Source organism: Metaclostridioides mangenotii (assembly GCF_017873185.1).
Taxonomy (GTDB): Bacteria; Bacillota; Clostridia; order Peptostreptococcales; family Peptostreptococcaceae; genus Metaclostridioides; species Metaclostridioides mangenotii.
In genome coordinates this window covers 344,032-401,702 of the sequence record NZ_JAGGJX010000001.1, presented here as the reverse complement: position 1 = coordinate 401,702, position 57,671 = coordinate 344,032, and the positions used below count along the sequence as shown (strand labels likewise).

Sequence of the window (57,671 nt, the reverse complement as noted above, 5' to 3'; positions counted from 1 at the left end):
TCAATAGCGAACTACAGTCGATAATGGATTATAACAATAGCATGGCTATTGAAGTTATTAAAGATGAAGCTAAAGCAGTTGCATATGCAAACGCATCAAAACCAGTACTTCAAAATCTTTATGAAGAACATTTGATGATCAACTCAGATAGCGCTAAATACAATAAAATGACACAATTAATTACGCAAGTGATTAACCTAAATAATGCTGTCTCAAATAAGGATTACGAAAGTGCAATAACTTTATCACAGCAAGTTGTTAATACTCTTGCTGAAATAGAAAAACTGAAAATGTCAATATAATTAACCTTAAATCGTATTTCTCACAAAATCGATTTAATCAATAAAGAAGGATTAGAGCTTTAAAAGTTCTGATCCTTCTTTTTATAATTAATTAATTATAATCTCTTTCAAGTATTCCTATAATAGTCCCATGATATATATCAATATACTCTTGCGGATCATTAATAAGATTGTTATTATCTTATTCAAAATTTTCATATGATTTATATTTTTCATTATTACGAACTGATAAAATAGCCATAAATGTCTGTTACTATAAATGTATTCATTCAATACTTTCATTTACGATTTTATAGTGCCAAAATTTCGATAATATTAAACGAAAGTAACAAATAGTAATATATACCAATACAATATAATGTCTGTATATTTTATAATTGGAGGTTATCATAATGCTTAAAAAAGTTGTTACAGCGGCAAGTTCACTTGCTATAAGTGCTACACTTTTAACTGGATGTAGTACAGGAAATGACGATTCAAAAAAACTTGATAAGATTACAATTGCAGAAGTCACGCATTCTGTTTTTTATGCACCACAGTATGCAGCTATTACTAAAGGATTCTTTGAAGAAGAAGGAATTGAAATTGATACTATAAATACACAAGGCGCGGATAAAACAATGGCTGCTCTTATTTCCGGTGAAGCTGACATAGGGCTTATGGGTCCAGAAGCTTCTATATATGTGCATAGTAAAGATAAAGATGACTATGCAGTTAACTTTGCGCAACTTACAAAAAGGGATGGAAGTTTCTTAATCGCTAGAGAAAAAATGCTTGATTTTAAGTACGAAGATCTCAAAGGTAAAGAGGTATTAGGTGGTAGAAAAGGTGGAATGCCACTTATGACTTTTGAATATGTATTAAAACAAAAAGGACTTACTCTTGGTGAAAATACTAATGCTGGCAACGTAAATGTAAGAACTGATATACAATAATCAGTTCGTTTATAACACGTTTTTTAATTCTAAATTTTGATGAGTTAGTCAAATGAAATTTTAACTATTAACTTTAAAACAATAGCATAAAAATGGAGGGGATTTCTCCCCTCCATTTAATCTTTAACCTTATTAATTGATTTGACATCGATTAGATCTAATAGAAAAACAAATGTCGGAATTCCTAATATCAAACCCCAAACTCCAAAGAAATGTTCTGAAAAAATTAATATTATAAAAGTAAAGAATATTGGAAGTTCAGTTTTCTTACTCATTAACTTTGGATTTAAAATATATGATTCCAGCATATGTATTATACAAATTATAATAAAAACATAAACTACAGTTTTTATCCCTCCTGTTGAATATCCAATAAGAGTTAATGGTATAAAAGATATAATTACCCCTGCTACCGGAATTAACCCTAAAATGAAAATTACAAAAGTTAGACTCACTAAATTTGGAAATCCGATTATATAAAGGCATACAATAGTTAATGCTGTATTTATTAAAGATATTAAAAATTGTGCTTCTAATACTACTCCAAATGTTTGTACGAACTTATTCCCTATAAATTGGAGATCTTTAAAAAAAACTCCGAATTTGCTATTTAAAAACATTCTACTAAAATTTTTAACCCAATTTTCTTCTATATTAAAAAAGAAACTTAATAAAAATGACATTCCGAGTGTCATCCCAAATGAAGTTATATTTGTCACTGATGCAACTAGTATTTTTATTCCATCTAACATCTGATCTTTTATTTCTTTAAAACTTATTTTAGATAGAATATCGCCAATTAAAGAAGATTCTAATATATCGGGATAAAATTTAAACAGCGAGTCAATCATTAGCATTGACTGATTAACTAGTGTTGGTACATAGTACTTGATTATCATGTATAAAAACAAAATAATCATTAGATAAATAAATATTGTAATACTTGTCTTAGATATTTTTATTATATTATTAATAGTTACAACCAATCTATTTGTAATATAAGTAAGAACAAATGTCAATAAAACAACACTAATCATATCGCTAATCAAAAATAAACTCAAACATATAAATAAAAAAACCAATATTGGTCTATTTTTATCTAACATTAATTCTTTAAAAAAATTCAAGTTGTACCTCCTGCCTATTTATATATACGTAAATTATAATTTTAGTTCTATTTACATTTTAACTGAAATCTTTACAATATTCTACTAAAAGTTAGATCTACATCTGATCTTCATCTTCTTTAGTCATCTTTCTTTCTAGAACTCGCTCTGTTGGGACTACATGGCCCGATGTCTTTCCACCGTTAAGTTTATATGTTACATCATATACCTCTATACTCATCCCCTCCTTTATTTACTATTTCATTAATGTTATCACCAAGCTTAATTTCATATATTGCTATAATATTATCTGCATTACCATTATAACTATTGGAATTTTTCGAGTTATTTACATAATGATGAATTCAAACTACTTTATTATTACATACAATAAATTCAATATAATGTATATCATTGTATAAGAATAGTTTTTCATAATATTTTCACCCCATAAAGAATTATTGATTCTCGTGTCATTACACATTAAGGGAAACGATTATGTCATATTTGTAAAATACTAAGATGTTAAAGATAAAAATGAGCTGAGAATGAAAAAATGAACCCCAAAAGTTAGACATAAAAATCTAATTTTGTGGGTTCACTACAGTGTCTCAACAAATATTATGTTATTTCATTTTTCGATATATATAATTTCCAAATGTCTGTATTCCTTCAACAAAAACGACAAGTATAAAAGCTATAAAATACATGACTTGATAATTAAAACTTTGATATCCGTAAGTAATGGCTGCAGATCCAATTCCTCCAGCTCCCATTGTTCCTGCAATTGCAGTAAATCCTAAAATTGATATTGTCGCTAATATAATTCCTGATATAATTGAGGGTGTAGCCTCAGACAATATAACCTTTGTAATAAGATGATAGTCTTTTATTCCAAAAGACTTCATTGCTTCTATTAATGATTTATCGACTTCTTGCATAGAATTTTCAATTAGTTTTGCTATAAATGCAGATGCGGATATAGTCATTGGAACAATGGCTGCTTGAACGCCTATAGAAGTTCCGACTAAAGTTTTTGTTAATGGTAATAAAAAAACCATTAGTATTACAAAGGGAAAAGATCTTACTATATTTACAACAAACGAGACTATACGATATATGTATTTATTAGGATGTATACCTTCTTTATTTGTTATTAATAAAACTATAGCGATAATTGAACCTAGAATTGTACCTAAAATAGTAGTTGCTATTACCATTTGAAAGGTAGATTTAAAAGCAGGTATCATTATCATTTTCCAAAAGTTTAATGAGTTATCATTATATAAAGAATTCACTGTTATCACCTTCAAATTTATTTATTTATAATGTGCCAAATAATATTTTTACAGTCTAAAAAATTTTCCACTTCTATTAAATCATTTTTATTAACTTTTATTATTATAGAACCTATTTTTTTGTCTCTAAAGTTCCCTAATTGACCACCATAGACTTTAATTTTTATATTTAGTTTATTAATTAGATCATCTAAGATTAATACCGAGTTATCTGATTCTCTAATCATTATTTGGATATAAGTTTCCTTATCATCAAATAAATTATTATCTTCGCTTAAAAATTGGTTAAATTCTGGATCTTGATTTATAAAGATATCTTCTACAGAACCCGTGGCAGCTATTACACCATTTTCAATTAGTGAAACGTTTTCGCAAACTTGTTTTATAACTTCCATCTGATGAGTTACAATTAGTATAGTAAGCCCTAATTCTTTATTGATTTTACGCAATAGTTTTAATATAGATTTTGTAGTTATTGGATCTAACGCAGAAGTTGCTTCATCACATAATAAAAGACTCGGATTCATGGTTAAAGCTCTCGCTATTATAACCCTTTGTTTTTGTCCTCCTGAAAGAGTGTGAGGCCTAACTTTCAATTTGTCTGTGATACCAACTAATTCTGACAGTTCTTTCACTCTTTTATTGATCTCCTCGTCACTGTAATTCCAACACTTCATAGGAAGGGCTATATTTTCATAAATATTTTTTCTAGATAATAGTGGAAAATCTTGAAAAATCATAGATACATTTTTTCTATAATCTCGTAAATCTTTTTTATTTAATGAATTAATTTCAAGTCCATTAACCTTTAAGCTACCTACTGTATAATTTTCAAGTCCATTAATACATCTTAAAAGAGTCGATTTACCAGAACCACTTATTCCAATCAAACCATAAACTTCCCCTTTTTTAACTTGTAAATCTATACCGTTTAAAACTTTATTGTTATCATAGTATTTTTCTAAATTTTTTATTTCTATCATATTTTATACTCCAAATATTTTTTAAATTACTCTGCAGCTTCAAAGCCACTTTCTTTTGGAACTTTTGATTTTGCCACTTCTGAAGAATATGCTTTCATGATATCTTTTGCCCACTGTTTGTCTTTATTTTCTTTAATAACAGATATTCCTAAAGCTAATTCTGGATCAACAAATTTTTTAAGTAAATTTTTAGTTGGATCTATACCAGCTTCTGCCATAGTATTAGATGTTCCTATTAAACACGTATAGTCTTCCATATTTTTGTATTTATTGCCATCACCTTGCCCGAACTTATAATTTTTTTTGTTTTCAATAACGTCAGCTGGAGTGAAAAACTCGCCAATAGAAGGTTTATCATTTAATTTTATTAATCCCGCCTCTTCAAATTGTTTTAATTGTTCACTCATATTTGAAGCATCTTCAGCTATCCCAATATACCCTCCTTCAGGTAAGTCTTCAATTTTACTTGCCTTTACAGAATACAATCCAGAATAATAATTATATAATTTTGGTTCTAACATGACTATATCTGATTTTTTTGATTTATTATAATTAATCATGTATGATTCATGCTGATAGAAATTAGCATCTATTGAACCTTCCACTAATGCATCATTTGGTAACACATAATCATCAAAAACTTTAATATCAACTTTGTAACCCATTTTTTCTAATTCTTCTTTTCCTGAATAACCTAAATCCTTAGAAACTGAACTTACTCCTATTACAATTTCCTTTTTTTCATCATTCTTAGAATTTGATTCATTGGTTGGTTTTGAACATCCTACAGCAAAAAATGTCATAATACAAGATAATAATAATAAATAAGATATTTTTTTCATTTTTCTCCTTTTTTCTCCATTTTAAAATATTTTTATGTAATTTTTTCGCAAATTTTACGAAAACTAAATCTATTATATCAGAAAAAAGTATGTTTTTATTAAGTTTAATCAATTTTATTATAGGAAAGATAAATACTTATAAGCGTTGGAATAGCTTATCTCTATCAATTTCTAGAACTCTCAGATGTTGATATACAAAAAAACTTACATGACCTGCTTGAAAGAGGCGTATACGATATAGATACATATTTAGATAGATCAAAGAAAAAAAGTGAGGAATTGAATCTAGCTCTATCATAAGTATAAAATTCTAATTCAATCAATTCGAGTCTCCTTGACTACCAACTGCTTATGATTCTTCTCTTAGGGATGGATTTTATAGACGATGAACTTCTTTTTTGAAGTACAACACAAAAACACCACAGAAATAATGCGGTGTCTTTATAAATTGTTCATTTTTCGATTGTTATCGCAAATGAGAATATTCCGAAGCTTTTATTATATTCATCTGTTTGAGTATCAAGTTTTGAGGTGAATACGACTATTATTTTTGTGGAAATAATTTATTTTTATAGTACGATTCAGCTTGATAAATTACAGCTAATGGATTATGACCTAAAACTCTTATAAATAAAGTATCATGCCCTACACATAAACCTAGTTCCCCTTTTTTACAATAATTTTCACTACACATAGCGCAAGTATACATATTTAACCCTCCCATTAATATTAAAAATATATCATCACAAATTACTATTTTAAGTTAACTATTGATAACTATATCATATTTAATAATTTCAAATAGTTATCTTTACATATTAACACCGCATATTAAATTTTCAAAAGTTATATCGCTTTATTTTCATATTTTAAACAATTCAAACAAAAAATAACTATTAATCTCTTTTTCATTTCATTCCTCCATCCATAATATAACAATAAGAAAAATCAATATCTATGAAAATTTTGTCGATTCTAAATTCTTTTTAGTGAATTTTTTGTAGAATAATACGTCTTCTAATGAAATAATATAAACTGAACTAAAAAAACTATAATGCTATGTAAATTATACATAAAAATATAAGAGTAACAAGCGAAATACTCTTTTAATATAAAAAAACATAAATTTCTGCTAAATTATACCCTAAATTATGTAGAATTTACAAAAATCGTGTAACAAAAATATATAATTTTAATACAATACTATAAGAATATTTAATATTCTAATAATCTCTAAGGGATGTGTATAAATGGATAGATTATTTTTTATTTTAAGTAAAAGATGTGTGCGTTGTAGTAGATGTAGAAGAAGATTTTCAAGATCTCATATATGTAGCAGATGTAATTGCTGTTCATCATGTTGCCGTTGTAATAATAAATGTAGAGATTAAACTATAAAATGAACGAACATATAAATTACTAAAGTAAAAGAGTAGCGTTTATGTGCTGAGACCCAAATGTTAAATTTTTAGGTTTCACTTCATTTAAGTTACTCTTTTACTATCTTCTTTAATATACTGTTATTATTAAACTATCAATTTATAAAATACCAATACGTCTATAAATTCGAATTTCGCTACCAACTATTACTTTATTTTAATCTAGTTCACAAGATTGTAAAGATATACGTTTTAAGCGCTCAATTTTCAATTTCTTCACATCATCAAGTATATTTTGTATCTCCATCTGAGTCATTTTTCTTTTTAATATGCGCTCTGGTGAAACAATATGAACTATTGTCTTTCCAGAGTTGTACTTATATGTTACATCATATTCCATTCTCACCCACCCCCTACTTGATTTTATGACTATATAAAATTGTCCTATTACTTTGTTTCAAATAATACTGTTTTATCAATTGAAAGTTTCATCTTTTTAGCATAAAAGATAGTACTCTTCTTTTATACATACGGACTTTTGTTCCATGTTTTCTCTATAGTGATAATAATTATCTCTTAAACATATAATTACTATAGACAGGTTTTAAGGGGGTATACAAATGAATGTGGCAATATACTTGCGAAAGTCACGTGCAGACTTAGAGGCTGAAAAGAATGGTGAATTTGAAACTCTAGACAGACATAAATCTACTCTTTTAAATATTGCTAGAGAGAAAAATTTAAATATAGTTGAAATTAAAGAAGAACTTGTGAGTGGCGAAAGTCTCGTTAACAGACCTAAAATGATGGAATTGTTAAATGATGTTAAGAATGGCTTATTTGATGCTGTTCTAGTTATGGATATAGATCGCTTAGGGCGTGGAAATATGCAGGACCAAGGACTTATATTAGATACATTTAAAGAAAGTAATACTAAAATAATAACTCCTAGAAAAATCTATGACCTTAATAATGAGTTTGATGAAGAATATTCTGAGTTTGAGGCATTTATGGCTCGTAAAGAATTAAAATTGATTACTAGAAGGATGCAAAGAGGTAGAATAAAGTCTATTGAAGAAGGTAAGTATGTAGCTACTAACCCACCCTATGGATATAAAATTGAATATCAAAACAAAGATAGGTATCTTGTTGTAGATGATGAAAAATCTGAAATTGTAAAAATTATATACAAATTGTATAGCGATGGTAATGGTGCTAATAAAATCGCTAGTTATCTTAATTCACTAGGCTATAAAACTACAACTGGAAGAACTTTTTATGATAAATTAATAAGAGATATTATTAAAAATAAAGTCTACTGTGGCTATATTACTTGGAATACTACTAAAAGGAAAGGTTCCAAGAGTTCTAAAACTGAAAAGGATAGCTGGATTATAGCAAAAGGAATTCATGAACCTATTGTATCTGAAAATCTTTGGGATAAATGCAATAGTATAAGGTCTAAAAGGAGTATTTCATCTACTCCGAATAATGTTCTTACTAACCCTTTAGCTGGCATTGTTAAGTGCAGTTTATGTGGTTATACATTGGTCGCAAAGAGTTCCACATCTAAGCATAAAGATGGAACCAATATATATACAAAATATATGGTCTGCTCAAATTGTTTAAATAGAAGTACTAAATTAGATATTCTGGAAAAAACTATTATTGAGTCTTTAGAACGATGGCTTGTTGGATATAAAATTGATATTTCTGAGAATGATATAAAAAAGAGCAATTCTACAATCATAAAAGATTATAAAAAGATGTTATCCAATCTAGAAAAAGAACTCGATGAACTCGCTAAACAAAAAGATGGTTTACATGATTTTCTAGAAAGACGTATCTACGATATTGATACTTATTTAAATAGGTTAAAAAATATAAGTGATAGAATTGATACTATAAATGATTCTATTAAGCATATAAAGAATGAAATTAACAAAGAAACAGAAAAAAATCAAGCAAAAGTTGAATTTTTACCTTCACTTGAATACCTCCTAGAAAATTACGCCACGTCTACTATTGAAGAAAAAAATAAATTATTAAAATCTGTCTTAGATAAAGTTACTTATACCAAAAACCATAAAAAACGTGATGAGTATGACTTTGACATAGTACTTTATCCAAAACTATCCTATCAGTAAAATTAAAATATCCAAACATTAGTACAAATAAAAGTACACATAAAAAAGCAGTGGTATTGAATGCTTCAAAACCACTGCCAGATCAATTTCTTCAGGTCGTAAAATAATTAATGCGATAATACGTCTTATCTACAAAGCTTTTAACTAATTCTCTTCTACTGCATCTTTTAATGTATGCCATGCCAGTACTGCACATTTAACTCTTGCAGGCATATTTGAAATGTTTTTAAGTGCCATAGCGTCTTCTAGTTCTTCTAATTGATCTTCATCTGTTATTTCTCTTTTTATCATTTTTAGAAAAGTATCTACTAAATTTAATGCTTCTTGTTTTGATTTTCCTTTTATTAAATCTATCATCATGGATGTAGAAGCTTGTGAAATTGCGCATCCGCTTCCTGTGTATGAAACATCCTTAATTGTATCCCCATCGAAAGCAATCTCTAAGGTAATATCGTCACCACAACTTGGATTGTGCCCTCTTTTGCACACATCAGCATGCTGTAAACTTCTTTTATTTTCTTTATTGGCATTGTGCTCCATAATAAGTTCTGTGTATATTTCATTAAGATTCATATCCTAAACACCTTCTTACTCCTTGTAGTTTTTCAACAAAATAATCAATTTCTTCTATCGTATTGTATATATAAAAGGATGCTCTGCATACAGCTCTATACCCCATATGATTTAAAAGTGGCTGCGCACAGTGACTTCCAGCTCTGATACAAATACCGTCCTGATCAAGAATCGATGCCACATCATGAGGATGTACATCTAAAACTTCAAAAGGTATTACTCCAATTCGCTTCTCATTTTCACTGCCGACAATTTTAATATAAGGTAGCTTCTTCAACTGTTCAATAGCATAAGTTGTTAGTTTTTGCTCGTGTGTTTGTACCTCATCCATTCCAATTTTTTCTAAATAGTCAATTGCAGCTCCAAGTCCAATGATTGCTTCTACATTTTGGGTCCCTGCTTCGAATTTAGATGGTATAGCTGCAAACTCAGTGCTCTGCTCTTCTACATATTCAATCATATCTCCGCCATAAAGAAATGGTGGCATTTTGTTTAAATATTCTCTTCTTCCATATAAGACTCCTACACCCATTGGAGCTAATAGTTTATGTCCAGAAAATACGTAGAAATCTGGGTCTAGTTTGCTTAAGTCAACACTCATATGCGGAACTGCCTGTGTTCCATCTACAACAGTAATTGCACCGTATTCTTTGCTTATTTTTAGGACTTCTTCTATAGGATTTATAAATCCTAAAACATTAGATACTTGTGTAATAGCAACTACCTTTGTTTTTTCTGATATCTTGTTGAGAAAATCCTTCATATCTATAGTGCCGTCTTCATTTAGATAAATATATTTTAATGTTGCACCTTTTTCTTTTGCAACTTGTTGCCATGTAACTAAATTAGAGTGATGCTCTTGTATAGTAATAAGAACTTCATCGCCTTTTTCTACAAAACTTCTTCCATAGCTTTGAGAAACTAAATTTAAAGCCTCTGTTGCATTTTTAGTAAAAATAACTTCTCCCGTTTTATCTTCTATTTTCAGAAAAGATTTAACCTTACTTCTCACATTTTCCATGGCTTCTGTAGCCTTAACAGATATACTGTACGAACCTCTATGTGGATTTGCATTATAGCCATTGTAATAGTCTAAGATAGCATCAGTTACATATGTTGGCTTTTGTGTAGTTGCGGCATTGTCTAAATATACGAGTTTCTTCTGATTTTCTGATTCCATTAGGATAGGAAAATCTTTTTTATAATTTCTCATTTACAACACTCTCCTTTGTATAACAGATTTTATTTCATCTACTATTGATTGATGTGCTATTTTATCTAAAATAGGGTTGAAATTACCCTCTATCATCATTTTCTTACTTTCTTCTAAAGAAAGTCCTCTACTCATTAAGTAAAACAGTTTATCTTCGTCGATTCTTCCACATGAGGCCGAATGCTCTCCATATACATCATCTTCTGTACATAAAATCAAAGGAATAGCCCTATTTCTAACTTTATCAGATAAAAGCATTACTTCTTCATGCTCTCGACCATTGGCTTTTTTAGCACCTTTTTTAAAGTCGATTGTTCCTCTAAATATTTTTTGAGCTTCTCCGTCTAAAACTCCTTTGACATCTATATCGCCGCTGCTATTTTTACCTACATGCTCTAGATAATAATTCATGTCTAATTGGTCCTTATTTCCAGCTAAATACATGCCTGTTATGCTACCTTCAGCTTCTTCCTCTAAATGTATATTCAGATTATCAACTGTAACGTCTGATCCCAAATTAATATGAATAATCTCTATTTTAGAGCCTTTCTCTGCTTTTACAATTGTTTCAAATACATCTAAAGAATCTTTTTCCAAGAAATTGACCTTAATTATCTTACCTATAGATCCTGGTTTTGCATGAATCTCTCTAATTCCTAAGTGAGTTCCTACACCTTTTTGAACAAATAAGAAGGTTCCATTAACCCCTTCTTCTAAAATAAATTTCTCTCGTTCAATATAAGTTTCCTTATCTAAGTTGTATTCAAATACCATTGGCTCTTTAGTATCTTCTTTTATATTAATAACTTGTACTTTATTAGTATTATCATTGATATAACTTCTAAAAGATTCGCCCATTGGAATCTGAGAAGGTAGAATTTGAGTTTCAACTCCTAGAAGTTCCTCTGAAAATACAACATTGCCTTTATCTTTTATACTTCTATGTATTTGACTCTTCTTTTCATAGAAGTCTCTATTTTCAATATTACATTCGTTTACTCCCAGCCATCTGTAAGTGGATACTGGGGATTCATTTATTTTTTTTAATGTATTCGCCATTTCTTATCCTCCTATCCGATAGCACCTTTTAGCTCTAGCTGGATTAATTGATTCATTTCTACTGCATATTCCAAAGGTAGTTCTTTTGCAACAGGTTCTGCAAATCCTCTTACTATCAATGCTCTAGCTTCGTCTTCACTAAGTCCTCTAGTCATCAAGTAGAAAATAGATTCGTCACTTATTTTTCCTATCTTAGCCTCATGACCAATATCTACTTTATCATTCATTATGTCTATTACTGGGATAGTATCTGATCTAGATTCATCATCTAACATTAAGGATTCACAAGATACATTTGCTTTAGCATTTTCAGCCTTTGGTCCAATTTTAACCACGCCTCTGTAATTGGCAACCCCTCCATCTTTACAGATAGATTTTGAGTTGACATTAGAAGAAGTGTTTTTTCCTATATGTACTACTTTTGCCCCTGTATCAAGTACCTGTCCATTTCCCGCAAAAGTAATACCTGTAAATTCTGATGTAGAATTATCTCCTTTTAAAACACTCATCGGATAGAGCATAGATACCTTAGATCCAAAAGATCCAGACACCCACTCTATTTTTCCGTCTTTCTCAACAATCGCTCTTTTAGTATTTAAATTGAGCATATTTCTTGACCAGTTTTCTATAGTTGAATATCTAAGGCTGGCCCCTTCTTTTACAAAAAGCTCTACACATCCTGCATGAAGGTTGGTTACATTGTATTTTGGTGCAGAACATCCTTCTATAAAATGTAGAGATGCACCTTTTTCTACGATGATAAGAGTATGCTCAAACTGTCCAGCTCCTGGTGAATTCAATCTGAAATACGATTGTAATGGAATATCAACATGAACACCTTCTGGAACATAGACGAATGATCCTCCTGACCACACTGCTCCATGTAATGCAGCAAACTTGTGATCATTTGGCGGTACTGCTTTCATAAAGTATTTCTTTACTATATCCTCATGTTCTCTTACAGCTGTTTCCATATCTGTATAGATAACGCCTTGTTCAACTAATTCCCTCTTAATAGAGTGATATACGACTTCTGAATCGTACTGTGCACCGACTCCAGAAAGAGAAGCTTTCTCTGCTTCCGGAATTCCTAGCAAATCAAATGTCTGTTTAATATCTTCAGGAACTTCATTCCAATCTTCTTTCATATCTACCTTTGGTCTTACGTATGTAACAATTTGACTCATATCTAATTCACTTAGATCTGGACCCCATGGAGGTAAGTCTAATTCTTCATAAGTTTTTAATGATTTAAGTCTAAACTCCCTCATCCAGTCCGCTTCGTTCTTACCTTCTGAAATTTCCACAATGATTTTTACATCTAGACCTTTATCAGCTTTAAAAGAGTATGTATCTTCGTTTTTAATATCGTAGATACCGCGATCAATATCTTCGACATATGTTTTATCTTCGGCCATGATCTTCTCCTCCTTCTTTACTTTCATCAGATGATTCTAAAAACTTTTCATATCCATTAGTTTCAATCTCATCTGCTAAAGATTTAGGTCCTGTAGCAATTATTTTACCTGCTTTCAATACATGAACATAGTCGACATTAATATTTTCTAGTATTCTCTTGTTATGTGTTATAATAATGACGCCATTATCTGAGTTAGCATATAAGTTCACTCCGTTTGATACAACTTTCATAGCATCTACATCAAGCCCAGAATCCGTCTCATCTAGAATTGCCAGTTTAGGTTGTATAGTTAAAAGCTGAAGAATTTCATTTTTCTTTTTCTCTCCGCCTGAAAACCCAACATTTAAGTATCGTTTAGATAATTCTTGATTCATCTTTAATTCTTCCATTTGCTTTTTGAGATCTTTATTAAATGCTAAAATTTTTGGTGCCTTACCATTTTGAGATGTTACCGCTGTACGGAGAAAATTCTCTACTGTTACACCATTTACTTCTTCTGGATTCTGAAATGATAGGAATATACCTTTTTTAGCTCTTTCATCTACCTTTAATTCATCAATTAATTCTCCATCAAACAGTATACTTCCACTCTCTAGCTTGTATTTAGGATGTCCCATTAATACATTAGCTAGAGTTGATTTTCCAGCACCATTAGGACCCATTATTACGTGTATTTCACCTTTGTTAACTTGAATATTTAAACCATTTAAGATACTCTTTCCCTCTATACTGGCATAAACATTATCTATATTTAATAATCTACGATTCATATATATACTCCTCCTTTTTTAATTCCTACTAAAACACTCGGATTTAACTTTAGAATACTCTTTTTGATAATAATTGTCAATATCATTTTTTATAAAATTTTTTAATCTGAATATATTAAACTAAACTAAGCAAAGTAAAATAAAAAACTCAAATAAAGTTTGAAATTTAAAAATGACCTCCTATAGTTATTTATATTTAACTATAGGAGGTTATTTTTTATATTTGAAAACCTGAGTACCACTAAGCTAATAAAAAAGAGTTCTATTTGCCCTATTCTTTTAAAAATCATCTATAATATTTTATGTTAAAATTATATATTTCAAACTAAAAATTAGGTTCAAGCCTTTCTTCAATAGTGTAAGTTGTTCCGTAACATTTAATATAAATGCATAAAAGTCGAGTTTATTTATAGTGCCAATATTTGAATACCTGCACCTTCATTATCTACAACTTGGAAAAAATGATAGTCATCTAGAGATTAGGGATATTTTTTATGAAATTAAAAAGTTTATTTTAATATATAAATCTTATCTTTAATGTTACAAACAAACTGATAATCAATTTGGCGTAATGGCTGGTGCATTTGCAGGTGGTGAAGCTGACTATACTACAGCATTTGAACCAATTGCAACAACTATGGAAAAAGAAGGTAATGGATATATAGTTGCATCTATAGGTAAAGATTCCGGAGAAATACCTTTTAGTACTTCGCTTAGTATGAAACACCGAAATGATACTTTATATTGAATATAGAAATATAACTATTATTTAATACCCAGATTTAAGTTGTATTGAAATACGGAGTTTTAACTTCAAATGGCCTAAATTTCCAACAAAATCAAATTAATATTATTCCATTGCGTTGGATAGGAAGTGGATTTTTGACATATATTGAAAATATTATACTTTTTATGCCTCTTGGATTTTTATTGCCTTTTACCTGGGAAAAAAATGAGTCCATATGGAAAACTAGTTTATTTGGCCTATTTTTATCATTTTCAATAGAGTTTAGCCAATTGTTTAATTGGAGGGTATCAGATATAGATGATCTAATGATGAACACAATAGGAACAGTTTTTGGCTACTTAATATTTAAGTTATTTTGTACTAGATATTCTGCTTTTAATTATAGAATTCCTGGCATAGTTTTTAATAAAAAATTCTCTATAATCTTAAATCAAGAAGCCTATTTATATGTAATTATAGCATTTTGCACAAAAATATTCTTTAGCTGAGAATATATGAAGTTCTTTAATTGATAAGCATTTATACTTGAGATAAGCCACATTACATTCTAGACTTATCTTCTGTTTCTGCATAGAATTTATTACTTTATGATATTTTTACTTTATATTAATTTACTTTTAATACTTCTTCATCAGCTCTTGAGATCCTGTCTGAAATACTAAACTTTTTTCCTTCTTCTTCACCCATCAAAGCTACTTCTGCATGACCAGAGAATTTAAGTTCAGCCTGCCTTTACTTTTCCATCAAATTTTATATTTTCAAAAGCATTAACTACTTCTTTATCTTTAACCAAAACTAATCCCCATTCTTGGTTGTTCTCTTTTTGTTCATCAAATTGTTTAGTTAAGCCTCTAATAAAACCTAGTGATCATTTTCTAATCCTTTTACACTTAAACTATCTTTTTTATATTTATTTTGTATTCTTTTTACACTCGAAGATATACAATCTAAAGCATAGTCAAATACTAAATTACACAATTTCACTATATGAATTATATTATCATAATTTTTATTAAACTTAATTCTTTAATAAAATTTTTCCCATACTTTTAATTGTTAAACAAAAATAATAGGTAGAGAAACAAATCTCTACCTATTGAAATTTACATTTTAAATTAATGTATCTCTTGATAAATTATCCAGATACCGTTTTTGTATCTCTTGGCAATAGCTGGATAGAAAATATTTATAATGGAAAAGATCAATCCTAAAAATGAAGATTAGACTAGTTTATAACAAGTCTAATCTTCATTTTCTCTAGCTGCAATTCCCCTTAATATATCTATATGCACCTGTTTAATTTCCTCAAGTACTTTATCATTTTCTTCTTTAGAGTTTCTTGCATAGTTTATATAAATTTTACTATTTCCAACTTTGTACAGTCTATCCCAACTTGTACCATCCTGTGCTTCTACATTGCGTCCGATTAGTTCTGCTGCCATGTAAATCACCCCCTACTATGGTTTATGTTTATTGAAATTTGTCCTATTACTTTAAAATAATTTAACTACGTTAATTTCATAAATTTTGATACTATCTACATATCCTTAATATAAAACATTAAGTTATTAAGTATTTTTTTAATTTAAATGTCAAGAATAAAAGGATCGGAGATTTTAAATAAACCGGTAAATAGGTAATAAAATAATTTTAATAAATATAAAGGAGGATTTAATATGAAAGCTAAAGTCGATAAAGATTTATGTATTGGATGTGGTTTATGTCCGTCTATTTGTCCTGAAATTTTTTCTATGGATGATTCCTCAGATAAAGCAGTGGCAAGTGATAAGGAAATCGGTAAGGATTTAGTTGATACAGCTAAAGAAGCTGAGAATAGTTGTCCTGTAAATGCAATAGTAGTTGAATAAATTGTTAAATGAGTTAGTGTTTATAGATAATTTTATGCTATGAATGCAATCTCACTTGCTATTCCTAAAACAAAACTAAACGGTAGCTTTGATTTTAAAGCTGCCGTTTAGTTATTATATTCTAAATTACCTCTAGTAATAATAACAAATACATATCAGTATAATTAATATAGAGAACATTTAGGAGTGATACTGATGAATGTAGCAATATATTTGCGTAAGTCTCGGGCCGACTTAGAAGCCGAAAAAACAGGTGAATTTGAAACACTGAATAAACACAAATCTACTCTACTAGACTTATCAAGAGAAATGAAATTAAATGTAGTAGAAATAAAAGAAGAACTAGTATCTGGTGAATCGATAATACATAGGCCAAAAATGATTGAACTTTTAAAAGAAGTTGAATCCAATAAATACGATGCTGTACTTGTAATGGATGTCGATCGCTTGGGACGTGGAGATATGAAAGACCAAGCGATCATACTTGAAACCTTCAAAGAAAGCGATACAAAGATTATAACTCCAAGAAAGACGTATGATTTAATGGATGAGTTTGACGAAGAATATTCTGAGTTTGAAGCTTTTATGGCGCGTAAGGAATTAAAGTTGATAACAAGACGTATGCAACGAGGATTAATTAAAAGCATTGAAGATGGAAACTACCTTTACAGGCTTCCACCATATGGTTACGATATTTTTTATACGGATAAAAGAGAACGTATATTAGTTCCAAATGATCAAGCCGATATAGTTAAACTGGTATTTGATTTGTATATAAATGAAAATATAGGAAGTACGAAAATATCTGATTACCTTAATAACAGAGGTATAAAAACATATACAGGTTGTGAATGGTATGGATCTGCTGTAAGAAACATTATAAATAACAAGATTTACTGTGGCTATATTGAGAGAAAAAAGAAAACTTATAGTAAAAAAAAGGACTCAACAGGCAAGCGAATAGTTAAAAACAACGAAAATAGAGATAGGATACTTGTAAAAGGTAAACATGAGCCTATAATATCAGAAGAAACCTGGAACCAGGCTCAAAAAATAATAAAAACTAAAGGTCATGTAGGTCATAAGAACGAACTTAAAAACCCATTCTCAGGTATTATCAAGTGTAAATTATGCAGTAAATATCTTTCTTACCGTCCTAATAAGGATAGAGCAACGCAACTGATATGTTCAAACAAATGTGGAAATAAGGGTTCAAAGTTTGAATATATTGAAGAATCCTTCTTCGATTCTCTACGATCATCATTAAATCTGTACAAAATAAAAACTGAAAAAGAAGATATTAGCAGTTACAACGTTAACTTTGAAAGGGAGTTAAATAAAAAGGCACTGCTCGACCTCGAAAATGAAATTAAAGAATTATCTAAACAGAAAAATAAATTATTTAAGTTTTTTGAAAGAGGTATCTACGATGAAGATACTTTTTTAGAAAGGTCACAATACATAAAAAATGAAATTATCCAAACTGATAAAAATATAGAAATCGTAAAATCAAGATTAAAAAATATAGATAAAGACAACAATGAAATTGCAATAGGAATTAGGGAAATTTTAGAATTATACCCTGTCACTGAATCAATAGTAGAAAAAAACAAATTATTAAAATCAGTTGTAAAATATGCTACATACTATAAGAGTAAAGATCAAAGGCTTGATGATTTTGAATTACATATAGAATTAAAAATATCTGAAGAGTAGTATTTTCAATAGGCTCTATCTAGGCGAAATACCTTTTACTGCGTATTCAGCTACTAAATCTTATTTAAAAGATAATTCTGACCTAGTTCAGAGATTTACTAATGCTGTTTATAAAGGACAATTATGGGTCCAAGAAGCTTCTGATAAAGAAATTGCTGAAACAATGAAACCTTTTTTTAAAGATATATCTATTGAAGATTTAACTACTGTGGTAAATAGATACAAATCAATCGATGCGTGGTCACAAGATCCTCTTCTTAAAAAGGAGAGTCTAGATAGACTTATCGCTGTAATGAAAGAAGCAAAAGAACTTGATAAAGATGTTTCTTATGAAGATATAGTAAATACTGATTTTGCTAATACGGCTATAAAAAGTATTAAATAAGTAAATCATAAATAAAGGTTGTTTGTAGTCTTTTAGATTACAAGCAACCTTTTTCTTTATCTTATGATTTCATACAATATTATCTTGATGTATTTCAGCTATTTTAAATTACGGAAAAAATTATCATTTTTAGTTTTATACTTTAGTATTGTTTATCTAAAACATAAAGAAATACGCCAATACCAAAATTCCTAACACTATTCTGTAATAACCAAATACTTTAAAGTCATGTTTTTTAATATAGTCCATAAATAATTTTATTACAACAATCGAAACTAAAAATGCTACTACGGATCCAACTATTAATATAAGCCATTCAAAACTAGTAAATGCAAAACCAGCCTTAAGTAACTTTATCGCACTAGCTCCAAACATTGTAGGTATCGCCATAAAAAATGAAAACTCAGCTGCCACATATCTAGAAGTCCCTAAAAGTACAGCTCCTATTATAGTCGAACCAGATCGTGATGTACCTGGAATTAGGGCTAGACACTGAAATACTCCTATTGCTAATGCAGTTTTATACGTTACATCCTTAAAATTGTTATACTTCGGTGTTTTATTTCTATTTTCTAAAAGTATCAAAATTACACCATAAGCTATTAATGCAATAGCTACTACAGTTGAATTATAGAATAGTTCATTTATTTTGTCTTCAAATAATACCCCAACTATTCCTATTGGTATTATTGATATTATAACCTTTATCCATAAATCAATCGTATCGCGTTTTTGTTCTGAATTTTTATCGCCGTCAAATGGATTTAATTTTTTAAAGAACAACAATACTACTGCTAGTATCGAACCCAGTTGTATAACAACTAAAAACGTATTTATAAATGTATCAGAGAAGTTTAATTTTAAAAACTCATTCACTAAAATCATGTGTCCCGTGCTACTTACTGGTAGCCACTCTGTAATTCCCTGTATAACTCCCAATAGCACAGATTTTAAAATTTCTATAAAATTGAATGCTTCCAATTTCTTACCTCCAATTTCTTACTTAATATTAGTTTAAGTAAAATTTTTAATATCTAAATTACTTTATATCATCTTTTTCGAAATATATTAAACTGGCAATAGTACCAAAAATAAAAGTTACAGCGATTATTAAATATGAAGTTAAATGTGATGTATTATATTTATCTATAACACCTGAAACTAGTAAATACGATGTAGTCCATGGAAAATAGACACCTAGATCAGAATTTGACAACATAATATTGGCCATTACAACTGAAATCATAAATATAATTGGTGCTATAATATTTTTTGAATACATAGTAATGAAAAATATTGGTGTAGAGGTTAAAAATAAAAAGACACCTCCTAATAAGTAAGCTTTTATAGATGTAAAAATATCTTGTGACCTTAATGATTCTGCACCACAAATAAATCCGAAAACTATTGTTGCAATCCAAGAGATAATAGTCAAAAGAATAATCCATATAAATAATGTTATAAACTTTGAAAATATAAAGGATATCTTTGGGATAGGTACTGTAATAATTGATTTTAAAGTATTTTCAGAGTATTCTCTACTAATTAAATAAGCCGCGATTACACCGTAAAGCACTAGACCAAATAACATCATTATATATAGGTTTGTACTTTCAAATAATTGGGCGAATGTAACTATTTTCTCGGGATTGTCGAGCTTTGATTTAATAATTTCGCCAGAAATCATCAGTGGGGCAACTAAAGCACTTAATAAACTCAATGTAAATATTTTGCATCTCTTTAGTTTTAATATCTCACAGTATACCAAATTAACCAATTTTACCACCACCAATCAGATTTGAAAAATAATCTTCTAAACTTTCTTCACTAATATTGATTCTAAAAACATCAATATCATTTTTCACAAATAATTTATTAAGTTCAGATCTTAAATTAAAATCTGTATAAATACGTATACTGCCATCACCGTGGACACTATAATCTTTAATATTGTATTTTTCTTCAAGTAATAAACATGATTTATTTTCATTTGATGTTTTAAATTCCAAATATCTTCTATTTCTTTTATGAAGTGTAGCCATCGACACTTCTTCCATCATTTTTCCATCATGTATTACTCCGATTGTATCTGCTAATTGCTCAATTTCATTGAGTATATGGCTTGATAAGAATATTGTAGTTCCATTCTCTTCACACAACCTTTTTAAATAGCTTCTTATCTCTTGAATACCTACTGGATCTAGACCATTTATAGGCTCATCTAAAATCAAAAGCTCTGGATCGTGCATAATAGCCGATGCTATACCTAATCTTTGCTTCATTCCCATTGAATAATCTACAAAAGGTTTCTTCAATTCCTTATCTAAATCAACTATTTCTAAAGCTCTCTTCACAGAATCTTTTCTTTGTATGCCTCGAAGCTTAGCGAATATCTGTAGATTTTCTTCTCCCGTTAAATTTTCATAAAATCCTGGGTACTCTATTATCGAACCAATTCGATTGTACACCTTTTTTGAATTTTTATATTCTTTGTTTCCAAGTAGCTCTATTTCTCCAGAAGTAGGTTTTGTTAAATTCATAAGCATTCTCATGATAGTTGTCTTCCCTGCCCCATTTCTCCCAAGAAGCCCATAAATCTCACCTCTTTTTACATTTATATTTGCAGAGTCTACACTTTTTTTCTCGCCAAATTTTTTAGTAAGAGATGTTGTCTTAATTATATAATCCATGTTAATTCCTCCTGTCCTTTTATTATTATAACAAGAAGCCACTTACGCCAGCCTTAATCAAATCTTACAATTCCCTTAATTTTAGTTTTAAATACAAAAAACGCACATAAGTACGTTTTAATAGTTCTATAAAATTGGAAATTGCAATATAAACTCAGTCCCATATCCAATTTTACTTTTAACATCTATTTTTCCACTATGCATATCCATAAACTCTTTTACAATACTAAGTCCTAGTCCACTTCCTCTTTTGCTCCTAGACTTATCACATTTATAAAGTCTATCAAATACAAATCTAATACTATCTTCATCAATACCATTTCCATTATCCTTTATATATATTTCTACATATGAATCAGATTTTAGAGTCTTAAATTCTATGCAGTCTCCAGCGTATTGTACTGCATTTTGTAATAAATTAGAGATTATTCTATTAAAAGCATTTTCATCTATATTTACATTGTATTCATCTTCTGGTATATCAACTTTTAAAGAGATTTTATTTTGTTCAAAAACTGGTCCCCATTCAATTATGTTCTCCCTTAACAATTCATTTATATCTTTAACTTCAGGAGAGAATAGTATCTCTCTCGATCCAATTTTAAACAATTCAAATAAGTTATCTACTAACTCTTTCAGATCATATGCTTTTTTTCTAGAAGTTCTAATGTACTTTATTTTTTCATCATTATCCAATATATCGCTCTCTAAAGCGTCTAAGTATCCTAGCAATGATGTAAGTGGAGTCCTTACATCATGTGATAGGCTAGTCATCAGCTCCTTGTTTGCTTGTTCTGTCTTTTTCTGTTGTATTAGTTTCGCTTGATAGGATCTAATTAACTCATTTGTAGCTAATCCCACTTCAGAAAATACTCCCGATCCTGATTCTGATACAAATATATTTATCTTATCGTAATTTTTAGCTGTTTTTATAATATACAGTAGTTCTTTGAGTTTTGCTCGAAACATTATAATATACAAAAACATTAAAATGCAAATAATAGAAAGAATTATAATTAATACATCCTTAATAATATCATTCACCTCCAAATTTATAGCCAACGCCCCATACTGTTTTAATAAATTTAGGGGCATCGGGTTTATGCTCAATCTTTTTTCTTAGTCTTCGAATATGGACCATTATATTATTATCATCAAATGCGTAGTCTTCTTCCCAAACATTTCTATAGATCTGTTTTTTAGTAAATACTTTTCCTCTGCTTTGTGCTAAGAAATACAATAAATCAAATTCTTTAGCTGTTAGATCAATTTTTTTATTATCTACTGTTACTTCTCTGGTATCTGGATTTATTACTAAACCATCAAAACATAGCTCTTTTTTGCTTATAGATTCATTAAAATATGTAGACCTTCGTATAAGAGATTGAACTCTAGCAATGAATTCATTCATGCTAAATGGTTTCGTTAAATAGTCATCTGCTCCTAATCTAAGACCTGACACCTTATCTATCTCACTGTCTTTGGCTGTCAACATAAGTATTGGCACAGAACTTGATTTCCTAACCTCAGTTAAAATTTCAAAACCACTCTTCTGAGGTAGCATTATATCTAATATTACAAGTTGATAAGAATTTTCTAGTACTTCCTGTAAACCGCTAACACCATCATGTCTAAACTCAACTAAATAATTTTCTATTTCAAGGTATTTTTTTAAAACTTCACATAAATCTTTATCATCATCTACAACTAAAATTTTATGGATCATATATAAACTCCTTTCAATCGATACTATATACGACTTTATATCTTTTTAATCTATCATTTTCATTACAAATATGTCTTTAATTATAGATTAAAAATAAAAAAATAACTATAAAAAATAAAAAAGGACTGTGATTACAGTCCTTAGGCATTTGCAAAAGTATATATTGCATCTAACTTTGTAACGAAAAAACTCTCACCTTTACATCCAATATATTTAGCGTATTTTTCAATTTTTTCTTTCATTTTATCATAACTATCGTAGAAACTATCTCTGTTTTCTATTAAAGAATCAATATAACTATTCATTAGACCTTCTTTGTATTCATCCATAGAATATCCTAAAAATTTTGTCAAATTGTCAATTTCATTAAACAAATCTCCATCTTCTTTAATAAGAAACTTGTATAGGTCTTCCCTGTACGGATTTAACTCTATTATCTGTTTTACAACCTTACATTCGTCTGGTTTGCTGATAAATCCATCTTTATAGTTATTAAAAAGCGCATTTGATTGATTTATAGACTCTTCATCGATATAAGGACGAACTTTAGTTATTTTATTTTCCAATAGCACATCCACAACAGCAAAATGTATGTTAAAGAAGTCTTCTTGTATAAAAGAATGTAACTTATCTACTGCAGCTTCAATTTCTTGGATATTTACAATATTATTTTTCTTATTTTTATTTGGAATTAAGTATGACTTATTGTAGTTGTTGAATAGTCTATAAAAATCTAGGTATTTATCGCAGTAAATATCTTTAAACGTATCTACATCTATGGTTATAATCTCATAACCTACAATAGTCTCTACACCTAACTTAAAAGCTTCTGTAAGATATTTATCTCCTAACTTTAGACCTCTCTCTGAAATCTGTTTTAAAGAGTGAAAATTCTTCATACAATCATCTTTAAACTTTTTACTTTCTTCGATTGCTCTAAATTTAAATAACTTCCTAATAGCATTGTAATTTTCCATCTGTACATCAAATTTAATATTTGCATCATTTATATCAAATGTAATCATATAAATTATACCTCCAAAAATTTCTTATGTATAATTAATTTGATTACAAATGTGATTATCCTTCTAAATAAAATATTTGTCTAAACTTTTCTCGATACTGTATACGATTATAGTAGATTTATTAGACCAAATAAAATTGGTAAAAATACTGCTGGAAGTAAGTTTGCAACTTTTATCTTTGTAATCTCTAAAAGATTTAGAGCAATTCCTATTATAAGCAAACTTCCAACAGCAGTTAAAGCCGTAACAACTGCATCGCTTAAAAGTGTTGATAAAAATGCAGCTCCAATAGTTATTAAACCTTGATATATAAATACTGCCACTGATGAAAATATAACTCCTATACCTAGAGTAGTTGTAAATATAATTGCAGAAATTCCATCTAATAATGCTTTTGTAAAAAGAGTCTGATGATTTCCAGTAAGTCCACTTTCCAGAGCACCAACTATTGCCATCGCCCCAACACAGTAAATTAAACTAGTTGTAACAAAACCCTTAGCTATAGAAGTTTCTTGGTCGTCTCCTTTTGAAAACTTCTCTTGTAAAAAATCTCCGAGTTTGTTTATTTTCTTATCTATATCTATTAGTTCGCCTATTAATCCGCCAACTGCAATACAGATCACTGTTATTAAAGTATTTTCACCTTTTAAACTGCCTTCTATTCCTATGTAAAGTACACAGAGTCCTAAACCACTCATTATTGTTTTGCTTACTCTATCTGGGATTCCTTTTTTAATAAATAATCCCACTATGCATCCTACTGCTATTGCCAAACTGTTTACGATTGTCCCCAACATGTCATATATTCCTTTACTAGTAATTGATCTAATCTGTCTATACTTCTATATTTTCTCTATAATTTTCTAAGCTTTCTAAAAACTTTTCAAATCCATCTAAAGGTAAGTTAACCATTTTAGTATTTATATTTGGATGGAAATTTAGATTCTCTCCATTTAGTATATCCTTATCTACAAACAATTTAACCTTATGTTCTTCATCATTAATAAGAGAAAAAGGATTGACACTTCCAGGTGTTAGCTTTAAAACATTTAAAAGCCTCCCTGGTGATGCAAAAGAAAGCCTTGTAGATCCTATTTTATCTTTCAATAATTTTAGATCGACTTGTTTATCTTCCCTAACTACAATTAGATAGTATTCACTACCTTTTGAATTTCTTAAAAATAAATTTTTACAGTGTGTTCCTTTTGCTATGTCTTTTATTGCTACAAGTTCTTCAGCTGTATAGAGCGGTTCGTGTTCAATCACATCGTAATCTACGCCTAAGCCATCTAAAGTCCTGTATACTTTATTTTCGTTTTCTATAAGTTCTTCAGATGATAATTGATTATTTTCCATAATTTTTCCTCCTTCCAGTACGTGTTGATTTTTAAATCGCTATATATTGTATAATTAAACGATATTTCATAATAGACTAAATTGATATTCTATTATGAAAATTGAAGTTACTAAAATCAATTATATCTCTTTATTACATATTATTCTAGTTATTTCTACATAAATTTTACTTATTGTATAATACTTATATATAAATAAAACATATTATCCTATTTATAAAAATTCAGTTGGATTTTCTGCAAAATCTTGAAATGATTTTCTAGTAAAAACTGTGTTTTCTCCTAGAAATCTTCTATATCTTTTTTCTTCTTTTTTTAGAGTTACTTCTTGCTTATCCTCATGGTTATTGTACACAACAAATTTCAAAGGTGGTTTTCTTCTACTTCCTTGTACTCTTTTCAATAGATACTTTATGTGAATGTCAGCCTCGGGGAACGAATAGCCACAAAATACAACGACATCTGCATCTCTTAGTGAATTTTGAGCTGCATTCCATACTTTTGATATATGGATATTTGATATATTTTTAAAATAAGTAGGTGGTATTACAATAGGCACAGTATAGTCACCACAATCGAGACATCTTGTTTCTCTAGCTCTTTGAAGTTGTTTCATAACGCCTCCTTCATAAGGTGTTATAGTAACTCCATTACAAACTGGACAGTAAAGCCAGTTTAGTGAACCATGGATCTTGTAGAGCTTTATAGAAGGCTCAGTCGGCCTTCTCCAACTGTTTTCTAGATTAAAATTAGTAAAATCTATTCCGTAATCTAACATTACATAGTTGTTTATCTTATCACTCATAGTAACAATAGTATTATCTATACATATATCGTAATTTGTACTTATAAATGTAGTATCGAGTAAAAGCTCTTTATCAATTAAATTCCTTATTAAAGTATTGTGATTAGTGCTTTCTATATCTAATTTTGCATTTAATACTTCCGCCATTAAAAATATCAAATACTGTCTCATATATCTAATGCTATCGCTCTTTTTATTTATATCTTCAAGTCCAAAATTTCTAAACGACTCTCCTCTCTGCTCTGCTAAATCTAAAAGACCTAGTACTTCTTCAAATGTTGGAAAGTTAATATCATTCATATCGTCATTCATAACGTCAATATCAAATATCTGCTTAAAAAACCTGAACAACTCGATATTCATCTCACTTTCAAAATCTTTTTCCTTAAGATTTCTAAAATAAGCGCTAAATAGTTCATTTTGTATAGGAAAATTATCTGAAGCAGATGCTCCAGCACCCAAAAATACTGCTAATTTCATGTCACTACTCCTTTTAAAATATCGTTATAATAAATGAAGTGCCTTAAATAGATATATCAAAATAGATATTTCTGATTTGAGACACCTCATCAAAACTTAAAAGTTAAAATTTAATCTTTTGTCGATTTGTTTTTTAAAATTTTTAGTTGCACTTTATTCCAATTTAAATTTTAAGAAGCTCGTAAATCGCCAATGCGTATATTTTAGAAGCTTTAACTATATCGCTAATTATAGCAAATTCATTTGCTTGATGCTCTGTTTTAGGACTTCCAGGAAAAACAGATCCAAATGCTACACAATTATCTAAAGCTCTTGCATATGTAGCTCCTCCAGACGAAACTGGAGAACCATCAAGGCCTGTTTCTTCTTCATAGACTTTTCTCAGAGTCTCGACAAGTAGGCTGTCTTTAGGAATATATATAGAATCTAAAAAGTCGTATTCTTCATATTTCAATTGGAATTTTTCTGCTAATTTTTTCAAATTAGAAACTACCTCTTCTACTTTGTATGTCACAGGAACTCTTATATCTAGACCTGCTATTTCTTCATCATCTTTAATTAGCAATTTACCAGCATTTACAGTCAGTTTGCCAGATATATCATCTTCACAGTTTTTAACTATATTTTGTCCATTTGCATCTTCTCCAATAACTTCGGCCAAAAACTTTACAGTATTTGATTCAACTCCTATGTTATTTAGTGCGATACAAAGTCTTGTAAGCGCATTTATTCCAGTCTCACTCACAGCAGAGTGAACGCTCTTACCATTTATAGAAATCTTGTTTCCATCGACTATGTATTCATATTTTAGTCTATCTAACTCTTTTTTTAATATATTTATGTGTTTGCCGATGTATATTGCTTTACCTGGCACAGCATTTAATGATTCGCCTACACTTAAATTTATATCATTGTTGCTCTTGCAGCTTAAATTTACTTGTAAAAGTCCTTTTTCAGCATTGATTATCGGAAATTTAGCATCTGGCGTAAATCCATAAGTTGGTATTTCTTCATTGTTTTCTTTGTATTTGTTTATACATCTCCAAAGATTTTCTTCATCCGTTCCAAATATAAATCTAATACGCTTATTTAACTTTAATCCCAAATCCACTAGAGATTTAGCTGCGTATATTGCTGAAATAGTAGGTCCTTTATCATCTTGCGTTCCTCTTCCATAGATTTTACCATCGTCTATAACACCTTCAAACGGAGGAAACTTCCAACTTTTATGGCTTCCTTCAGAAACCACATCTACATGCCCTAGAATTCCGATAATTTCCTCGCCTTCACCGATTTCTGCATATCCATAGTATCCATCTTTGTAAACTGTTTTAAATCCAAGCGACTCGCATAAATCCAACATATATCTAAGAGCTTTATCTATGTTTTCACCAAATGGATAATTACCTTCTTTTTCAGAAATTACACTTGGAATTTTAATAGCTCCTTGTATTGAACTGATCATCTCACCTTGTAGGCTTTCTACTTTATTTAGTATATCTTGCTTCACAGCATCACCTCCAGTATCGTAATTATAAAATCTTCTAATTAAAGAGATCTTAAATATTTATTTATTACAAGTTATCACTGATTTATGATCTCGCTAACTTATTATTTTTACTTATTTCTTATCACTTATTTTAAATTACTTATTTCGTATTTTGCATTATCTATATTAAACATTTTGGTCCTTTAATACATAAAATATTCTTATTTTTTTAGTTTATTTATATATTCAACTGCCTTAAGAGCTCCCATCTTAGAGTGGTCAAAAGTAAGTCCACCTTGGAAGTAAACATTATACGGAGGTCTTATTGGAGCATCTGCACTTAATTCTATAGAAGATCCTTGAATAAATGCTCCTGCTGCCATTATAACTTCACTCTCATACCCTGGCATTTCCCAAGGAACTGGTGTAACATAAGAATCAACTGGAGCTGCTGCTTGAATTCCTTCGCAGAACTTTATTACTTCATCAGCATTGTTCAGTCTAATACACTGGATAATATCACTTCTGTTTTCGTCGTGTTTAGGAAGTACATCGTATCCTAATTTTTCAAAAAGCCTTGCGCAGAAAATTGCACCCATAACAGCTTGTGATACAATATATGGCGCGATAAAGAAACCTTGGAGTACACTTCTTGTAGTTCCAAAAGTAAGCCCACATTCTTTTCCAACACCAGGAGAAGTCATTCTGTAGGAAATTTGTTCAATAAGGTCGCTCTTTCCTACTATATACCCACCAGTAAGTGCCAAACCTCCACCTGGATTCTTGATAAGTGATCCTGCCATAACGTCTGCTCCAACATCAGTGGGCTCTTGTATATCTAGAAATTCTCCGTAACAGTTGTCAACCATAACTGTCAGATCAGGATTTACTGATTTTACAACTTCAATAGCCTCTTTAATATCAGCTATTGATAGCGATTTTCTCCAAGAGTATCCCTTAGATCTCTGAATCATAACTAGTTTAGTTTTCTCATTTATTTTTTGTTTTATTCCTTCTAAATCTACATTTCCATTTTCTAAGAAATCAACTTGTTCGTATGTTACTCCGTATTCTTTTAAAGATCCCTTTTCTTCTCTAATTCCAATCACTCCTTCAAGAGTGTCATATGGTTTACCAGTTATTGAAAGAATCTCGTCTCCAGGTCTTACTAATCCCTGTACACATAATGAAAGTGCGTGTGTACCATTTACAATTATTGGTCTAACTAGTGCATCTTCTGTATGGAAGACTTTCGAATATATTTCTTCTACTTTTTCACGACCTATATCGTTGTACCCGTAACCCGTTGTCCAGTTGAAATGTTGATCACTAAGTTTAGCATCCTGCATAGCATTTAACACCTTATACTGATTGTACTCCCTAATTTCTTTCAATTCTTCAAATTTATCTTTTACATCTGATAAAACTTCTTCAGATAACTTAAATGTTTCATCATCTATATTGTACATCTGTTTTAAAAATTCTCTTGTCTCGTTTAACATTTTCTCACCTTTTGTCTATTAGTTTAATAATAACTAAAGCAGATAAAAGCTTCTAGTTTAAATAGCTTTTATCTGCTTTTATTATTACTCATTATTTATTTTGATTATTGTTTCCTAGTCCAATATATTTACTTGGCTTGATACTAGCTATTGCATGTTTGTATATCATCTGCTGAGATTTATCACTTTTTTCTAATAAAACAATATAACTATCAAATCCTTTAACAACCCCATCTAGACTTGATCCATCAAGCATGTAAACTGTAACCGCTATTTTTTCTTTTCTAGATGTGTTTAAAAATAGGTCTTGCAAATTAAGAACTGTATTTCTCATCATATTTACCCCCTATAAAATAATTAAAAACTATAAATATCTCATCTCTATCATTCTACATAATATAAAGCATTTTTTCAATATATTGCAATATTTCTTTTTTTAACTCTTCGCTATTGAGTTTTTCAACATCAAACCACGGAGCATCTTTATATCTCTTAAACCAAGTAATTTGACGTTTTGCATACTTTCTGGAGTCTCTTTTTATTATCTCAACAGCTTCTTCATATGTGTATTCGCCATCAAGGTATTTAAGTATCTCTTTGTAGCCTATACCCTGCATAGATATAAGATCTTTATTGTAGCCCATATCTAAAATGCCTTTCACTTCATCTATCAATCCATTTTGAAGCATAATATCTACTCTTAGGTTAATTCTATTATATAAATTTCCCCTATCCCTATTTAATATAACAATTATTGGGTAGTAATTTTCATTGAACTTAAGATCTTTGGAAAAATCGTTCATTTTTTCACCATTTAGCTCTACTTCTAATGCTCTCATCACTCTTTTTGTGTTATTCTTATGGATTCTATTTGCAGCATCTTCATTTAGATCTCTAAGCTTATCGTGCATATAATCAGAGCCTTTTTCATCTAACTCAAGTTGAAGTTTATCCCTAAGTTCTGTATTTGCCTTCGATTTTCCAAAATCCATTTCATAGATTAAAGAATTTAAATAAAGGCCTGTACCACCAGTTACTATGACTTTTTTTCCTCTTTTGTGTATATCTTCAATATACTTTTTCGACCTCTGTTGAAACTCTGATACTGAAAATGGATAGTCAGGCTTGACTTCATCTATCATGTAGTGCTTTACACCGTCCATTTCCTCTTTGCTAACCTTCGCGCTTCCAATATCCATATATTCATATAACTGCATTGAATCAGCTGAGATAATCTCTGCATCTAAAGCTTTTGCAAGTTCAATTGAAAGATCTGTTTTTCCAACAGCAGTAGGACCTGTAAGTATTATTATAGGTATCTTATTCATAATTTTCCTCTCTAATAAAATACTAATTTATTTCGATTATATCTTTTTTTCTTTTTTTATAGATTTTCATTTTTTACTGAGTCTCTTAATGTTCTCGAATTTATTGACTTTTCTTACATTACCCTCTTAAACATTTTTTCTATCTCATAATTTGAAATCTCAACAATTACCGGACGTCCATGAGGGCAAGTAAATGGATTGTTGCATTTTTCAAGTTGATCGAACAAGCTTTTTATTTCTATATCATATATCTTGTCATGCGCTTTTATTGCCGATCTACATGCCATTGTAGCAAATCTCTCGACTTTTAAGTCGTAATTGTTTTTTATATCCTCAAGATTATCTATAATTTGAAGTATAAATTTCTCTGTCTCTGGAGATCCAAATATTGTAGGCACACTTCTTACCATAACATGATTGTTTCCAAATATCTCAACTTCAAATCCAAATTTCATAAATAGATCTAGGTTTTCTTCTATGTGAAGCATATCCACACTAGAAACCTCCATAACTATTGGATCTAATAGAATTTGCATATTTATATCTTGTCTGTAGAACTTCTCCATGTATCTTTCAAATAGAATTCTTTCATGAGCAGCATGTTGGTCTAATAAAAACATAGATTCACCTTTTTCTAAGATTATATATGTTCTAAAAAGTACACCAATAACAGTATAATCATTTAGATTTAAACTGAATTCTCCATCTTGATGTTTAACTTCATTATCATCTTCATCTATAAATTTTATACTGCTCTGATTAGTAAATTCTCCTTGAATATTTTCAGGTTTTTCTTCCTGATTTTTTTCAAGTAAATCTTCTACATTAGCAGAATTAAGAATCTCACTTACAGACTGAAATTCGCTTATATGTGATTCATTTATAGTAATAGGTTCGATATTTTCGTTCTTTTTATCGACATTTACTCTAAAAGCTTCCTCAGATTCTCTAATTTCACTAAATATATTGTTATCTTGATTTTTATCAATATTTACATCTTTACTATAGCCAAAGCTCCTGTGAGACATTGTATTTTGATTTATATTATTCTCACTATTGTTAAAGCTATTTTGTCTAGTTTCATTTACAACACTTGCTTTCTCACTATAAGGTTTTAAGTTAGAAGGATTGGCATCAGCTACACGCAGTGATTTTTTGCTGCTGTAAGTTGTGTATTTTCCTATTAAGTTAGAACTTAACAATCTCTGTTGAATATAGTCTCTAAGTTCGATATATATTTCGTGTTCTCTTTCAAATTTAACTTCTAATTTGTTTGGATGTATATTAACATCTACTTTTGCAGGATCTACATATACATTTAAAAAACATACAGCATGTTTACCTATTGGTATTATAGACTTATATCCTTCTGCAAGAGCATTTATCACGACTTTGCTCTTTACAAATCTATTGTTAATGTATATATGTTGTAAGTTTTTATTGGATCTGTATAAATTATTGTTGCTTATATATCCATTTACTTTAAAGTATCTCGATTCAAAATCCATTTCTATTAAATTGTCTGATACTTCTTTACCATAAATACTTCTTATAGCACTTATTAAATTTCCATCTCCTGGAGTATTTAACATGCTTCTGCCGTTATTTACATACTTAAACTGTATATTTGGATTTCCAATAGCAAGCTTATTTATCCAATCGCTTATATTTATCGTTTCAGTATGAGTAGACTTTAAGAACTTCTTTCTAGCTGGAGTATTAAAAAATAAATCCTTAATAATAATTGTAGTTCCATTTGGAGTGCCTATTGGCTCTTTAGATACGATCTTCCCACCTTCGACTACTATTTTTGTTCCTACAGGCTCATCCTTGGATTTAGTTATCATTTCAAGTTTAGAAACTGATGATATAGATGACATCGCTTCACCTCTAAATCCAAGTGAATATATTTCATAAAGATCTTCTATATTCTTTATTTTACTAGTAGCATGTCTTAAAAAACATTTTTCTACCTCACTTGAAGCAATTCCATCTCCATTGTCAACTATCTTTATAGATTCTTTGCCTCCATCTATTATCTCTATTGCGATCTTTGTTGAATTTGCATCTATAGAGTTTTCAACGAGCTCTTTTAAAACAGATGAAGGTCTTTCGACAACTTCACCTGCTGCTATTTTATTTATAGTTATATCATCTAGGATATTGATTCTATTCATTATATAATCCCTCCTATGAACTGATTTCCTTTGCTTTCTTTTGAAGATTATAAAGAGCTGACATTGCATCTAGCGGAGTCATATTTAGTATATCAAGAGCTGAAATTTCTTTAGCTAACTCATCATCTTTATCAATATTATCAAATGATATCTGCGCCTGACTCTGTTCTTTTGATGAGTTTTTCTTAAGTTGTTTAGTTTCTTTAAGAAGCATGTCGTACTCTTTCTTTAATGAATCGTACTGAATCTTAACATTATTGTTATTTATCTTCTCAAGCTCTCTTTCCATTTGATCAAATGTATCTGCATCAGGTTTATTGTCAGTTTTTAATGGTTCGTTCTTATTCTCTACTTCAGAACTATTATCAGACGTAATTGCTATACTATTAAGAGCACTTGCATTGTATATATGATTTTGCTCTAAGTCCTTTAGTATATCTTTTGCTCTATTTATTACTTTAGACGGAAGTTTTGCAAGCTCAGCTACGTATATTCCATAACTCTTGTCAGCACCTTGAGGTATTATTTTTCTTAGAAATATTATAGTATCGCCATCTTCTTTTACAGCTATAGAGTAGTTTTTAACATCTTCAAATTCATTTTCTAAATCAGTTAGTTCGTGATAATGCGTTGCAAATAAAGTTTTGCACTTTATATTATTTTGTATATATTCAACTATTGACCAAGCTAAACTTATTCCATCATAAGTACTTGTACCCCTACCGATTTCGTCTAGTATAACCAAACTTTTTTCAGTAGCATTTTGTAGTATCAATGAAACCTCTGTCATCTCAACCATAAATGTAGACTGTCCTTGAGATAAGTCGTCACTAGCCCCTACACGAGTAAAAATTCTATCCATAATAGGTATATCAGCGTAATCTGCGGGTACAAACGAACCTATATGTGCCATCAACGATATAATTGCACTTTGTCTCATATAAGTAGATTTACCCGACATATTAGGACCGGTTATTATATTTATTATATTTTCACCAGAGTTTAGGTAAGTATCATTTGGAACGAAATTTTCCTCTCCAACTATATTTTCAATAACTGGATGTCTTCCGTTTTTTATGTCTAATCTGTCCTCAGTATTAATATTAGGCTTTACATAATTGTTATGGTGCGCTACAGTTGCCATAGATACAAAAACATCTATATTTGCTATTGTATTTGCAACCTTTTGAATTCTATCTATATTTTTATAAATAGCGTTTCTAATATTAATAAAGATTTCGTACTCTAGATTTTTTATCTTATCTTCTGCATTTAATATCTTTTCTTCAATTTCCTTTAGTTCTGGTGTAATATATCTCTCAGCATTGCTTAAAGTCTGTTTTCTTATATAAGTGTCATCTATCTTAGCATTTTCAAAGTTAGCCTTAGTTATCTCTATATAGTAACCAAACACCTTATTAAATCCGATTTTTAAAGACCTAACTCCTGTTTTTTCTCTCTCTCTATTTTCAACTTCTTTAATCATAAATGCGCCGTTTTTAGAGATATTTCTAAGCTCATCCAACTCATCATTAAACTCCGACTTTATAATATTTCCGTCCTTTATTGTTAATGATGGTTCCTCTAATATGGATTCTTCGATTAAGTTGTATAAGTCATCCAGCTTGTCCATATTTCCAGAGTATTTTTTTAATTTCAACGCCTCTGAAGAATTAACTGTACTTATTAACTCCGGTAGTTTTTCCACAGAGTTTTTGAGGTTTATCATCTCTTTAGGAGTTACTTTTTCAAAGGCAATTTTACCGCAAATTCTCTCTATATCGTATATATTTTTAAGAATATAGTTTAGGTCTTCTCTTAAAGAGAAATCATTTTTTATTTCTTCAATAACATCTAGTCTATTTTCTATTTTATCTTTTCTGATCAGTGGTTCTTCTACGTATTTCCTAAGTAGTCTCCCTCCCATAGCAGTAGATGTCTTATCAAGTACATGAAGCAATGAACCTTTCTTTTTGCTACCTCTAATAGTCTGAGTAAGCTCTAGATTAGTTCTTGTGAAAACATCCAGTACCATGTATTCCTGAGAATTATATACATTAACGCTGTTTATATTTGAAGTTATCTGTTTCTGAGTGTTGTATATATAATTAAGTATTATAGAAAGGCTAAATTTAATAAGCCCTTTTTTATCAAATACAATTTTTTTGATATAGTCTTTGCTAAAATACTTACCTATAATGCTTTCATCCAGATAATCTTTGTTGAAATTTTCATTTATGTATATATTGTTTATCGTAGCTATATTTCTCAGTTCATCTATAAAATCTAAATCATTTACAATGATCTCTGTAGGTCCAATTTTGGCTATTTCTTCAACAACCTTGCTACTTGGTAGATACGTTGCATTCGTTTCCCCTGTACTTATATCGACATAAGTTAAACCTACATCTTCTCCGTCTTTATATATAGATAAGAGGTAGTTGTTTTTTTTATTATCTAGTAAACTCCCTTCAAGCACTGTTCCTGGAGTAATTACCCTTATAACATCTCTCTTAACAATTCCCTTAGTAGTTGCTGGGTCTTCTAACTGTTCTCCTATAGCCACCTTGTATCCATTCTCTATAAGTTTTGTTATATAAGCATCAACTGCATGATATGGAATTCCACACATCGGAGCTCTTTCATCTAGTCCGCATGATTTTCCCGTCAAAGCAATCTCTAAGACTTTGGAAGCTATAATCGCATCTTCGAAGAACATTTCATAAAAGTCTCCCAATCTAAAAAACAATATGCAGTCTGCATATCTCTCTTTTACGTCAAAATACTGTCTCATCATAGGTGTAAGACGATTTCTATCAATTTTCATGATCTACCCCCTTTCATAAATTCAACAATTTAACTAAATTTAATTTTGAAACCTAAAATAATTATAACATAAATATTTTATTATGTTTAAAGGGGCCAAAAATGTTATAATAACATTTTATTAAATTTGTATATTTATACAGATATTAATAACATAAGTTCCCTTCATAAACAGAATATGCGGATGCGGATTCATAAACTTTATCCCCTTTATAATCTTCTAAATAAAAATAATGGATATTAAAGTTTTACCTCCTTAATATCCATTATTTAATATATATTTACAACAAGTTTAAAATTTCTTCTCTTAAATCTGCTATATTTTCTAGATTTTTTTCATTATAAATTTCTTTATCTATAAAAAACTCTTTCTTTACAGTAGATGGTTTATCTGATATTACGTAAATTCTGTTTGAAAGCATTATAGCTTCATCGATATCGTGCGTTATAAGGACAATTGTTGAGTTAACCTTGTCCTTTAAATTTAAAAGCCACTTCTGCATAGAATTTCTCGTTATAGAATCTAGTGATCCAAAGGGTTCGTCTAACAACATAATATCTTCAGAATTTATATAAGTTCTTAAGAAATTAGCTCTTTGCTTCATACCACCGGAAAGTTCACTAGGATATTTGTATTCATAACCAGCTATTCCAAAAGTATCAAAGTAAGATTTTACTTTATCCCTCGCAATGCTCTTCTTTTCTTTTTTTAGAATTAAAGGAAGTGACACATTGTCGATAATATTTTTGTAAGGTAAAAGTAAATCCTTCTGATACATATAACTGTATTCACCATCTACATCAATATTCCCAGCATCGCAGCTTGTTAGATTGGTTATCATATTAAATATAGTACTTTTACCACAACCACTTGGACCTAGTATAGATATAAATTCACCTTCATATACCTTTAAATTTATATCGTGTAAAATTTCACTTCCATCGTAATCTTTAGACACATTTTCTACTGATATTTTAAGTTTTTTATTTTGTTGGTAAGAATTCATTTGTGTAAGCATCACTTGCCTTCATATCCTTATCAATTAGTTTGTATTCTTTTAAGAAAGATGTGTAGTTATTCCATACACTGTCCTTCATTTCTCCCCATCTAGGTGCATCATCGATATATTTGTCAGTTAAATACTCTTGGCTCTTAACGGCTAGTTCCTTATCAGTTTCTGGAGCATGTTTTACTAATATATTGGCTGCGCCTTTTGGATCTTCTACACAATACTCATATCCTTGAGTTGTAGCTTTTAAGAACTTCTTAACTAATTCAGGATCTTTCTCTATCAAGTTTTCGTTAGTTATTAATATTGGCGTATAGTAATCAAGTCTCTCATCAAGATCTCTAACAGGTATAAAGTTTAGGTCGTAGTTCATAATCTGAGCTTTAGCTACATCCCATCCCTCAAATATCCATGCAAAGTCTACTGTCTTCATTGCAGCAAAGAAATCATCTTGACCAGTATTAACTATTTTTAATTTATTAAAATCTGCGTTATCTTTCTTCATAACAGCTTTGAATACTGCTTCTTCAGATGGTGATCCCCATCCTCCGTAGCTTTTTCCTTCAAAGTCTTTTGCAGTAGTTATATTCTTCTCTTTTGGAGAACTAAATCCTGATGTATTGTGCTGTATAATAGTAGCTACTGCTTTTATTGGAAGTGGATCTTCACTAGTCTTAGCATAAGTAACTTGCTCTTGATAGCTTACAGCAAAATCGGCTTTTCCAGTTGCAACCAAAGTATCTGCACCACTTTCTGGAGGCTGCTCAATTGTTACATCTAATCCCTGCTCTTTATAATAACCTTTGTCTAAAGCTGCATAAAGTCCTGTGTGATTAGTATTAGGAGTCCAGTCTAAAACTACAGTAACTTTCTGTAATTTATCTCCTTTTGAAGCCTCTTTATCTTTGTTTCCATTTGAAGAACATCCTGTAACTGTACCTAATGTAAATAAACCTACTAAACCCAGTATCCCTAATTTTTTTAGTTTCATAGTACCCTCCATAATAATTTACTAAAATAGATATAACTTTTTAAATATTTTATAGTACTAATTTTCTCTTCAAAATATCAGTATTTCAACTTAATTTGATAATCTATGCTTAAATACAATTTTTCTTATCATCTGAATAATTCCTACGAATATTAAACTAAAAATAACTACTAATATCGTCGATGCAAACACCTTATCTAAAGCATATGCACTTTTCGATCTAACCATATACACTCCAAGGCCCTTAGTTCCTCCAAGCCATTCAGCTACTGTTGCAGCCATAACGGCGTAAGTAGAAGAAATCTTAAGTCCTGAAAAAAGTTTGTCCAAAGACATTGGAAATTTAAGATGTATAAAAGTGCTCAACTTTCCAGCTTTCATCGTCTTGAAAAGATTCAAATAATCTCTATCTATATTTTCTATTCCATCTACAAAACTGATTAGAATTGGAAAGAAACAAGTAAGTGTTACCATTAATACTTTAGGCATTGTTCCAAATCCAAACCAAATCATAAGAAGAGGTGCGATTGTTATTGTAGGTATCATCTGAGTTACAAGTGTAAGAGGATACAGGCATTTTTTTACTATGCCCACAAAATCCATCAATACACCTATAATCAGAGATAGAGTTATCGATACAATAAATCCGATTACCGCCTCAAAAATAGTCACTGTAGCGTGCATATATAAATTTTGATAATCTATAAAAAATACTTTTACTATATCTATTGGTGTTGGTAAAATATATTGGGGAATTTCTAAAAATTCAACTGTTAATTGCCAGAAGATAATTATAAATAAAAACGTCAATATAGGATAAAGACTATTCTTCACCTTTTCTATGGTTTCTAAGTTTGTCATCTATTGTTAGGCCTCCAGCTTTCTCATCTACTCTTGCTATTGTTATAACTCTTTCACATCCTAATTCAAATGGTATTTTATGAGCTTTTTTTATAATCTCAAATACCTCATCGAAGTCACCTTCTATTGTAGTGCTCATTGCTCCTACCTCACATTTTAGTCCACTGTTCTCAATAAGTTCGATACAAGCGTCAACTACTTTGTACATTTCCTCTTCACCTTCGAAAGGTCTTAATGGCATTACTGCTATGTCTGCTATTACCATATAACTCACTCCTTATAGTATAATTAATAATTTTACCTAGCTTTGATTTTATTTTTAATTATGTAACTCTACTAGGTAATAATTTTGTTTAATAAAGCTTCTAAAGATAAACAAAAAAGGCCTTACCAATACGATAAGACCTCTAAACTCTTTAGCACTCCCTACGTTGGCATTATCCATACAGGTTCATAGGGTCGAGATGTAATCTCCTCTCAGCAAACAAGCTCCCCAACAATATTTTATTTTACAATTTTATTATACTACAATTATATTTATATTACAATTTTAATCATTTTTTTCTATCTTTACTATTTTAACTACAGTTCCATTAACTATAATTCCTATGATCCTTTTCCAAATCATTAAGTTTATTAAGCATTTTATTTAAATTCTTATCAATATTTTCTCTTGTTTCTTTTCCCTTATTACCATAATTATATTTATAAAGGTAGTTAGCAATAATACTTGAGATTTAAAGAATTATCTAATATTCTATTAATTAACTTATAATTAACTCTCTCATAATGTATACTATTTATAGTAGACTTAGTTAATAACAAATGGAGGATGACATGATAGACGATTTAAAAAGCATGTTTAAAGATTACAAACCGTATATAAACGGTGCTGATGAAATGAAACGTGCTTCAGTTTTAATACCTATTGTAAGAAAAGATGGTGAACACCATATATTATTTGAACTCAGATCAGGAAACTTGAATCACCAACCTGGTGAGATTTCTTTTCCAGGAGGTAAAATCGATCCTGGCGAAACACCTTATGAGGCCGTAATTAGAGAAACATATGAAGAACTTGGAACAGCTAAAGATAACATTGAGATAATTTCTGAAATGGATTTACTTATCACGTCTTTCAACTATATTATCCATCCTTTTTTAGGATATCTAAACGATATAGATAATTTCAATATAAATAAAGATGAAGTTGATCACACTTTTTTAGTTCCGATTAAATACCTTTTAGAAAATCCGCCAAAAGAATACACAAGCGATGTGGAAATCATACCTTCTGGCAATATGCCTTACAGCGATTTACCATATAAAAAAGATTACAAATTCCAAAAAGGTAAATCATCGATACTCTTTTATAAGTACGATAATTATATAATTTGGGGAATGACTGCAAAAATACTTCAAAATTTCCTAAACTTTTTAAAAAATTAATATATGGATTTTTAAGTTTAAAGGGAATAGCCAATGTTTTATCATAGTTAATCCCTTTAAATTTAAATTATATCTATTTTTTAATTCTATCATTAAATTCACATAACAGAATTAATAGCAATTGCTTCAGCATAAACTTGATCTATTACAGGAATATCTGTAATTTCATTTAAGTTTTTATCAATACCAATAATAGATATTCCTGTACATGCTAATGCTATAATCTTTCATATAAAACTGCTAATGCTGACTCGAAATTCTGATTTCCTTCTTTCATCTGTGATAATTTTGATATCATAGAGTAATCAAAAGTTTCTTTATTTATGTTTTTTATTTAAAAAAGTTTGTAAGCCTGACTTATCGCATCTCCATATCGAAGTTATAATCATTTTTTGGCATACATATAAGCGGGAATTCCAGCCTATTTGAGATATCTAGATATTGTCTTTAATGACAAAATCGAAATAAAAAAAGCCCTTTATAAGATAATAACAAATAATACATTTGATTATCCTATAAAAAGCTTTATATTTAAAGTTATTATTAATTTTAATTATTTGTTAACTTTTATAGCTAATATGTCTTTAACAAACTCTTCAACCTTTTCTTTAGAAGTAGCCCAAGAAGTTATAAAACGAACTAGCATTGTATTTTCATCAACTACATCCCAAGGTGTATATATGTATTTCTTCTCTAGCTCCTTAAGTACATCATTAGGTATCTCAGCGAATGTTTGATTTGTAGGAGAATCTACTCCAAATGAATATCCTGCTTTTATAATACCTTCTCTTAATATGTTAGACATTTCATTTGCATGACTTGCAAGATCTTCATAAAGATTATTACTCATAAGTTCTGTAAACTGTGTTGACATAGCTCTAGTCTTTGCTAAAAGCCCACCTCTTTGTTTTAGATGCCATCTAAAATGACCTTTAAGATTATCATTATTGATAACTAAGGCCTCTCCAAACATTGCACCATTTTTTGTACCACCTATGTAAAATGCATCACAAACCTTTGGCATATCTTCAAAACTTAAATCAACACTATCTAAAGCTATCGCACAACCTAATCTCGCACCATCGACATACAGATATATTCCAAGCTCTTTACAACAATCATGAAGAGTTTTTAGTTCATTTTTATCATAAACTGTTCCTACTTCAGTTGGATTAGATATGAAAACTAGACGAGGATATGGTGAAAAATTAGTGTGACTATGTGTATTAAACACACTTTTAACCATATCAGAAGTCAATTTACCATCTGTAGTTGGAACTGTATATATTTTATGTCCAGTAGCTTCTATTGCACCAGTTTCACTACCTACAATATGTCCACTTTCCGCTGAAATAACAGCTTCATGGGCTCTTAAAAAAGCAGCTGTAGCAAGAAGATTTGTTTGTGTTCCCCCACTTATAAAGTGAACGTCAACACTATTGTCTTTAAGTTTAGCTTTGATAGTATCAATTGCCTCAAAACTAAATTCATCAAGACCATATCCTTCAGCTTGAACCATATTTGTATCTATTATTCTCTGTAATACTTTTGGATGTGCTGTTTCACTATAATCATTTTTGAAACTGTACATTTTAACATCTCCTTTTAGTCTAAATAGTCTAAATTTTTAATAATTGAGTCAAAATAATTCTAAATCAATTCTATCTAATTGTCAATCGATAAAAGGAAAAGACTCTCTACGATATAAACATAAACTTCCATAATAAAACAATCTTAACTGTATATTTTACCTATGACTGCCAAAAGGAGGTTTTGAACCTCTATACAGATTTTTTCCCAAACCTTTTCCTCGAACTGTTTCACTATTAGATTTTATAACAGGGCTATGTGGTAGCTAACTTAAATCTAGGTGATATTTAAAATAACAAAACTAAAGAATCCCTACATTAATTTATAAGTATAAATTAATGTAGGGGTTCTTTAATATGTTTTTAATCTACCATTACTCCATTTAATGAAAATGTTCTAGCCTCAGTAACTCTTACATTTACCAGTTTACCAACTAAATCTTCATTTCCACCTTCAAAATTCACTAATTTATTTTGTCTAGTTCTTCCTGATAATTTATCTTCCTGATTCTTACTTCTTCCTTCAACCAATACCTCTACAACTTTGTCTTTGTATGAATGGTTAATTTCACCAGAGATCTTATTAACTAAATCGAGCACCTTTTGGAATCTCTTATGAGTTACTTCTTCTGGTATTTGATCATCCATCTCAGCAGCTGGAGTTCCTTTACGCTTCGAGTATATAAAAGTAAATGCAGAATCGTATCTTACTTTTTCAAGTACATCTAAAGTATCTTCAATATCTTCATCGGTTTCACCAGGGAATCCTATCATCAAGTCAGTTGAAAATGCAATATCAGGCACTTCTTTTCTTGCTTTCTCAATTATATCAAGGTAGTAATCTTTAGTGTAATGTCTATTCATTTTTTTAAGTAATCTAGTGCTTCCAATTTGGATCGGTAGGTGCAAAAACTCACAAACCTTATCACAGTCTCTAATCGCATAAATTACTTCATCTGATATATCTTTTGGGTGAGATGTCATAAATCTAACTCTTTCAATACCTTCTATATCATTTACCATTCTAAGAAGTTCTGCAAATGTAATCTTTGTATCTAAAGTCTTTCCATAAGAATCAACGTTTTGTCCAAGTAGTGTTATTTCTTTTGTTCCATTTGCTACTAGAGTTTTGATTTCATCCATTATATCTTCTGGAGTTCTACTTCTCTCTCTACCTCTTGTATATGGTACTATACAGTAAGTACAGAAGTTGTTACATCCGTACATTATATTAACATATGCTTTTAACTCAAACTTTCTGCTACTCTTTAATCCTTCTACTACTTCTCCATCTACATCCCATACATCCACTAGAGTTTTATCTCTGCCCATAGTTTCTATTAGAAGTTCTGGGAATTTGTAAAGGTTATGTGTTCCAAATATCAAGTCCACGTGTCTGTATTTCTTTTTTATTTCCTCTACTATGTGAGGTTGTTGCATCATACATCCACATACTACTATTTTCATATCTGGATTTTTTTCTTTTTGCGATTTTAAGTGACCTAGGTTACCGTATACCTTTAGTTCTGCATTCTCTCTTACTGCACATGTATTGTATATTACTAGGTCTGCTTCTGTAGAGTCTTCTGTTGTGTCATATCCCATTGCATCTAGCATTGCTAGTAGCTTTTCTGAGTCATGTTCATTCATCTGACATCCGTAGGTACAAGTGTACACGATTTTACGTTTACCAGTTTTATTGAAGTAATCTTCATTTTTTCTGTGCATTAATTCTATATAATTATCTTGTTCATCTATTTTTTCTATAGGAAGATTTGCTTGTTTTCTTTTGCTCATTTTATATTTACTCCTTATCAATTTTGCTATTTTTACATTAGATTATTATATCAAATTAAAGTAGATTACTCAAATTAAAATATATTAAGAAAAGGAAAATATTTACATATAAAATATTACCTTTATCACTTATGCGTGATGTAATGTAATTAAGGAAGGGGGGAGATAAAGTGTCAAAACAAAAAAAGAAGAAGAAGAACCAGAGTAACACTAAAGATTTAATACAGCTAATAACGGCTACCACACTGTTACTAACAGCTATAAGTGTGCATTTTCATTGCATTTCCCTTTTAACTTTTTTATATCATTCTTTCTGAAAGCTTTTTAAAGTATATCGTATAAGAAATACTCCGCTTATCCAAATGAGTATTATACAAATGAGCTTAGTATAAAAGAATGTGCTTTGAAGCGTATCTATACCAATTGAAAAAGAATAAGCTTTTAAAGCGATACTGCTGTCTTGATTTTTTATCCATGATACTATAATCAAAACGGATAATAAAATCACTTGCTGAATTACAGCTCCAAGCCCATAGAATTTTGAGCGTACAATTCTTCTTTCTAAAACAGGTAAAGAAGTATCCTCAGTAAACTTTTGCAAAGCCAGACTGTTTCCGGTAGCTACAAAAGCACAACAAAGCATGATACCGCCTAAGTAAGTATGTGATGATAAGAGCAATATAAGGCTTATCATGCTTCCTATAAAACTTACGGTTTCAACGCTACTATTAGGCAAAAGTGATTTCAGTTTTTTTTTCATAATCATAGACAGTATAATCCCTAAAACAATCATAAAGTAGGAAAGTCCGACCATATAACTTTTATCAACTGCTATAAAATATATTAGACTGAATATAATCAGAAAATTTCTGATAGCTCCAAACCAAAGGGTGTGTATGGAATGTAAGCGAAAAGACAACTTTTTCAGGGAAGCACCCATAATAACAAAAATACAAAGTGCAAGTCCCATGAATAGGATATAATCAATATCAGAAGTTTGTTTTAACAATCTTGTAAAAAATGTAATTATCAGCATACCGACAGCAGGTAGAAAGTTAATCCATGCGCGCTTAGTTTTTTTAAAGAGTGGCATTGAACCGATTTCTGAATCGCATTTCAGTTTATGTACTTGCACATAGACAATAAGTAGCATTATGAAAAATACAATGAATACCATACTTATCAGCGTATGACGGAATAGCATGGAACAAGCCATGATAATTCCTAAAATCAAATATCCATTTGTCAGCGATTTCCCATAATTCCATTCTCCCTTTTCTTTTAAAATATCTCTGATTGTACGGAATAGAGCTGTATAATTAGATAATCCAACTCCTATTAAAATTGCTCCTATTTCCCAAAGTAAATAGTAAAAATTTCCTAATATGCACAGGAAAGTTCCTAATATAGCTGTCAGCAGACCCCATTCCAAAATTCTGTATGGATTTTTTATATTTCCAAAGCCCTGTATTGCAAAGGCACCAGCTTTTTCAAATGAATAAAACAATACAAACGGGAGTAAAAAATTATAGTTTCCATAATGACCATAAATCAAACCAGCAAAAATCACATTTGGAATGATAACTGCTCCTTCCGCTAATGCTTCTCCTAATGCAATAGATATGTTTTTCATACTTACACCTCTTTCGTTTATATCTGAATAATTAAATAATAATTATATCTCTATAGATACTGTCTGTCAAAATATTCCTTTTAGTTGGGGTAACGGTATTGTAATGTAAATCATATCACCATGCTTTTATTAAACGGTGGTACGATTTTGTATATCTACATATATTTTCTACTTTCTAACCACTCAGACACTTTTCTTTAAGTATCCTTAAAGTCATTAGCTTCAAACTTAGTAACACTGTCTGGGTACTTCTCTATTTTTCATTCAGTTGACGATCAAACATGATAATCCTAAAATAGTTGACTCGTAACTCTTACTATTAATATCGGTATGATTCCTTTTTGTTCAAATATATCCATATTATCACCTCTTGAGAAAGTCTGGTTTATAAGAGGTTATTTTAAGCATAAAAAGAACTAGACTAAAATTTACTAATCTAGTTCCTTCAACTCTATGTGGCTTTACTAGCTTTACTATTATTACACGAATATATAAATAAGCTAAATTACTTTCATTCTTATTATCACAGAAAAAGGTGTATACATTTTCAATTTAACTATATTGGATATTAAGTGCAATATTTTCAATTAAGATAATTATCTTTTTACTATTAATGTAGTACCCATACCTCCTCCGATACAAAGTGTAGCTAAACCAGTTTTGGCATCTCTTCTTTTCATTTCATATAAAAGCGTAGTAAGTATTCTAGCTCCTGAACATCCTATTGGATGCCCTATAGCTATTGCACCACCATTAACATTAACTTTTGTAGTATCAATTTTTAAATCTTTTATTACAGCTAATGATTGAGCAGCAAATGCTTCATTTGCTTCAACTAAATCTATATCATCAATAGTCATACTTGCTTTTGTTAAGGCTTCTATCGTAGCTGGTACTGGTCCATATCCCATTATCTCTGGATCAACACCAGAAGTTCCATAGGAAACTATAGTGGCAAGTGGTTCTAGCCCTAACTCTTCAGCCTTTTCTTTTGACATTACTATAAGCATAGCAGCTCCATCGTTTATTCCGGACGCATTACCTGCCGTAACTGTACCATCTTTTTTAAACGCAGGTTTTAATTTGGATAATGTGTCTATTGTTGTACCAGGCTTTATATATTCATCTTTATCAACTACTGTGTCACCTTTTCGTCCTTTTATAACAACTGGAACTATTTCCTCATCAAATTTTCCTTCAGCTTGTGCTTTTTCAGCTTTATTTTGACTTGATAATGCTAACTGATCTTGCTCTTCTCTAGTTATATTCCATTTTTCTGCTATATTTTCTGCAGTTATACCCATATGGTAATTATTGAATATATCTGATAGTCCGTCTTTAATCATAGAATCAACAAAAGTTGTATCTCCCATTCTCGCACCATATCTTGTATTCGGTGATAAGTATGGTGACATGCTCATATTTTCTGCACCACCAACTAATATTATTTCTGCATCACCTAATGAGATGAGTTGGGACGCCATTGAAACCGATCTTAATCCAGATCCACATACTATATTTATTGTCATAGCTGGTTTTTCAACTGGTATTCCTGATCCCAGCGCAATCTGTCTTGCTATATTTTGACCGAGCCCTGCTGTAAGTACACCACCTAAAAGTGATTCATCTATCATATCCGGAGTTATTTTAGCTCTCTTAATAGCTTCTTTAGCAGCTATTATTCCTAATTCTACTGCTGAAACTGACTTAAATGCTCCTCCAAAACTTCCAACTGCTGTTCTTGCAGCACTGACAATGACTACTTCTCTCATATTCATTACCCCCATTAAATTTATTTATATTTGAGATTTTTATAAATCCTTTTTTAAGTAACGCAGAATATTAACTAGCTAAATAATAAAGTTTGATTAATTTTCATTAATATTCCTTTTATAATAAATTTTTCTATAAACTTATAAAGTTTATCAATTCAGTTAAAAAGTATGATAAATATCTAAATATATCTATATATTTTGCTAAGTATAGTATGGATTAAGAATATATTTTTAATTTACATGAGCTATGATTCAAGAGGAATAATCCTATATAATAAATTTTTAAATCAAAGCTTTATTAATTATATTTTATTTATTATAATCATAAAAACCTATTTTAGTTTTTCTGCCCAATTGATTTGCCCTAACCATTTTTGCTAAAAGAGGATGAGGTCTATACTTAGTGTCCCCAAATTCATTGTATAAAACATTCATTATAGCTAAAACAACATCTAATCCTATTAAATCACCTAATGCTAAAGGTCCCATAGGATGATTTGCACCTAATTTCATAGCTTCATCAATTTCTTCTTTACTAGCAACACCGTCTGCATAGATACCAACCGCTTCATTTATCATAGGTATAAGTATTCTATTTACAACAAATCCAGGTGATTCAGATACATCGACTGGCACTTTATTAATACTCTTTGATAGTTGAATCCCTGTATCAAAAGTTACCTTTGAAGTCAATTGACCACTTATAACTTCAACCAATTTCATCATAGGGACTGGATTAAAGAAATGTAATCCAATTACTTTATCGGGTCTTTTTGTAGCAGAAGCTATTTCTGTTATAGATAATGATGAAGTGTTAGTAGCTAAAATAGTGTCAGGTTTGCATAACTCATCTAATAATTTAAAAACTTCTTTTTTTGTATCCATATCTTCAACAGATGCTTCAATAATTATGTCCATGTCTCTTAAGTCCTCATAGTTAGTAGTTAAAGTAATATGATCTAATATTTCAGTTTTTTGAGATTCGTTAATTTTGCCTTTTGAAACCAGTCTATCTAAATTTTTATCTAGTAATGTTGTACAATTAGAAATTGATTCTTGGCTTCTACTTTTTAAACATATATCATGACCGCTACTCGCAAAAGTTTGCAAAATACCAGTACCCATAGTTCCACTACCTATTACAGCTAATTTCATAAGTTTTACCCCCTATTTTTAAGTATTTATATTTTATTTATCATATTAAATAATTTATTTAATATGGTTAACAGCTAGTTTCATACTTTTTTTATTTTCCAAACTTTGCTACTCTCTTTTCTAAAAAAGCTGACATACCCTCTTCTTGATCTTTAGTGGAGAAGCATAATCCAAACAAACTAGATTCGATATCCAGTCCAGTATTAATGTCAGTTTGTGAACCTAACTTTATAGCTTCTTTAGAATATCTAATTGCTAACTGAGAATTTTTAGCTATTTTCTCAGCTAATATTTCAACTTCTCTAGTTAAATCCTCTGGGCTTACAACTTTATTAACTAATCCTATTTTTTTGGCTTCATCAGCTTTTATAATTTGTCCAGTAAAAATCAATTCTTTTGCTTTCGCCATTCCAGCTAATCTTGTAAGCCTTTGGGTACCACCATAACCAGGGGTTATGCCTAGAGTTACTTCTGGTTGACCAATCTTAGCATTTGATGATGCAATTCTAATATCACAAGCCATTGCAATTTCACAACCACCGCCTAATGCAAATCCATTTACTGCAGCAATCACAACTTTTTTACTATTTTCTATAGCATTAAGGGCCTTAGTGCCTAGTTGACTAAAATTCTTTGCAGAAATTGAATCTAGGTCTCTCATATATTCGATATCTGCACCTGCAACAAATGCTTTACCTTCTCCTGTTAAAATTACTACATAAATATCTTCATCTTCATCTATATCTGTAAAAACTTCATAAATCTCTTCTAAAGTTTTTAAATTAATTGCATTTAGAACTTGAGGTCTGTTTATTTTTATAGTGCAAATATTACTGTTAATTTCTACAGTAAGATTCTCATAAATTTTAACATCACTTTCTTCCATAATATCCTCCTCAATAAAAAATTTATTTAAACTTATTTTAATCTTTTAATATACTTAATTGACTAATAAGCTCTTGTATTACTTCTCTAACATTCCCAACAATTATGGCAGCTTCAGTTTAGTATGTAGTCATGCAGTTACTCTAGAGCTAAATCTCTTCCAATAGTAGTGGCTCCAAATAATATATATGCAGATATTACATTTGTTATGTAAATTTTTGTCCTGTTTTTATAGGCATGATCCAAGAGATGTGTGAACTGATAATATAACTCCTGTAGTAGTACATTTCTATCCTATGATTTTTCGAATTTAAATCCATAGGATCCTCTTTACCTCCTTAATTTAATATTTATTATTAAAATCTCGCAACGCTTTAAAAAACAAATTATTTGAATGAATATAAGTTGAGAAATTTGAAGCTTTCTTAAAATTCGTTTATATATTAACAATTTATATAAGTATATGATGATACATTGTTAATATATAATCATATAAAAAAATTTAATTTATTAATTTTAGGGAATTTAAAATGAAATTATGCTTGAATTAATTTATGCAGGACAAATATGAATAATTTTGAATGTGATTTGATTATTAAAAATACCTTATACTTACAATCGTAGCACTTATATGACAATTTTTCAACAAATATTAAATATTTTTTTAACAAACATTGTTATACTCTAAATTTTATTTAAATCAGTAAGTTTATACTTATAAAAAATATATTTACCTATCTGCAAAAATAAAGTCACTGTAACCATTATATAAATAATTTATATCTTTTTAATTTATTTATCTTAACTTTTCCGTATGTATGTTTTGATTTATTATTTTAAAAAAAGAGAGTAAGTTGTTTACTCACTCTCTTTTATATTTATACTATTTACTTTTATACACCTTATTTGAAGTATCTCATCTGTCCTTACCATTAAGAACTAAAATATTATTTAACACATATATCTATAGTAAAACATTTAGGAGGTATATAATGTATCAAAATATTTACCCAAACCCTATTCAATTGCAAAATTCAATAAATTTGATACAGGATACAATAAACTCTATGGAGCAAGATTTACTTTTATATAATTGGTTAAGTGATAAAATGCCTATTTCAGTATTTCAAACATTACCCTCACCTAATGCTGAAGAGTTATACGATATTATAGAAATAGTTGAAACACTAGAAAACGATAACATTAATAATAGCAATTTGTTGAAAGAAATATATTATCAACTGACAGGTACTCATGCCAATATCGAAAAAGGTTTTTATTTCGTTCCACCGAGAGATTTATTTACAGGTATATACGATACCATTGTAAAAACTACTAAGTATGTAAAACAATTAAGACTGATAATGTTTGGATTACCAAATTATTACTATAGAGATGCACTTTTCAGTATAATATCTGATGAATTAAATCATGGAACTTTGCTTAATTACGTGTATTCAAAATTAATACGCATTCAAAATGAGCAAAATCTTAATATCCCTATCCCTATCCCTATACAATAAAAATAATTTAAATTATCTGTTGCATAAGTTCTGTGGATTAATATTAAAGGACTATCTTTCTTGAGTATAAGGTATAGTGTGGTTAACATGCCATCTTATTAAACATATAAGGTGGCATGCTCTTTTTTATATTTCTACTGCATAAATTTTCTACTTTCCAACCACTCCACTACTTTTCTATACGTCTCCTTAAAATCATTACCCACAAACCTAGTCACACCGTCTGGATACTTCTCTAATCCTTTGCTTGCTCCGTCACCTATAGCGTAAGCATTTCTGCACATATAACTTTTGTAGTCTGCAATATCTACGATTGTGGAGTTTGGGAGAAATTCCTTCATTATAATAGCGACTGCTTTGTCTCTATCTCCACTATAGATTATTGCATTCTCGTATGCCTGTGGTTTTGTTTCATTATTACTTACATTCTCTATTGATCTATTTAAAATACCCTCTGCTATTAGTTTAGCAACTTCTCCATAACCCAATTTTGTGGCTATATCATAGTCATTTTTACTATCACAGAAAAATGTTTCTATCATTATAGCTGGGCAATCTGTAGAGTTAAGCATATATAAATCTGGTCTATCTTTTACACCTCTACTAGCGAATACAATACCTAATCTATTAACAACCCTTTGCGCATACATCTTACCTGTATTTGAGTAATACAATACTTCTGTACCTTTTGCGCTACCATTATGATTGTTAAGATGTAACTCTATTACTAGATCGTACTTCTTGCCATTTATGCGAGGTAGTTTATATATTCTCTCATGATTCTTACTAGTAAATTGTCTTTCTGGGCAGATTATTACACCTACTTCATGCCCCTCTTTTCTTAAAATATCTGCTAAGATAGGCGCTAATGTTTTACAGTATTGGTATTCGTTGATTAACCCATCAGCACTTGTACACAAACCATTTTTTAATATACTATGACCTACCGTAATTGCTATTTTCATTAATTATCTTCCTCCTTAATACCAATAAAAGTATCTAACTTTAATTCGTTACGGTTATTTTCTTCCTCTACATTTTCAATTCTTAAACTAAGAGCATGTTTACTTTCAGCAAATTGTTTTGATGTTTCTGTAAATATCCCAACACGCTGTTTTTATATTGCCCTATATTGCATCTTTTCATCTAACGTATTTTTAAATAGCACATACGCTATAGCTCCTATCGAACCTACATTAACGAATTGTGCATCGAAATCTTCCATAAATACCTCCAAAGTTTTTTTAAATTATATAAGTGATAGAATTATCTACCTAAATTTTACAATAAAAAAAAGACTATTTTATATAGCCTTTTTCATGTAAGATAAGATGATATTAAATTACCCTACTCTTTCATTTAAATTGTTAGTAAACATACATTCTTGTATATTAAGTTCTAGAGCTGATGCTCTGTCTAATATATTCTGTTTATCTAAATATTTATTTTTTGCATTATTATACAGGAATCGACGAATACGAAGTATATGAAGATGCTGAATACAGTGGTAAAGATACTGCTAGACCAGCATATCAGGATATGATGAATCGTATTTGTATTGGTGAAATCACTCACTTGCTTGTCTGGAAAATAGATCGTATAAGTAGAAATCTACTCGACTTCACTATAATGTATGAAGAAATAAAGAAATGTAATATCACATTTGTTAGTAAAAACGAGCAATTCAATACCTCTCCAGCGATGGGAGTTTATGTTGAATAGGGAACAATAAAAGTAATCTAAAGATAAGTTACCCTATATATAAAACATAAAAAAATACATCTATATATAGGGTCTTTTAATTAATATATATTAATATTGTTATTAAACTATTAAGTCCATTCACTAAAAGTTTTATTTAAACAGTAACCGTATAACTCTTCTTTCAAATCTGCCTCAGCTTTGTTTAAAGCCTCCAATTTATCGTAACCATGATTTGTACAAAGATCATATACTCTTTCCATTAAGATTTTTAAATCACTTAATTCCATGATTTCAACTCCTTAAAATATAATTCAATAAATTCAATAAAAATATTTTGTTATCTATTTCCTATTTATAACTTTAGAATATTTAATTTCTTTTAAATGATATATCTCCTCTTTTAATCTATGATTTTCACAAATAATATGCCATTGTTCAATTCTGAGTCGTCTTATTTCTAAACGGATAGATTTTTCACTTCTTTCTCCAAATCTATAAACTAATCCGTCTGCACCTCTTCTTTCGTATCTCATCATCCATTCACACAAATTAGTGTAAGATATTTTATATTTCTCTATTGTCTTAAGATAATCAAAATCGTTCAGTATGCAAAACTTAACAATTTCAATTCGTTCTTCAAGTGTTGTTATACCAAACTTAAACATATATATCTCCTTTCGATATTATTTAGTCTATAAACGCTATCTAAAATAGTAGCTTTTATATTTTTTTATCAAGTTAACTAATTAAATTTTAAATTGTCTATATCTATTGTTACAATACACTATATAATATATTAATATATTATATAGTGTATTGTGTTTTCTAATAGTATCTAGTTTCCTTAACTATACAACATATCCCAAATTGTTAGCAAAAACTCCCCATACTATTAGCCTCTAACCCTCTCTTTTGTAAATCAAGTTTTAAAAAAATCCCCCTCAAAATAATATTAGACCTTAACTAGCACTACTTAAAGGGGGTGTCCATGATAATCTTTAAACCATATTTAATTGTATTTTTTGTACAAATTTTACCTCAATTCTTTTTTCAATATTAATAAATCACTTATTCCATTATTTATTCATCTGATTTTATATAAGTTTTTAGTAATTCAAGTTCTTTTTTTAAACTGGTATTTTCTAAAGTAATCTCTTTTTTTATCTCTTTAAGATTATTTATTTCCTTTAGCAGTGTATCTTCATTTCTCTTACTTAAAGATTTTGCAAGTGCATCTTCTCCACCTTTTTCGTATTTACTGATTAATTTATATAGAGTTTGGTAGCTTATTTTATATTTTTTTATAGTTCTTGCATAATCAAAGTTGTTTATTATACAAAATCGAACTATTTCAACCTTCTCTTGTAAGCTCTTCCTCCTCAGTATAATCACATATATCCCCCCATCATATTAAAAGTTCTTTAATTAATATTATTTCAATGAAGTAAAATTACATCATGAATAATACAAAACAGTGATCGGCATTCTGATAGATAATTGTATTTAATTTTTCCATGAATATTTTAATTAAATTTAATGATATATATTTATATATTAGCACAAAAACTCCTTTATTTTATCGTTTTGAAATAATTTTTTATTAAATATTATCGATAATTTAATCAAAAAATTAATTTAAAAAGTTATTTTATAAATAAAACTAAATTTATAGTCGTTTTTAACAATTGTATTTTATATTTTAATAGGCAATATATTTATAGAAAAATTTTTCTTGAAATACTTTATTTTTTATGTAATTATGAACTACTTTATAATAAATTGTAGTTATTCAATTGATTATAAAAAGTGATTATAATTCATAATACAACACTCTATCTATTTTGCCTGTACTATGTAAAACCTAAATTTTTAACTCTAACTACAATTTGACTATAGAAAGGGATAAGATGTTATAACAAACGGAGATAATTAGTAGTTAAATCAACAAGAAAGATTGCAGTTAGGCTTGCAGCAGTGCTAACAAACGCACCATTAGAAACTAAGTGTGTAGAATATAAATATCTGTTTGGTAACGTACAGTAATCTACAAATTTACATAAAAATAACCCTAGTACATTACTAGGGTTATTATATATATCTCTTAATTTTAATTATAATTCACTTTCATACTCTTCCTTATGTCCACATTCAGTGCATTTAGCTGATATAACAACGCTTCTAGCATCTATATTTATAGATCCATTATCACCTTCTATAAAAATAAATTTATTTTCACATACAGGACAATTTATATTTGTGGTTAACATTCCATCTTCATCTTTAGTTAATTTATACATAATACACCTCCTATTATATAAGATACCACAAATATCTATATTTAAAAATGTGAATTTTTTATAACCATTAAATTGCCTATTTATTTACGCAATTTAATCTATTTTTTTAAGTACTCTGCCACATCATTTTTTGTCAGCTCTCCATCTCTTAAGACAACTTTGCCATTAACTATTAAACAATCAACACCGCTTGCCATGCTTGATGATTTTTATAGTTGATTTCTTCAGATTTTGGGAATGTTACTCTACAGTTATTACAGCACATCTCAATTATTAATATAAAATCCGTCATTTATTCAACTAATACAGCTTTAATAATCAATCTATGAGTCGCAGCTCTAACAGGGGTGCAAGTGATTAAAGTAAGCTCTACGTATTCAGTATCGTTCAACACAGAAACATCTTCTGGTAAAACCACAAATTTTTTATATACTTCATATGTAAACTCCCCATTTTTTGTTTGCATTATTATTCTGTCTCCTTCATCTACCTCATCTAATCTATTGAAGAATTGATTATATGTATAACTCCTATGACCTGCTATAGAACAGTTTCCTTCCTCACCTGGATATGGTGTATCTGGAAAATGTCCTGCCGCATATTTTAACGTCTTCATATCAATACCTTCACCCACTGCTACTTTTAAATCTATTTTTGGTATTTTTAATATCCCTATTGTGTTTTTGAAATCATTAGAATTAGAAGATGTGCCCGATTTAGAAGTTGTATTTGAATTAGATTTAGAGTCTCCTTTTATATTATCAGATATATCAGATAATTTATTTTCATCTTTATCACTATTACTTATAGTTTTTTCAAAATCTGCTATCATTTTTTTCTGTTTAATACCACCTTCGTACTTCATATAAATAGCAGAACTGATTATTACACATCCAAATACAATCAACAGTATGCCTATATATTTCTTCTTCACAAAATCACCTCATTATCTGTATAAAAAAAACTATGAAGTAAGTTTAGACTAAAACACCTTTCTTCATAGCTTTTTTACGATATTCTTTTACTTTTAGTTAATTTAAGTTACCTATTTCTTTTTAGTAAGAAACCTAATCCAGCTAGAATTGTTAGGATACCAATACTAATTATAACTAGAGTATCAAATAAGCCACCTGTTTTAGGAAGAGAACTGACCAACTTATCTAATATGTTATCCTTCGATATTAAAGAACCATTCTTATCTGGCGAATTATCTTTAGTTACTGCAACAACTTCCTTTTCTTTGTTAGTAACTGTAAATTCTTTAGTTTCTATCGTTTTGACTTTAAATTCAATTATATCTTTACTTATCATATATCCATCAGGAGCCTTGGTTTCTTTAATTTTATAATTTCCGTACTCTACAGAATTAAAGTATACTATACCAGTTTCTCCAGATATAGAAGTCTTAACCTCTTTCCCATCTGCATCATATAATGTAAATTCAGCTCCTTCTAATGTTTTCTCGGTCTTTTCGTCTATTTTTGTAATTTTAATATTAGCTCTAATTTTATTGTTAGATATACTCTCAGGGTTAGCTTTTACAACTTTATCAGACTTCGTTACAGTTGCTTCTAATATATCATCTGAAAGGATGTATCCTACTGGTGCTTTTGTTTCTTTTATCATGTATTTTCCATATTCTACATTCTTGAATTTAACTAATCCATTTCTATTACTCACTGCTGTAGATATTGGATTTTTGAATCTAGTATCTGACTCTTTGTAAAGCTTGAATTCTGCACCATTTAATGGTTCCTCGTGTTCCCCTAGTTTTGTAAATTCTATGCTTCCTTTTGTCTTTGTATTTGATATACTATTTGGGTTTGTTTCTACTGTTCTTCCATTAGTTGTAATGCTTGCTTTTAGTATTTTATTTGTCAGCTCATATCCATCTGGTGCCTTTGTTTCTTTTATTATATAGTCTCCATATTCTATATTTCCAAAAAATACTTTTCCTGAGTCATTACTCTCTGCTGTATCTATCTCTTTTTCATAGTTTTTGTCTGAAGCTTTGTATAGTTTAAATTCCGCTCCTTTTAATTGCTCTTTGTTATCTCCATATTTTGTAAACTCTATACTTCCTCTTATCTTTTTATTTGAGATACTATTTGGCTCTGCTTTTACTATCTTTTTATCTTCTGTCACAGTTGCCTTTAATACCTTATCTTCTGGCAATGATACATACCCCTCTGGTGCTTTACTTTCTTTTATTACATATTCTCCGTACTCTACATTCTTAAATTTTACTAATCCATCTATATTACTTACTGCTGTCGCTAGTGGATTTTTAAAATCAGTATCTAAAGACATATAAAGCTTGAATTCTGCCCCTTTTAGTTTATCTTCGTGTTCGCCTAGTTTTGTAAATTCTATGCTTCCTTTTGTCTTCGTATTTGATATACTTTCTGGGTTTGCTTTTATAGTTTTTCCATTAGATGTAATACTTGCTTTTAGTATTTTATTTGTCAGCTCATATCCATCTGGTGCCTTTGTTTCTTTTATTATATAGTCTCCATATTCTATATTTCCAAAAAATACTTTTCCTGAGTCATTACTCTCTGCTGTATCTATCTCTTTTTCATAGTTTTTGTCTGAAGCTTTGTATAGTTTAAATTCCGCTCCTTTTAATAGATCTTTGTTCTCACCATATTTTATAAACTCTATATTACCTCTTATCTTTATATTAGAAACACACTCTGGATCAGCTTTTACTGATTTTCTATTTTCACTTACTGTCGCTTTTAATACCATATCATCAGATAATAGTACATACCCCTCTGGTGCTTTGCTCTCTTTTATTACATATTCTCCGTATTCTACATTCTTAAATTTTACTAATCCTTCTCTATCACTCA

Annotated in this window: 56 protein-coding genes and 1 riboswitch (2 of these 57 only partly in view); of the genes, 11 read left to right on the top strand and 45 right to left on the bottom strand. The window is 29.6% G+C overall.

What is annotated here, in order from left to right; translation table 11 throughout:
• Positions 1–302, top strand: the 3' portion of a protein-coding gene (locus J2Z43_RS01950) for a cell wall-binding repeat-containing protein (protein WP_209455605.1). It extends 934 nt beyond the left edge of the window; the window shows 302 of its 1,236 coding nt (coding positions 935–1,236); the start codon falls outside the window, past its left edge; it ends in the stop codon at positions 300–302.
• A 392-nt stretch (positions 303–694) separates the two neighbouring features.
• Complete coding sequence (locus tag J2Z43_RS01945; protein ID WP_027702085.1) at positions 695–1,237, top strand: ABC transporter substrate-binding protein; 543 nt, start codon at positions 695–697, stop codon at positions 1,235–1,237.
• 116 nt (positions 1,238–1,353) lie between these two features.
• On the opposite strand, the gene J2Z43_RS01940 is transcribed toward J2Z43_RS01945, so the two are convergent.
• The 7 genes from J2Z43_RS01940 to J2Z43_RS01915 form a co-directional block, all read right to left on the bottom strand.
• Complete coding sequence (locus J2Z43_RS01940) at positions 1,354–2,364, bottom strand: AI-2E family transporter (protein WP_209455604.1); 1,011 nt, start codon at positions 2,362–2,364, stop codon at positions 1,354–1,356.
• A gap of 97 nt (positions 2,365–2,461) precedes the next feature.
• Positions 2,462–2,584 (bottom strand): hypothetical protein, encoded by a 123-nt coding sequence (locus J2Z43_RS14970; protein WP_268828379.1) that lies wholly within the window; start codon positions 2,582–2,584, stop codon positions 2,462–2,464.
• Positions 2,585–2,969: 385 nt separating this feature from the next.
• The gene (locus J2Z43_RS01935) at positions 2,970–3,641 is read right to left on the bottom strand and encodes a methionine ABC transporter permease (protein WP_327786912.1); all 672 of its coding nucleotides are present in this window, start codon (positions 3,639–3,641) and stop codon (positions 2,970–2,972) included.
• Positions 3,642–3,658: 17 nt separating this feature from the next.
• Positions 3,659–4,624 (bottom strand): methionine ABC transporter ATP-binding protein, encoded by a 966-nt coding sequence (locus J2Z43_RS01930; protein ID WP_209455603.1) that lies wholly within the window; start codon positions 4,622–4,624, stop codon positions 3,659–3,661.
• A gap of 26 nt (positions 4,625–4,650) precedes the next feature.
• On the bottom strand, positions 4,651–5,466 hold the full coding sequence (locus tag J2Z43_RS01925) for a MetQ/NlpA family ABC transporter substrate-binding protein (RefSeq protein ID WP_209455602.1): 816 nt from the start codon (positions 5,464–5,466) through the stop codon (positions 4,651–4,653).
• 544 nt (positions 5,467–6,010) lie between these two features.
• Positions 6,011–6,175, bottom strand: a complete 165-nt coding sequence (locus J2Z43_RS15235) for a DUF1847 domain-containing protein (protein ID WP_234925933.1) — start codon at positions 6,173–6,175, stop codon at positions 6,011–6,013.
• A gap of 887 nt (positions 6,176–7,062) precedes the next feature.
• A complete protein-coding gene (locus J2Z43_RS01915) occupies positions 7,063–7,245 on the bottom strand; it encodes a hypothetical protein (RefSeq protein WP_027702091.1) in 183 nt (60 codons plus the stop codon).
• A gap of 220 nt (positions 7,246–7,465) precedes the next feature.
• Here J2Z43_RS01915 and J2Z43_RS01910 point away from each other — a divergent pair, with 220 nt between their 5' ends.
• Entirely contained in the window at positions 7,466–8,992 is a 1,527-nt protein-coding gene (locus J2Z43_RS01910) for a recombinase family protein (protein WP_209455601.1), read from the top strand.
• A 144-nt stretch (positions 8,993–9,136) separates the two neighbouring features.
• Here J2Z43_RS01910 and sufU read toward each other — a convergent pair whose 3' ends face one another.
• From sufU to sufC, 5 genes are read right to left on the bottom strand one after another with little or no spacing between them, the layout of a single operon-like run.
• Positions 9,137–9,565, bottom strand: coding sequence for a Fe-S cluster assembly sulfur transfer protein SufU (sufU, locus tag J2Z43_RS01905; protein ID WP_209455600.1), 429 nt, complete (start codon positions 9,563–9,565; stop codon positions 9,137–9,139).
• Positions 9,555–10,778, bottom strand: a complete 1,224-nt coding sequence (locus J2Z43_RS01900) for a cysteine desulfurase (RefSeq protein WP_209455599.1) — start codon at positions 10,776–10,778, stop codon at positions 9,555–9,557. Before J2Z43_RS01900 ends, sufU begins: the two co-directional genes overlap by 11 nt.
• Entirely contained in the window at positions 10,779–11,837 is a 1,059-nt protein-coding gene (locus J2Z43_RS01895) for a SufB/SufD family protein (protein WP_209455598.1), read from the bottom strand.
• 11 nt (positions 11,838–11,848) lie between these two features.
• Entirely contained in the window at positions 11,849–13,255 is a 1,407-nt protein-coding gene (sufB, locus tag J2Z43_RS01890; protein ID WP_209455597.1) for a Fe-S cluster assembly protein SufB, read from the bottom strand.
• On the bottom strand, positions 13,242–14,027 hold the full coding sequence (sufC, locus tag J2Z43_RS01885) for a Fe-S cluster assembly ATPase SufC (protein WP_209455596.1): 786 nt from the start codon (positions 14,025–14,027) through the stop codon (positions 13,242–13,244). Before sufC ends, sufB begins: the two co-directional genes overlap by 14 nt.
• 571 nt (positions 14,028–14,598) lie before the next feature.
• Here sufC and J2Z43_RS01880 point away from each other — a divergent pair.
• Positions 14,599–14,775 carry a hypothetical protein gene (locus J2Z43_RS01880; protein ID WP_330617427.1) on the top strand — a complete coding sequence of 59 codons (177 nt, stop codon included), beginning with the start codon at positions 14,599–14,601 and terminating at the stop codon, positions 14,773–14,775.
• Positions 14,776–14,819: 44 nt separating this feature from the next.
• The gene (locus J2Z43_RS15375; protein ID WP_209455595.1) at positions 14,820–15,263 is read left to right on the top strand and encodes a VanZ family protein; all 444 of its coding nucleotides are present in this window, start codon (positions 14,820–14,822) and stop codon (positions 15,261–15,263) included.
• 753 nt (positions 15,264–16,016) lie between these two features.
• Here the strand turns inward: J2Z43_RS15375 and J2Z43_RS01870 are convergent.
• Positions 16,017–16,217 (bottom strand): hypothetical protein, encoded by a 201-nt coding sequence (locus J2Z43_RS01870; protein ID WP_209455594.1) that lies wholly within the window; start codon positions 16,215–16,217, stop codon positions 16,017–16,019.
• A 234-nt stretch (positions 16,218–16,451) separates the two neighbouring features.
• On the opposite strand from J2Z43_RS01870, the gene J2Z43_RS01865 reads away from it, so the two are divergent.
• The 3 genes from J2Z43_RS01865 to J2Z43_RS14665 all read left to right on the top strand — a co-directional run bounded on the left by J2Z43_RS01865 (position 16,452) and on the right by J2Z43_RS14665 (position 18,744).
• Positions 16,452–16,643: a ferredoxin gene (locus J2Z43_RS01865; RefSeq protein WP_027702099.1), complete on the top strand. Its 192-nt coding sequence runs from the start codon at positions 16,452–16,454 to the stop codon at positions 16,641–16,643.
• Between the two features lie 195 nt (positions 16,644–16,838).
• Positions 16,839–18,359: a recombinase family protein gene (locus J2Z43_RS01860; RefSeq protein ID WP_209455593.1), complete on the top strand. Its 1,521-nt coding sequence runs from the start codon at positions 16,839–16,841 to the stop codon at positions 18,357–18,359.
• Positions 18,360–18,522: 163 nt separating this feature from the next.
• Complete coding sequence (locus tag J2Z43_RS14665) at positions 18,523–18,744, top strand: hypothetical protein (protein ID WP_234925932.1); 222 nt, start codon at positions 18,523–18,525, stop codon at positions 18,742–18,744.
• Between the two features lie 156 nt (positions 18,745–18,900).
• On the opposite strand, the gene J2Z43_RS01850 is transcribed toward J2Z43_RS14665, so the two are convergent.
• The 19 genes from J2Z43_RS01850 to J2Z43_RS01760 form a co-directional block, all read right to left on the bottom strand.
• On the bottom strand, positions 18,901–19,725 hold the full coding sequence (locus tag J2Z43_RS01850) for an undecaprenyl-diphosphate phosphatase (protein ID WP_209455592.1): 825 nt from the start codon (positions 19,723–19,725) through the stop codon (positions 18,901–18,903).
• A gap of 58 nt (positions 19,726–19,783) precedes the next feature.
• Complete coding sequence (locus J2Z43_RS01845) at positions 19,784–20,521, bottom strand: ABC transporter permease (RefSeq protein WP_209455591.1); 738 nt, start codon at positions 20,519–20,521, stop codon at positions 19,784–19,786.
• On the bottom strand, positions 20,514–21,434 hold the full coding sequence (locus tag J2Z43_RS01840; protein WP_209455590.1) for an ABC transporter ATP-binding protein: 921 nt from the start codon (positions 21,432–21,434) through the stop codon (positions 20,514–20,516). Before J2Z43_RS01840 ends, J2Z43_RS01845 begins: the two co-directional genes overlap by 8 nt.
• Before the next feature lie 126 nt (positions 21,435–21,560).
• Complete coding sequence (locus J2Z43_RS01835) at positions 21,561–22,403, bottom strand: sensor histidine kinase (RefSeq protein ID WP_209455589.1); 843 nt, start codon at positions 22,401–22,403, stop codon at positions 21,561–21,563.
• 67 nt (positions 22,404–22,470) lie between these two features.
• On the bottom strand, positions 22,471–23,157 hold the full coding sequence (locus J2Z43_RS01830; RefSeq protein WP_209456345.1) for a response regulator transcription factor: 687 nt from the start codon (positions 23,155–23,157) through the stop codon (positions 22,471–22,473).
• A 143-nt stretch (positions 23,158–23,300) separates the two neighbouring features.
• Complete coding sequence (locus J2Z43_RS01825; protein ID WP_209455588.1) at positions 23,301–24,185, bottom strand: kinase; 885 nt, start codon at positions 24,183–24,185, stop codon at positions 23,301–23,303.
• A 107-nt stretch (positions 24,186–24,292) separates the two neighbouring features.
• Positions 24,293–24,982 carry a DUF554 domain-containing protein gene (locus tag J2Z43_RS01820; protein ID WP_209455587.1) on the bottom strand — a complete coding sequence of 230 codons (690 nt, stop codon included), beginning with the start codon at positions 24,980–24,982 and terminating at the stop codon, positions 24,293–24,295.
• A gap of 37 nt (positions 24,983–25,019) precedes the next feature.
• Complete coding sequence (locus tag J2Z43_RS01815; RefSeq protein ID WP_209455586.1) at positions 25,020–25,541, bottom strand: prolyl-tRNA synthetase associated domain-containing protein; 522 nt, start codon at positions 25,539–25,541, stop codon at positions 25,020–25,022.
• A 213-nt stretch (positions 25,542–25,754) separates the two neighbouring features.
• Positions 25,755–26,825 carry an SIR2 family protein gene (locus tag J2Z43_RS01810; RefSeq protein ID WP_209455585.1) on the bottom strand — a complete coding sequence of 357 codons (1,071 nt, stop codon included), beginning with the start codon at positions 26,823–26,825 and terminating at the stop codon, positions 25,755–25,757.
• A 163-nt stretch (positions 26,826–26,988) separates the two neighbouring features.
• On the bottom strand, positions 26,989–28,335 hold the full coding sequence (locus tag J2Z43_RS01805) for a M20 family metallopeptidase (protein ID WP_209455584.1): 1,347 nt from the start codon (positions 28,333–28,335) through the stop codon (positions 26,989–26,991).
• A gap of 200 nt (positions 28,336–28,535) precedes the next feature.
• Positions 28,536–29,816 (bottom strand): methionine gamma-lyase family protein, encoded by a 1,281-nt coding sequence (locus tag J2Z43_RS01800; protein WP_027702112.1) that lies wholly within the window; start codon positions 29,814–29,816, stop codon positions 28,536–28,538.
• A 91-nt stretch (positions 29,817–29,907) separates the two neighbouring features.
• Complete coding sequence (gene hfq / locus J2Z43_RS01795) at positions 29,908–30,150, bottom strand: RNA chaperone Hfq (protein ID WP_024622356.1); 243 nt, start codon at positions 30,148–30,150, stop codon at positions 29,908–29,910.
• A gap of 55 nt (positions 30,151–30,205) precedes the next feature.
• On the bottom strand, positions 30,206–31,144 hold the full coding sequence (gene miaA / locus J2Z43_RS01790) for a tRNA (adenosine(37)-N6)-dimethylallyltransferase MiaA (RefSeq protein ID WP_209455583.1): 939 nt from the start codon (positions 31,142–31,144) through the stop codon (positions 30,206–30,208).
• A gap of 113 nt (positions 31,145–31,257) precedes the next feature.
• The gene (gene mutL / locus J2Z43_RS01785; protein ID WP_209456344.1) at positions 31,258–33,324 is read right to left on the bottom strand and encodes a DNA mismatch repair endonuclease MutL; all 2,067 of its coding nucleotides are present in this window, start codon (positions 33,322–33,324) and stop codon (positions 31,258–31,260) included.
• Positions 33,325–33,334: 10 nt separating this feature from the next.
• Positions 33,335–36,148, bottom strand: a complete 2,814-nt coding sequence (mutS, locus tag J2Z43_RS01780) for a DNA mismatch repair protein MutS (protein ID WP_209455582.1) — start codon at positions 36,146–36,148, stop codon at positions 33,335–33,337.
• Between the two features lie 280 nt (positions 36,149–36,428).
• The gene (locus tag J2Z43_RS01775) at positions 36,429–37,166 is read right to left on the bottom strand and encodes an ABC transporter ATP-binding protein (RefSeq protein WP_209455581.1); all 738 of its coding nucleotides are present in this window, start codon (positions 37,164–37,166) and stop codon (positions 36,429–36,431) included.
• Positions 37,132–38,148: an ABC transporter substrate-binding protein gene (locus tag J2Z43_RS01770; protein ID WP_209455580.1), complete on the bottom strand. Its 1,017-nt coding sequence runs from the start codon at positions 38,146–38,148 to the stop codon at positions 37,132–37,134. Before J2Z43_RS01770 ends, J2Z43_RS01775 begins: the two co-directional genes overlap by 35 nt.
• 90 nt (positions 38,149–38,238) lie before the next feature.
• Complete coding sequence (locus J2Z43_RS01765) at positions 38,239–39,009, bottom strand: ABC transporter permease (protein ID WP_209455579.1); 771 nt, start codon at positions 39,007–39,009, stop codon at positions 38,239–38,241.
• Positions 38,972–39,274 (bottom strand): MTH1187 family thiamine-binding protein, encoded by a 303-nt coding sequence (locus J2Z43_RS01760; RefSeq protein ID WP_209455578.1) that lies wholly within the window; start codon positions 39,272–39,274, stop codon positions 38,972–38,974. The genes J2Z43_RS01765 and J2Z43_RS01760 overlap by 38 nt, the downstream gene beginning before the upstream one ends.
• Before the next feature lie 141 nt (positions 39,275–39,415).
• A riboswitch (TPP riboswitch) is annotated at positions 39,416–39,515 on the bottom strand.
• A 331-nt stretch (positions 39,516–39,846) separates the two neighbouring features.
• On the opposite strand from J2Z43_RS01760, the gene J2Z43_RS01755 reads away from it, so the two are divergent.
• Entirely contained in the window at positions 39,847–40,458 is a 612-nt protein-coding gene (locus J2Z43_RS01755; RefSeq protein ID WP_209455577.1) for an NUDIX hydrolase, read from the top strand.
• 553 nt (positions 40,459–41,011) lie between these two features.
• Here the strand turns inward: J2Z43_RS01755 and J2Z43_RS01750 are convergent.
• The 6 genes from J2Z43_RS01750 to J2Z43_RS01725 form a co-directional block, all read right to left on the bottom strand.
• A complete protein-coding gene (locus J2Z43_RS01750; RefSeq protein WP_209455576.1) occupies positions 41,012–42,049 on the bottom strand; it encodes a threonine aldolase family protein in 1,038 nt (345 codons plus the stop codon).
• A gap of 361 nt (positions 42,050–42,410) precedes the next feature.
• Positions 42,411–43,844: a tRNA (N6-isopentenyl adenosine(37)-C2)-methylthiotransferase MiaB gene (gene miaB, locus J2Z43_RS01745; protein WP_209455575.1), complete on the bottom strand. Its 1,434-nt coding sequence runs from the start codon at positions 43,842–43,844 to the stop codon at positions 42,411–42,413.
• Positions 43,845–44,148: 304 nt separating this feature from the next.
• Positions 44,149–45,477 (bottom strand): hypothetical protein, encoded by a 1,329-nt coding sequence (locus J2Z43_RS01740; protein WP_209455574.1) that lies wholly within the window; start codon positions 45,475–45,477, stop codon positions 44,149–44,151.
• A 596-nt stretch (positions 45,478–46,073) separates the two neighbouring features.
• A complete protein-coding gene (locus tag J2Z43_RS01735) occupies positions 46,074–47,249 on the bottom strand; it encodes an acetyl-CoA C-acetyltransferase (protein ID WP_209455573.1) in 1,176 nt (391 codons plus the stop codon).
• Positions 47,250–47,561: 312 nt separating this feature from the next.
• Positions 47,562–48,407: a 3-hydroxybutyryl-CoA dehydrogenase gene (locus J2Z43_RS01730; RefSeq protein WP_209455572.1), complete on the bottom strand. Its 846-nt coding sequence runs from the start codon at positions 48,405–48,407 to the stop codon at positions 47,562–47,564.
• A 91-nt stretch (positions 48,408–48,498) separates the two neighbouring features.
• Complete coding sequence (locus J2Z43_RS01725; RefSeq protein WP_209455571.1) at positions 48,499–49,293, bottom strand: enoyl-CoA hydratase-related protein; 795 nt, start codon at positions 49,291–49,293, stop codon at positions 48,499–48,501.
• Positions 49,294–50,284: 991 nt separating this feature from the next.
• Here J2Z43_RS01725 and J2Z43_RS01720 point away from each other — a divergent pair.
• A complete protein-coding gene (locus J2Z43_RS01720) occupies positions 50,285–50,815 on the top strand; it encodes a hypothetical protein (RefSeq protein ID WP_209455570.1) in 531 nt (176 codons plus the stop codon).
• Positions 50,816–50,949: 134 nt separating this feature from the next.
• Here J2Z43_RS01720 and J2Z43_RS01715 read toward each other — a convergent pair whose 3' ends face one another.
• A complete protein-coding gene (locus J2Z43_RS01715; RefSeq protein ID WP_209455569.1) occupies positions 50,950–51,780 on the bottom strand; it encodes an N-acetylmuramoyl-L-alanine amidase in 831 nt (276 codons plus the stop codon).
• 484 nt (positions 51,781–52,264) lie between these two features.
• Between J2Z43_RS01715 and J2Z43_RS01710 the strand changes: the two genes are divergently transcribed.
• Complete coding sequence (locus J2Z43_RS01710; protein ID WP_330617426.1) at positions 52,265–52,537, top strand: recombinase family protein; 273 nt, start codon at positions 52,265–52,267, stop codon at positions 52,535–52,537.
• Positions 52,538–52,647: 110 nt separating this feature from the next.
• Here J2Z43_RS01710 and J2Z43_RS01705 read toward each other — a convergent pair whose 3' ends face one another.
• The 6 genes from J2Z43_RS01705 to J2Z43_RS01680 all read right to left on the bottom strand — a co-directional run.
• The gene (locus J2Z43_RS01705; RefSeq protein ID WP_209455567.1) at positions 52,648–52,806 is read right to left on the bottom strand and encodes a hypothetical protein; all 159 of its coding nucleotides are present in this window, start codon (positions 52,804–52,806) and stop codon (positions 52,648–52,650) included.
• 54 nt (positions 52,807–52,860) lie between these two features.
• Entirely contained in the window at positions 52,861–53,184 is a 324-nt protein-coding gene (locus J2Z43_RS01700) for a hypothetical protein (protein WP_209455566.1), read from the bottom strand.
• Between the two features lie 415 nt (positions 53,185–53,599).
• The gene (locus tag J2Z43_RS01695) at positions 53,600–53,911 is read right to left on the bottom strand and encodes a helix-turn-helix domain-containing protein (RefSeq protein WP_209455565.1); all 312 of its coding nucleotides are present in this window, start codon (positions 53,909–53,911) and stop codon (positions 53,600–53,602) included.
• Positions 53,912–54,630: 719 nt separating this feature from the next.
• Positions 54,631–54,816, bottom strand: a complete 186-nt coding sequence (locus J2Z43_RS01690; protein WP_209455564.1) for a hypothetical protein — start codon at positions 54,814–54,816, stop codon at positions 54,631–54,633.
• 292 nt (positions 54,817–55,108) lie between these two features.
• Positions 55,109–55,750: a class D sortase gene (locus J2Z43_RS01685; RefSeq protein ID WP_327786911.1), complete on the bottom strand. Its 642-nt coding sequence runs from the start codon at positions 55,748–55,750 to the stop codon at positions 55,109–55,111.
• A 107-nt stretch (positions 55,751–55,857) separates the two neighbouring features.
• On the bottom strand, positions 55,858–57,671 hold the 3' end of the coding sequence (locus tag J2Z43_RS01680; protein WP_209455563.1) for a SpaA isopeptide-forming pilin-related protein. 3,547 nt of this gene lie beyond the right edge of the window; only the last 1,814 of its 5,361 coding nucleotides appear in the window; the start codon falls outside the window, past its right edge; the stop codon is at positions 55,858–55,860.

Bases quoted from the DNA above. Each gene is read 5' to 3' on its own strand.
- J2Z43_RS01860 (WP_209455593.1), top strand. From the start codon at position 16,839: ATGAATGTAGCAATATATTTGCGTAAGTCTCGGGCCGACTTAGAAGCC.
- J2Z43_RS01900 (WP_209455599.1), bottom strand. From the start codon at position 10,778: ATGAGAAATTATAAAAAAGATTTTCCTATCCTAATGGAATCAGAAAAT.
- J2Z43_RS01840 (WP_209455590.1), bottom strand. From the start codon at position 21,434: ATGGATTATATAATTAAGACAACATCTCTTACTAAAAAATTTGGCGAG.
- J2Z43_RS01765 (WP_209455579.1), bottom strand. From the start codon at position 39,009: ATGACAAACTTAGAAACCATAGAAAAGGTGAAGAATAGTCTTTATCCT.
- J2Z43_RS15235 (WP_234925933.1), bottom strand. From the start codon at position 6,175: ATGTATACTTGCGCTATGTGTAGTGAAAATTATTGTAAAAAAGGGGAA.
- J2Z43_RS01910 (WP_209455601.1), top strand. From the start codon at position 7,466: ATGAATGTGGCAATATACTTGCGAAAGTCACGTGCAGACTTAGAGGCT.
- J2Z43_RS01760 (WP_209455578.1), bottom strand. From the start codon at position 39,274: ATGGTAATAGCAGACATAGCAGTAATGCCATTAAGACCTTTCGAAGGT.
- J2Z43_RS01825 (WP_209455588.1), bottom strand. From the start codon at position 24,185: ATGATTACATTTGATATAAATGATGCAAATATTAAATTTGATGTACAG.
- sufU (WP_209455600.1), bottom strand. From the start codon at position 9,565: ATGAATCTTAATGAAATATACACAGAACTTATTATGGAGCACAATGCC.
- J2Z43_RS01775 (WP_209455581.1), bottom strand. From the start codon at position 37,166: ATGCTTACACAAATGAATTCTTACCAACAAAATAAAAAACTTAAAATA.
- J2Z43_RS01810 (WP_209455585.1), bottom strand. From the start codon at position 26,825: ATGAAATTAGCAGTATTTTTGGGTGCTGGAGCATCTGCTTCAGATAAT.
- J2Z43_RS01755 (WP_209455577.1), top strand. From the start codon at position 39,847: ATGATAGACGATTTAAAAAGCATGTTTAAAGATTACAAACCGTATATA.
- J2Z43_RS01730 (WP_209455572.1), bottom strand. From the start codon at position 48,407: ATGAAATTAGCTGTAATAGGTAGTGGAACTATGGGTACTGGTATTTTG.
- J2Z43_RS01820 (WP_209455587.1), bottom strand. From the start codon at position 24,982: ATGTTGGGGACAATCGTAAACAGTTTGGCAATAGCAGTAGGATGCATA.
- J2Z43_RS01705 (WP_209455567.1), bottom strand. From the start codon at position 52,806: ATGGAATTAAGTGATTTAAAAATCTTAATGGAAAGAGTATATGATCTT.
- J2Z43_RS01715 (WP_209455569.1), bottom strand. From the start codon at position 51,780: ATGAAAATAGCAATTACGGTAGGTCATAGTATATTAAAAAATGGTTTG.
- J2Z43_RS01720 (WP_209455570.1), top strand. From the start codon at position 50,285: ATGTATCAAAATATTTACCCAAACCCTATTCAATTGCAAAATTCAATA.
- J2Z43_RS01690 (WP_209455564.1), bottom strand. From the start codon at position 54,816: ATGTATAAATTAACTAAAGATGAAGATGGAATGTTAACCACAAATATA.
- miaB (WP_209455575.1), bottom strand. From the start codon at position 43,844: ATGAGCAAAAGAAAACAAGCAAATCTTCCTATAGAAAAAATAGATGAA.
- hfq (WP_024622356.1), bottom strand. From the start codon at position 30,150: ATGAGAAATACAGTTCTTAATTTGCAAGACCTATTTTTAAACACATCT.
- J2Z43_RS01880 (WP_330617427.1), top strand. From the start codon at position 14,599: ATGGCTGGTGCATTTGCAGGTGGTGAAGCTGACTATACTACAGCATTT.
- J2Z43_RS01770 (WP_209455580.1), bottom strand. From the start codon at position 38,148: ATGAAACTAAAAAAATTAGGGATACTGGGTTTAGTAGGTTTATTTACA.
- J2Z43_RS01870 (WP_209455594.1), bottom strand. From the start codon at position 16,217: ATGGCAGCAGAACTAATCGGACGCAATGTAGAAGCACAGGATGGTACA.
- J2Z43_RS01895 (WP_209455598.1), bottom strand. From the start codon at position 11,837: ATGGCGAATACATTAAAAAAAATAAATGAATCCCCAGTATCCACTTAC.
- J2Z43_RS01735 (WP_209455573.1), bottom strand. From the start codon at position 47,249: ATGAGAGAAGTAGTCATTGTCAGTGCTGCAAGAACAGCAGTTGGAAGT.
- J2Z43_RS01800 (WP_027702112.1), bottom strand. From the start codon at position 29,816: ATGTTAAACGAGACAAGAGAATTTTTAAAACAGATGTACAATATAGAT.
- J2Z43_RS01725 (WP_209455571.1), bottom strand. From the start codon at position 49,293: ATGGAAGAAAGTGATGTTAAAATTTATGAGAATCTTACTGTAGAAATT.
- miaA (WP_209455583.1), bottom strand. From the start codon at position 31,144: ATGAATAAGATACCTATAATAATACTTACAGGTCCTACTGCTGTTGGA.
- J2Z43_RS01835 (WP_209455589.1), bottom strand. From the start codon at position 22,403: ATGTTTCGAGCAAAACTCAAAGAACTACTGTATATTATAAAAACAGCT.
- J2Z43_RS01915 (WP_027702091.1), bottom strand. From the start codon at position 7,245: ATGGAATATGATGTAACATATAAGTACAACTCTGGAAAGACAATAGTT.
- J2Z43_RS14970 (WP_268828379.1), bottom strand. From the start codon at position 2,584: ATGAGTATAGAGGTATATGATGTAACATATAAACTTAACGGTGGAAAG.
- J2Z43_RS01930 (WP_209455603.1), bottom strand. From the start codon at position 4,624: ATGATAGAAATAAAAAATTTAGAAAAATACTATGATAACAATAAAGTT.
- mutS (WP_209455582.1), bottom strand. From the start codon at position 36,148: ATGAAAATTGATAGAAATCGTCTTACACCTATGATGAGACAGTATTTT.
- J2Z43_RS01865 (WP_027702099.1), top strand. From the start codon at position 16,452: ATGAAAGCTAAAGTCGATAAAGATTTATGTATTGGATGTGGTTTATGT.
- J2Z43_RS01750 (WP_209455576.1), bottom strand. From the start codon at position 42,049: ATGTACAGTTTCAAAAATGATTATAGTGAAACAGCACATCCAAAAGTA.
- J2Z43_RS01740 (WP_209455574.1), bottom strand. From the start codon at position 45,477: ATGAAAAACATATCTATTGCATTAGGAGAAGCATTAGCGGAAGGAGCA.
- J2Z43_RS01700 (WP_209455566.1), bottom strand. From the start codon at position 53,184: ATGTTTAAGTTTGGTATAACAACACTTGAAGAACGAATTGAAATTGTT.
- J2Z43_RS14665 (WP_234925932.1), top strand. From the start codon at position 18,523: ATGAAACCTTTTTTTAAAGATATATCTATTGAAGATTTAACTACTGTG.
- sufB (WP_209455597.1), bottom strand. From the start codon at position 13,255: ATGGCCGAAGATAAAACATATGTCGAAGATATTGATCGCGGTATCTAC.
- J2Z43_RS01945 (WP_027702085.1), top strand. From the start codon at position 695: ATGCTTAAAAAAGTTGTTACAGCGGCAAGTTCACTTGCTATAAGTGCT.
- sufC (WP_209455596.1), bottom strand. From the start codon at position 14,027: ATGAATCGTAGATTATTAAATATAGATAATGTTTATGCCAGTATAGAG.
- J2Z43_RS01925 (WP_209455602.1), bottom strand. From the start codon at position 5,466: ATGAAAAAAATATCTTATTTATTATTATTATCTTGTATTATGACATTT.
- J2Z43_RS01815 (WP_209455586.1), bottom strand. From the start codon at position 25,541: ATGGAAAATAATCAATTATCATCTGAAGAACTTATAGAAAACGAAAAT.